This window comes from Rhizobium lentis, assembly GCF_014200175.1.
In the GTDB taxonomy this organism is placed as follows: Bacteria; Pseudomonadota; Alphaproteobacteria; order Rhizobiales; family Rhizobiaceae; genus Rhizobium; species Rhizobium mulingense.
Map to the genome: position 1 here is coordinate 1 of NZ_JACHBD010000013.1, position 57,671 is coordinate 57,671.

At 57.4% G+C, this 57,671-nt stretch carries 39 protein-coding genes and 8 pseudogenes (1 of these 47 running past the window's edge); 19 read left to right on the forward strand and 28 right to left on the reverse strand.

Annotation, left to right across the window (positions count from 1 at the left end; all coding sequences use genetic code 11):
• Positions 1–506 precede the first annotated feature (506 nt).
• Both GGI60_RS32670 and GGI60_RS25920 read left to right on the forward strand, forming a co-directional pair.
• Entirely contained in the window at positions 507–650 is a 144-nt protein-coding gene (locus GGI60_RS32670; protein ID WP_210191828.1) for a YHYH domain-containing protein, read from the forward strand.
• Positions 641–919, forward strand: a complete 279-nt coding sequence (locus tag GGI60_RS25920) for a DUF5334 family protein (RefSeq protein WP_245303179.1) — start codon at positions 641–643, stop codon at positions 917–919. Before GGI60_RS32670 ends, GGI60_RS25920 begins: the two co-directional genes overlap by 10 nt.
• 171 nt (positions 920–1,090) lie before the next feature.
• On the opposite strand, the gene GGI60_RS25925 is transcribed toward GGI60_RS25920, so the two are convergent.
• Positions 1,091–1,546 (reverse strand): phasin, encoded by a 456-nt coding sequence (locus GGI60_RS25925; RefSeq protein ID WP_054186405.1) that lies wholly within the window; start codon positions 1,544–1,546, stop codon positions 1,091–1,093.
• A gap of 1,210 nt (positions 1,547–2,756) precedes the next feature.
• On the opposite strand from GGI60_RS25925, the pseudogene GGI60_RS25930 reads away from it, so the two are divergent.
• A pseudogene (locus GGI60_RS25930) lies at positions 2,757–3,460 on the forward strand (aquaporin).
• Positions 3,461–3,600: 140 nt separating this feature from the next.
• On the opposite strand, the pseudogene traG reads toward GGI60_RS25930, so the two are convergent.
• The 3 genes and pseudogenes from traG to traC all read right to left on the reverse strand — a co-directional run bounded on the left by traG (position 3,601) and on the right by traC (position 6,031).
• Positions 3,601–5,522 (reverse strand): annotated as a pseudogene (gene traG / locus GGI60_RS25935) (Ti-type conjugative transfer system protein TraG).
• Entirely contained in the window at positions 5,515–5,730 is a 216-nt protein-coding gene (gene traD, locus GGI60_RS25940; RefSeq protein WP_170961519.1) for a type IV conjugative transfer system coupling protein TraD, read from the reverse strand. Before traD ends, traG begins: the two are co-directional and overlap by 8 nt.
• Positions 5,731–5,734: 4 nt before the next feature.
• On the reverse strand, positions 5,735–6,031 hold the full coding sequence (traC, locus tag GGI60_RS25945) for a conjugal transfer protein TraC (RefSeq protein WP_088396705.1): 297 nt from the start codon (positions 6,029–6,031) through the stop codon (positions 5,735–5,737).
• A 255-nt stretch (positions 6,032–6,286) separates the two neighbouring features.
• Between traC and traA the strand changes: the two are divergent.
• The 4 genes and pseudogenes from traA (at position 6,287) to GGI60_RS25965 (ending at position 11,948) form a co-directional block, all read left to right on the forward strand.
• A pseudogene (gene traA, locus GGI60_RS25950) lies at positions 6,287–9,600 on the forward strand (Ti-type conjugative transfer relaxase TraA).
• Complete coding sequence (gene traF / locus GGI60_RS25955; protein ID WP_088396707.1) at positions 9,597–10,163, forward strand: conjugative transfer signal peptidase TraF; 567 nt, start codon at positions 9,597–9,599, stop codon at positions 10,161–10,163. The pseudogene traA and the gene traF overlap by 4 nt, the downstream one beginning before the upstream one ends.
• Positions 10,153–11,309, forward strand: a pseudogene (locus tag GGI60_RS25960) (conjugal transfer protein TraB). Before traF ends, GGI60_RS25960 begins: the two are co-directional and overlap by 11 nt.
• 15 nt (positions 11,310–11,324) lie before the next feature.
• Positions 11,325–11,948 (forward strand): TraH family protein, encoded by a 624-nt coding sequence (locus tag GGI60_RS25965; RefSeq protein ID WP_183919329.1) that lies wholly within the window; start codon positions 11,325–11,327, stop codon positions 11,946–11,948.
• 436 nt (positions 11,949–12,384) lie between these two features.
• Here the strand turns inward: GGI60_RS25965 and GGI60_RS25970 are convergent, their stop codons facing one another.
• The gene (locus GGI60_RS25970) at positions 12,385–12,648 is read right to left on the reverse strand and encodes a helix-turn-helix domain-containing protein (protein ID WP_088396709.1); all 264 of its coding nucleotides are present in this window, start codon (positions 12,646–12,648) and stop codon (positions 12,385–12,387) included.
• A 206-nt stretch (positions 12,649–12,854) separates the two neighbouring features.
• Between GGI60_RS25970 and GGI60_RS25975 the strand changes: the two genes are divergently transcribed.
• Entirely contained in the window at positions 12,855–13,175 is a 321-nt protein-coding gene (locus GGI60_RS25975) for a transcriptional repressor TraM (protein ID WP_183919327.1), read from the forward strand.
• Positions 13,176–13,178: 3 nt separating this feature from the next.
• Here GGI60_RS25975 and GGI60_RS25980 read toward each other — a convergent pair whose 3' ends face one another.
• The 12 genes and pseudogenes from GGI60_RS25980 to traI form a co-directional block, all read right to left on the reverse strand.
• A complete protein-coding gene (locus tag GGI60_RS25980; protein ID WP_183919326.1) occupies positions 13,179–13,883 on the reverse strand; it encodes an autoinducer binding domain-containing protein in 705 nt (234 codons plus the stop codon).
• Positions 13,884–14,154: 271 nt separating this feature from the next.
• Entirely contained in the window at positions 14,155–15,450 is a 1,296-nt protein-coding gene (gene trbI / locus GGI60_RS25985; RefSeq protein WP_183919324.1) for an IncP-type conjugal transfer protein TrbI, read from the reverse strand.
• A 10-nt stretch (positions 15,451–15,460) separates the two neighbouring features.
• On the reverse strand, positions 15,461–15,898 hold the full coding sequence (gene trbH / locus GGI60_RS25990) for a conjugal transfer protein TrbH (protein ID WP_088396713.1): 438 nt from the start codon (positions 15,896–15,898) through the stop codon (positions 15,461–15,463).
• Positions 15,899–15,900: 2 nt separating this feature from the next.
• Positions 15,901–16,713 (reverse strand): P-type conjugative transfer protein TrbG, encoded by an 813-nt coding sequence (gene trbG / locus GGI60_RS25995; RefSeq protein WP_088396714.1) that lies wholly within the window; start codon positions 16,711–16,713, stop codon positions 15,901–15,903.
• Between the two features lie 14 nt (positions 16,714–16,727).
• Positions 16,728–17,379 (reverse strand): annotated as a pseudogene (locus GGI60_RS26000) (conjugal transfer protein TrbF).
• Positions 17,380–17,403: 24 nt separating this feature from the next.
• A complete protein-coding gene (gene trbL, locus GGI60_RS26005; protein WP_183919332.1) occupies positions 17,404–18,585 on the reverse strand; it encodes a P-type conjugative transfer protein TrbL in 1,182 nt (393 codons plus the stop codon).
• Between the two features lie 169 nt (positions 18,586–18,754).
• Positions 18,755–19,558, reverse strand: coding sequence for a P-type conjugative transfer protein TrbJ (gene trbJ, locus GGI60_RS26010; RefSeq protein WP_183919322.1), 804 nt, complete (start codon positions 19,556–19,558; stop codon positions 18,755–18,757).
• Positions 19,530–21,986, reverse strand: coding sequence for a conjugal transfer protein TrbE (locus GGI60_RS26015; RefSeq protein WP_183919320.1), 2,457 nt, complete (start codon positions 21,984–21,986; stop codon positions 19,530–19,532). Before GGI60_RS26015 ends, trbJ begins: the two co-directional genes overlap by 29 nt.
• 10 nt (positions 21,987–21,996) lie before the next feature.
• Positions 21,997–22,296 (reverse strand): conjugal transfer protein TrbD, encoded by a 300-nt coding sequence (locus tag GGI60_RS26020; protein WP_088396717.1) that lies wholly within the window; start codon positions 22,294–22,296, stop codon positions 21,997–21,999.
• A complete protein-coding gene (locus tag GGI60_RS26025; protein ID WP_088396718.1) occupies positions 22,289–22,666 on the reverse strand; it encodes a TrbC/VirB2 family protein in 378 nt (125 codons plus the stop codon). Before GGI60_RS26025 ends, GGI60_RS26020 begins: the two co-directional genes overlap by 8 nt.
• Entirely contained in the window at positions 22,656–23,633 is a 978-nt protein-coding gene (gene trbB, locus GGI60_RS26030) for a P-type conjugative transfer ATPase TrbB (RefSeq protein ID WP_183919318.1), read from the reverse strand. The genes GGI60_RS26025 and trbB overlap by 11 nt, the downstream gene beginning before the upstream one ends.
• An 11-nt stretch (positions 23,634–23,644) precedes the next feature.
• On the reverse strand, positions 23,645–24,268 hold the full coding sequence (traI, locus tag GGI60_RS26035) for an acyl-homoserine-lactone synthase TraI (RefSeq protein ID WP_183919316.1): 624 nt from the start codon (positions 24,266–24,268) through the stop codon (positions 23,645–23,647).
• A gap of 389 nt (positions 24,269–24,657) precedes the next feature.
• Between traI and repA the strand changes: the two genes are divergently transcribed.
• The 5 genes and pseudogenes from repA to GGI60_RS26060 all read left to right on the forward strand — a co-directional run bounded on the left by repA (position 24,658) and on the right by GGI60_RS26060 (position 31,307).
• Complete coding sequence (repA, locus tag GGI60_RS26040) at positions 24,658–25,872, forward strand: plasmid partitioning protein RepA (protein ID WP_088396768.1); 1,215 nt, start codon at positions 24,658–24,660, stop codon at positions 25,870–25,872.
• Positions 25,869–26,894, forward strand: coding sequence for a plasmid partitioning protein RepB (gene repB / locus GGI60_RS26045; protein ID WP_088396721.1), 1,026 nt, complete (start codon positions 25,869–25,871; stop codon positions 26,892–26,894). Before repA ends, repB begins: the two co-directional genes overlap by 4 nt.
• A 155-nt stretch (positions 26,895–27,049) precedes the next feature.
• Positions 27,050–28,258 carry a plasmid replication protein RepC gene (repC, locus tag GGI60_RS26050; protein ID WP_088396722.1) on the forward strand — a complete coding sequence of 403 codons (1,209 nt, stop codon included), beginning with the start codon at positions 27,050–27,052 and terminating at the stop codon, positions 28,256–28,258.
• 361 nt (positions 28,259–28,619) lie between these two features.
• Positions 28,620–29,150 (forward strand): annotated as a pseudogene (locus GGI60_RS26055) (integrase core domain-containing protein); the annotation flags it as partial.
• A 1,208-nt stretch (positions 29,151–30,358) separates the two neighbouring features.
• A protein-coding gene (locus tag GGI60_RS26060; protein WP_097622115.1) for an IS630 family transposase occupies positions 30,359–31,307 on the forward strand; the annotation gives its coding sequence in 2 pieces (ribosomal slippage) (positions 30,359–30,694 and positions 30,696–31,307; 948 coding nt in all).
• Between the two features lie 590 nt (positions 31,308–31,897).
• On the opposite strand, the gene GGI60_RS26065 is transcribed toward GGI60_RS26060, so the two are convergent.
• Entirely contained in the window at positions 31,898–32,815 is a 918-nt protein-coding gene (locus tag GGI60_RS26065) for a recombinase family protein (RefSeq protein WP_088396723.1), read from the reverse strand.
• A gap of 503 nt (positions 32,816–33,318) precedes the next feature.
• On the opposite strand from GGI60_RS26065, the gene GGI60_RS26070 reads away from it, so the two are divergent.
• The gene (locus GGI60_RS26070) at positions 33,319–34,458 is read left to right on the forward strand and encodes an RHE_PE00001 family protein (RefSeq protein ID WP_183919331.1); all 1,140 of its coding nucleotides are present in this window, start codon (positions 33,319–33,321) and stop codon (positions 34,456–34,458) included.
• 91 nt (positions 34,459–34,549) lie between these two features.
• Here GGI60_RS26070 and GGI60_RS32815 read toward each other — a convergent pair whose 3' ends face one another.
• The 10 genes and pseudogenes from GGI60_RS32815 to GGI60_RS26115 form a co-directional block, all read right to left on the reverse strand.
• Positions 34,550–35,827: a reverse transcriptase family protein gene (locus GGI60_RS32815; protein WP_409527279.1), complete on the reverse strand. Its 1,278-nt coding sequence runs from the start codon at positions 35,825–35,827 to the stop codon at positions 34,550–34,552.
• Between the two features lie 181 nt (positions 35,828–36,008).
• Positions 36,009–37,250: a hypothetical protein gene (locus GGI60_RS26080; protein WP_183919314.1), complete on the reverse strand. Its 1,242-nt coding sequence runs from the start codon at positions 37,248–37,250 to the stop codon at positions 36,009–36,011.
• A 107-nt stretch (positions 37,251–37,357) separates the two neighbouring features.
• Positions 37,358–39,088 (reverse strand): ATP-dependent helicase, encoded by a 1,731-nt coding sequence (locus GGI60_RS26085; protein ID WP_183919313.1) that lies wholly within the window; start codon positions 39,086–39,088, stop codon positions 37,358–37,360.
• 446 nt (positions 39,089–39,534) lie between these two features.
• Positions 39,535–41,010, reverse strand: a pseudogene (locus GGI60_RS26090) (ATP-dependent nuclease); the annotation flags it as partial.
• Positions 41,011–41,116: 106 nt separating this feature from the next.
• Positions 41,117–43,345 carry a hypothetical protein gene (locus GGI60_RS26095; protein ID WP_183919311.1) on the reverse strand — a complete coding sequence of 743 codons (2,229 nt, stop codon included), beginning with the start codon at positions 43,343–43,345 and terminating at the stop codon, positions 41,117–41,119.
• 93 nt (positions 43,346–43,438) lie between these two features.
• Complete coding sequence (locus GGI60_RS32175) at positions 43,439–44,032, reverse strand: DUF3800 domain-containing protein (protein ID WP_246720484.1); 594 nt, start codon at positions 44,030–44,032, stop codon at positions 43,439–43,441.
• A gap of 7 nt (positions 44,033–44,039) precedes the next feature.
• The gene (locus GGI60_RS32180; protein WP_246720485.1) at positions 44,040–44,504 is read right to left on the reverse strand and encodes a hypothetical protein; all 465 of its coding nucleotides are present in this window, start codon (positions 44,502–44,504) and stop codon (positions 44,040–44,042) included.
• 177 nt (positions 44,505–44,681) lie between these two features.
• On the reverse strand, positions 44,682–45,290 hold the full coding sequence (locus GGI60_RS26105) for a DUF2026 family protein (protein WP_183919310.1): 609 nt from the start codon (positions 45,288–45,290) through the stop codon (positions 44,682–44,684).
• A 66-nt stretch (positions 45,291–45,356) separates the two neighbouring features.
• Positions 45,357–46,235 carry a hypothetical protein gene (locus GGI60_RS26110; protein ID WP_183919309.1) on the reverse strand — a complete coding sequence of 293 codons (879 nt, stop codon included), beginning with the start codon at positions 46,233–46,235 and terminating at the stop codon, positions 45,357–45,359.
• Complete coding sequence (locus GGI60_RS26115) at positions 46,235–47,623, reverse strand: AAA family ATPase (RefSeq protein WP_183919308.1); 1,389 nt, start codon at positions 47,621–47,623, stop codon at positions 46,235–46,237. Before GGI60_RS26115 ends, GGI60_RS26110 begins: the two co-directional genes overlap by 1 nt.
• A gap of 274 nt (positions 47,624–47,897) precedes the next feature.
• On the opposite strand from GGI60_RS26115, the gene GGI60_RS26120 reads away from it, so the two are divergent.
• The 5 genes and pseudogenes from GGI60_RS26120 to GGI60_RS26140 form a co-directional block, all read left to right on the forward strand.
• A complete protein-coding gene (locus tag GGI60_RS26120) occupies positions 47,898–51,197 on the forward strand; it encodes a DEAD/DEAH box helicase family protein (protein ID WP_183919307.1) in 3,300 nt (1,099 codons plus the stop codon).
• Positions 51,198–51,291: 94 nt separating this feature from the next.
• The gene (locus GGI60_RS26125; protein ID WP_183919306.1) at positions 51,292–51,507 is read left to right on the forward strand and encodes a hypothetical protein; all 216 of its coding nucleotides are present in this window, start codon (positions 51,292–51,294) and stop codon (positions 51,505–51,507) included.
• An 82-nt stretch (positions 51,508–51,589) separates the two neighbouring features.
• Positions 51,590–55,195, forward strand: coding sequence for a caspase family protein (locus GGI60_RS26130; RefSeq protein WP_183934861.1), 3,606 nt, complete (start codon positions 51,590–51,592; stop codon positions 55,193–55,195).
• 257 nt (positions 55,196–55,452) lie between these two features.
• On the forward strand, positions 55,453–57,528 hold the full coding sequence (locus tag GGI60_RS26135; RefSeq protein WP_183919304.1) for a caspase family protein: 2,076 nt from the start codon (positions 55,453–55,455) through the stop codon (positions 57,526–57,528).
• A gap of 40 nt (positions 57,529–57,568) precedes the next feature.
• Positions 57,569–57,671, forward strand: a pseudogene (locus GGI60_RS26140) (lysozyme) (it continues 575 nt past the right edge of the window).

Consider the following 57,671-nt stretch of genomic DNA (forward strand, 5'->3'; position numbering starts at 1 on the left):
AATCCCGCCCCTTGGGCGTCGCTATGCTGATTTCTCTGATACTCTTCATTGTCCTCGATCGGCCTTGCTCGTTGCACTGCGCGCCGGCTCGATCGAACGAATTCTCTGCGGGGTTTGCTGCTTTCGACAACGCGCTCGTGCCCACGCACCCCTTCATGGCATTCTGACCGCAAGGCCTTTGTCTGTCAGAATGAGCTGCCCGCCGGCGCCTCGGCCGTGGTGCAAGCGATAACGCAGCGACCATGCCAGTCCTGACCAGACATCCGCTGCGCGCGGCGTGTGCACGATCTTGTTGCGAAAGGTTACTCCGTCGCAGGCTGTTCACGAGGTTGGATCGAACGTCACCGAATTACCATACTCAAAATTGTAGTTCCTCGTACTAATGTGCTCGACTCATTAGTGTAAATTGAATTAGATGCTTCTTGGGTGGGGCATCCAACTCTCTGGGCAACTCCGCGAGGCGCGGCGAGCTAACTCGCACCCACCTGTTGCCGTCGGGGTTAGAAATGAAAATCGCAATCGCAATTGCAATCTTGGTTGTATGGTCCACGTTCTCGCTGTCTGTCTCGGCAGCTTCCGCTCACAGTGGCGGAACGGATTCAAACGGCTGCCACACCAATCACAAGACCGGAGATTACCATTGCCATTGAAATCGTTGTTGATGGCCGCCGTCCTGACGCTATCGCTTCCGGCGAACACCTTCGCCTGGGATGGTGTAGATAGCGATTCTGGCGGTGCGGTCGAGATTGGCAAAGGCAATCTAGTCAGATCGGGACAGACCGTCGAGGTTTACGACTACGAAGCGGGCGAGTACCGTGACGTTGATGTCCAAAGCATCCAGCGTTCTGGAGGCTCGGTCGAGGTCGAGGTTTACGACAACGAAAGCGGCGAATACCGCACCTTTGAAATGGACGACTGATAAAGTGGGCCGCCCTAAAAAGGGCGGCTGCTGCTATCGTTGCCATAGCGATTGGTGTCTTTGCCGCGGAGCTATCCTCTCCCAATGACCAACTCGTCAAAGATAGTCTTAAACTCCTCAAAAGAAGCTTCGATCACGATCCGTCCAGGCGATTTAGATGTCTCCTCAGTTTTACGTCGCCTTGAGGTCCGTCAGCACCTTGTCAAAAGCATCCTTGACCGGCTTTGAGATTTCCTCCACCGTCCTGCTTGCGAGTACCCGGAATTCCTTGGCGTGCTGCAAACTTGTCTCAACCCGCTTGCGCAGGAAGGTCGACTGCAGTTCGAGGACCTGCGACGGCGAATTTGCGCTAAGCAAAGCTTGCAGATGCGAGAAGCCGGCCTCGGCGTCGGCCTGCAGTGCAGCGATCGTCTTCCACGACAATTCGTTGCCGAACAGACTTGTCGTTTCGAGGATCGGAGGCAGCATTTTCTGTGTCGCTTCAGCGCCGGACGCAAATTTCAAAAAAGCCTCTGTCACCTGCTTGTTCCCCTTTTCAACGGATGCGCCGAACTGATCTGGCACCTTGAGCGGCGATGACGCCGGGTTTTCGATCGTTTCAAAGGATCTTTCGGAAATCTTGGTCATAGCGTTTTCCTTCTCATTGAGTTGGTTGCAAGCTGTGACGTCGGGATTGCCCCTTCCGCCGGCGGACTATGCAGGCCGCTTGGTAGAACGTCGGGCCGATGACGAACCGTCATGTGGCCTCCGTTCCGTTCGTTTCATGAACCGGCATCATGCAGACTGCTTTCTGCCGCTTGTAACCAGGGATCAGCAAACACCATGCCAACTGCTCAGACGCTCCAAGAAGATGATTTTTGTTTATCGATGGGCGGATTGATCGGTATTTGGCGGAGAGACCGGCGAACAAACGTTCTAATCTCGACAATTCGACAATAGGTGTCGGGTGCCCGACATTTGCGAGACATGTGGACAGCTGAGATCGGGACAAGCGAATGAGCATGTAATTCAATCGCGCTCAGGATCGTCCTGTGCCGGATCGTATTGAGCCTGCGGGGTGGAAAGTGACGTTGCGGTCCTCGCCGCAAGTGCCTCCGTCAGCCGCGCACTGGTGTTTGCCTTGACGGTCAGCTTGCGCGAGACATTGCGTGCAAGCGCAGTGCCTTCTTTACACCGGCCGTCATCTGGGTAGAAACCGCCGCATCCGCATCCGCGGAACCGGCATGGGACACGAATGTCACGATGTGTGGCGATCCGATCACGGGGCATCTGCCTTGGCAACCGGATAATCGGTTCATCGCCGAGGGCCACGAGACAGCTGAACCGATTGGAACTACGGCGAGGCCCAAGGATCGTGTGCCTGTCTTGACCGGGGGCAGCTCGACTTCTCGCGAACGTATCCCTCGCGCGCTTATCAAACCTTGTCCCAGTCCTGCTGTTGCGCCACCTTCCGAGCTTGGAGACCATGAAAAGCGTCGCTGTTCGTTCGACAGCCTGAATGGGCGCTTGGCGCTTTGTTCGTAGCCCAGCTTGGGTCCATTCGGCTCGGAAACGGCATGCGCCTGCAGATCCTGTTCATCACACGTTTCGAACGTAAGACCGAAGCCATCGGAGTGACGCCGTGATGCGATTTTCATTTGGTACGAAATTTGCTGGTTTTGGTAATACTCCGCTTGACCAAAGGCTCTGATGCCGGCCTCGTCGGACGAGGACTGATTTTAAATCAAGAGCGGAGTTTCAGAACCTGACACGATGATTGGTTCGGTGCGTGTGGAACGCTTGGCGGCACGAGGATGACACCGAAAAATTTCGCGGGGTCTAATTAATGGAGTGAAACATGAAAAAGTATGTTTGCGAATTCTTCGGAACCTTTACGCTTGTCTTCCTCGGCTGCGGCACACTGCTCTATATGCGTCTAGAGGTGGGCCTGCTGGGTGTCGCTTTAGCCTTCGGAATGACCGTGGTTGCTATGGCCTACACGATTGGCCCAGTCTCGGGTGCGCATCTTAATCCGGCGGTCAGCCTGGGTTTCCTTGTGTCGCGCCGACTGAGAGCGTGGGACTTTGTCGGGTATGCGTCTGCTCAATGTGCAGAGCTATCGCGGCGGCGGGCACGCTCTACCTTATCGCTATGGAAAAGGTCGACGGCTACGATATCACCATAGAAGGTTTCGCTCAAACCGGCTGGATAGTCTATGGGTGGAGAGCCGCGTTCCTTTTTGAGTTCATCGCCACGTTCCTGTTCGTGACTGTATTCCTCAAATGCACGGCAGAGGGGGGCGCTGTCGCACGATTGGCGATTGGACTTACCTTAGTTGCGGTCCACCTTGGCGGTATCACGGTTTCTGGTTCTTCTGTGAATCCAGCACGATCGATCGGCCCAGCACTTTTCGCAGGAGGGGCGGCACTCTCTCAACTGTGGCTTTATATATTTGCGCCAATGCTCGGTGCTGTTGCAGCCGGCCTTCTTCAGCTCAGGGGGATCCTCGCGTCAAGCAAGCCGCAAAGTCTGCGCAAAGTTCGTGCGGCCCATCGAGCTTAAATATCGGTCTGCCCTCGCCCGGCCCCAGTTTTCGCAACGGTGCTGTAGAATCGGAAGCGCGGCAAGGATAAGCGAGCGCAGACACATTCGCTTCGAGATTTTGACTGCTCGCGCACCATAAAGCTGAGGCTGCCGCCAATTTACTCTCTAGTGCAATTGACCGGTAGAATTTTCTCGGTCCCAACACAGGCCTTCATATCGTCGCGGCGGAACCAGATCGCGCGTCCGCATCTGAGCGGCGGGTTGCCAGCGGTGAAGACGATCTGCTCGTCGGCCCGCATGCGCAGCACCTCATGCGGCTGGATCAGGGGTCTGGCGGCGAGTTGCTTCGATCGCGTGCGCGACGATCCTTTCGACTGAACACTGCGGCTGATCTGGTCGATCTCGACGGTCGCCATGCCGCAACGGCGCGAGATGTAGTCCGCGGTCTCGGAATCGTTGAACGCTGCAAAGGATATCCAGCTTGCGCTCTCGAACCATTTGCTGGCAGCGTCGCGACCGCCGTAGGTCTCGCGCATCTGGCCGATCGACTGGTAGATCGTGGTCAGCATGATACCATATTTGCGGCCGGCGTCGCGTGCGGTCTCCAGGATGCGCATGTAGCCGAGGCGCGCCACCTCATCGAGGAGGAAGAGCGCCCTCCCCCGCATCTCGCCGTTGCGGTTGTAGATCGCGTTTAGAAACGAACCGATGATGACCCGCGCCAAGCCCGAATGCGTCTCCAACGTCTTGAGATCGAGATTGATGAACACGTCCGTTTTTCCGTCTGCAAGATCACCCGTCGTAAAACTCGTTCCCGACACCAAGGCGGCGTAGTTCGGGTAGGATAGCCAGTGGGTTTCCTTGACCGCGTTAGCATAGACGCCCGAGAAGGTTTCCGGTGTCATGTTGACGAAGGCCGCGACATTTTCCTTCACGAAATCTGAACTTGAATCGTCGTAGATTTCCTGCAACCGCTTTCGCAGTTTGGGTTCGGGCTCGGACAAGTTCTTGCGTACTTGCCGGAGCGTCTGGTCGCTTTCCGTCGTGTGGCCGGAGAGGCAAACGTCGGCAATCAGCGCGGTGAGCAATTGCAAGGCCGAGGCGCGGAAGAAGTCGTCGCGAACCCACGGGCGCCACCGCTGTCGCTTATAATCCACGATGCGACGGAGGCAATATCCTCCTCCTTCGTTCCGCCGAAGCGGCCGATCCAGTCGAGCGCGTTGAAACCGATCTCCGACTGCTTCGGATCGAGGACGAAGACGTCGCGGTTGGCGTTGCCACGGTGTTTCGACACAATTGGCGCGACCTCGTTCGACGGATCGAGGACGACGAGCGCAGCGCCCCATGTCAGCGCCGTCGGAATCGTGACTGACGTCGTCTTGAAGCCGCCCGATCCGGCGAAAACGATGCCATGAGACGAGCCGAACGAGCCGTCGAAGCAAAGCAGCGGCGACTTGCCACCTGCTCCCCAGGTCTCGGCACTGCCGGCGCGAAACGGCTGGGATGCAGTGCTGTCGCGGTCGACGCGATAGCACTCGCCGATGACGACTCCGCCGGTCTCGGGAAACAATTTTTCGGCTAGTAATAGTTTCATCCAGTCCGCGTCGCCGTGCAGAGCCCGTTTTCCAACGATGCGTTTCGGCTCGGCCTTGGCGAATGCGGCATTACCGGCAATCGCCACCCGCACGCCGAACAGCGCCGACATCAGCACCGTGGTGGTGCCGATCGCCGTTGCGGGATCGAGATAGTTGAAGATCGATCTGCCGGCCGGGACTTGTTCGAAAAACGCGGAGAGTCGCGATGCCTCGCGCATGACAGCAATGAGGAGCGCGGCTATCGCGCCGGTGACAACGCCCCATCCGGCCGTCTTGATCCGCACCGAGCCGGCGCTCGCAAACAAGAAGACGATGCCGACGACCGACGCGGCGACATAGGGCAGAGCGATACCGGCGCGGCCGAGCATCTGCCGGGCGGCATCGCTCTTGCCGAAAGGGGCGAGCCAGTGTTCGATCCCTGTCGTTCCGATGGCCGCCAGCATCATCAAAGTTGAGGGTGCAACGAACAGCACGATCCTATTCATGGGTCTCTCTAAACGCCACAGCACCGATAACGGCAAGCCGTGAGCGCTCCTGTGCGTCTTCCTTCAGTCGCGCGGCGGCATCAATGAGGAGCCCGAGCAGTAGCGCGCGCTTCTCGTCTCGCAGCCCCGCCTTGACGATAAGGCCGCCGAGCTCAATCTTTTCGCGTGTGTCCTTCTTGCGGGCGTCGGATGTCGTGGATCTTCGCATTCGCTCAAGCCTCGCCAGTCCTGCCCTCAGCCGCGCCAGGCGGGTGTTGCGCGGAGAGTGTGCCCCCCTCCCCATTGTTGGAGGCGCCTTTCCCTCCGTTCGGACGGGCCTTGCCTCCGCGAAATCGTTTCGCCAGTTCCTCGAACGCTGCCTGCAATTCACTCTCGTCGATCTCGACTTCGCCGAGCCCGGCTTTCAGCGCGATCCGGCCGATCCGCTCGGCCTCCCGGGTCTCGGCGAGCTTCAATTGTTCTTGGAGCCTGGCGATTTCGTCGCGGATTTTCGAGGTAGGTTTCTTCATGTCCGGATGTCTCCTTGGGTGCGAAAGCTAGTCTTTCGGACCCATCTTCCGAATGTCGGTGCGGAACGCACTACTGTGAATACTACAATCGCCAAGGGCGATGCTTTCCTGGATGATCCCGGCCGCTCGACAAGGGCGGCATCCGAAGGGCGCAATTATACGTCGCTGACGCGACGTCCTTTTGATAGCGCCTGGCGGGGCCGATCTCGCTGCCGAACAAGTTGATTTTGCTCGCAATCGGGAGATAACTCCTCTGTGGCCGTCCCTCATTTCTCCGTCAGGGCATTGTCGCCCGCGGCTCCGGCCGCAGCGCTGTGCTGTCGGCGGCCTACCGGCATTGCGCGAAGATGGAATACGAGCGCGAGGCCCGTGCGATTGACTACACGCGCAAGCAGGGCCTGCTGCATGAAGAGTTCGTGGTCCCGGTCGATGCACCGCAATGGCTGCGGGCGATGATTACCGATCGCTCCGTCTCCGGGGCCTCCGAGGCCTTCTGGAATAGCGTCGAAACCTTCGAGAAACGTGTCGATGCCCAACTCGCCAAGGACGTGACCATTGCGCTGCCGGTGGAACTCTCGACCGCGCAGAACATCGGGCTGGTGAGGGATTTCGTCGAGCGGTACATCAGATCGAAGGGGATGGTGGCCGACTGGGTCTATCACGACGCACCCGGCAATCCGCATGTGCACTTGATGACGACGCTCCGGCCGCTGACCGAAGATAGTTTCGGAGCCAAGAAGGTCGCACTGACAGGCCCTGACGGCAATCCTCTGCGCAACGATGCCGGCAAGATCGTCTACGAGGTCTGGGCCGGCAGCCTCGACGATTTCAACGCCCTTCGCGACGGCTGGTTCGCCTGTCAGAACCGGCACCTGGCTCTTGCCGGCCTAGACCTCCGCGTCGACGGCCGCTCCTTCGAGAAGCAGGGGATCGAGCTCGCGCCGACCGTCCACCTCGGTGTCGGCGCCAAGGCGATCGAACGGAAGTCGAAAGAAGCCGAGCGGGATATTTCGCTGGAGCGGCTGGAGCTGCTGGAGGAGCGCCGGGCTGAAAACTCCCGCCGCATCCAGCTCCGCCCCGAGCTCGTGCTCGACTTGATCACGCGGGAGAAGAGCGTCTTCGACGAACGCGACGTCGCCAAGATCCTCCACCGCAATATCGACGACGCTGGCCTCTTTCAAAATCTGTTGGCAAGGATCCTGCAAAGCCCGGAGACGCTCCGGCTCGAACGCGAACGCATCGAACTTTCAAGCGGCCGACGCGAGCCGGCGCGCTACACGACGCGGGATCTCATCCGGCTCGAGGCGGAGATGGCCAACCGCGCGATCTGGTTGGCTCAACGCTCCTCTCACGGGATTGCGGAAGCTGTGCGCGAAGCCACCTTCGCGCGTCACTTGCGCCTCTCGGACGAGCAGAAGACGGCGATCGCACATATTACTGGCGGCGAGCGCATCGCCGCGGTGATCGGACGTGCCGGTGCCGGCAAGACGACGACGATGAAGGCGGGGCGCGAAGCGTGGGAAGCCGCCGGCTATCGCGTTGTCGGTGGGGCGCTTGCGGGCAAGGCCGCCGAGGGTTTGGAGAAGGAAGCCGGAATTGTCTCCCGCACGCTGTCATCATGGGAACTGCGCTGGAACCAGGGCCGTAGTCAGCTCGACGACAAGACCGTATTCGTTCTCGATGAAGCGGGCATGGTGTCGTCGCGGCAGATGGCGCTGTTCGTCGAAGCGGCAACCCAGTCTGGCGCCAAACTGGTGCTTGTCGGAGATCCGGAACAGCTGCAGCCGATCGAAGCCGGAGCTGCCCTCCGCGCCATTGTCGATCGCATCGGTTATGCCGAGCTCGAAACCATCTATCGCCAGCGCCTGCAATGGATGCGCGACGCGTCGCTCGATCTGGCCCGCGGAAATATTGGCAGAGCCGTGGAAGCCTATCGCGCGCAGGGCCGTGTCCACGGAGCCGAGCTGAAGGCTGATGCCCTGCAGGCACTGATCGCCGATTGGAACCGCGACTACGATCCTGCCAAAACAGCGATAATCCTCGCCCATCTGCGTCGCGACGTGCGCATGCTTAACGAAATGGCTCGGGCAACGCTCGTCGAGCGCGGTCTCGTCGCGGAGGGTTTTGCCTTCCGAACCGAAGACGGACACCGGAAATTTGCAGCCGGCGACCAGATCGTGTTCCTGAAAAACGAGGGTTCGCTCGGCGTCAAGAACGGTATGCTCGCGAAGGTTCTTGAGGCAGGGCCCGGGCGCATCGTCGCGGAAGTCGGAGAAGGCGAGCACCGCCGCCAGGTCACGGTCGAGCAACGCTTCTACGCCAATCTCGATCACGGCTATGCCACCACGATCCACAAGAGCCAAGGTGCCACCGTCGATCGCGTGAAAGTACTGGCGTCCCTCTCGCTTGACCGCCATCTCACCTACGTTGCCATGACGCGTCATCGCGAAGACCTTGGCCTGTATTACGGCCGGCGATCCTTTGCCAAGGCAGGCGGACTGAGCCCGATCCTGTCGCGCAGACAAGCCAAGGAAACAACGCTCGACTACGCCAGCGGCCGCTTCTACGCCCAAGCCCTTCGATTCGCCGAGGCCCGTGGTCTTCACCTCGTTAACGTCGCACGCACTGTCGTTCGCGACCGCCTTGCGTGGACCGTCCGGCAAAAGTCGAAGCTCGCCGAGCTTGGCGCACGTCTGGCGGCGATCGCCGGCAGGCTTGGTCTGTCCGCCGGCGCGGCCAAGACTACTCAACCGCGCAGCATCAAGAAGGCAAAACCCATGGTATCGGGCATCACCACGTTCCCAAAATCGCTGGAACAGGCCGTCGAAGACCGGCTTGCCGCCGACCCCGGCTTGAAGAAGCAATGGGAGGAAGTCTCGGGGCGCTTCCATCTCGTCTACGCTCAGCCGGAAGAAGCGTTCAAGGCCGTCAACGTCGAGGCGATGCTGAAGGACGAAGCTGCGGCGAAATCCACTATTGCCAGGATCGGTTCCGAACCGGAGAGCTTTGGTGCCTTGAAAGGTAAGACTGGGCTCCTTGCCGGCCGCGCCGACAAGCAGGCCCGAGAAATGGCCGTCACCAATGCACCGGCGCTTGCCCGGAACCTGGAACGCTATCTGCTTCAGCGCACGGAGGCGGAACACAAATATGAAGCCGAGGAGCACGCTGCCCGCCTGAAGGTCTCCCTAGACATTCCAGCGCTGTCGCCGGCGGCAAAACAAACGCTCGAACGCGTCCGTGACGCCATCGATCGCAACGATCTTCCCGCAGGCCTCGAATACGCGCTCGCCGACAACTTGGTGAAGGCCGAACTCGAAGGCTTTGCGAGAGCCGTATCGGAACGTTTCGGGGAACGCACCTTCCTGCAGCTTGCGGCCAAGGACACGAGCGGTCAGACCTTCCAGTCAGTGACCTCAAGCATGTCTGCGGGGCAAAAGGCGGAGGTGCAAACGGCCTGGAGCGCTATGCGCACGCTTCAGCAACTTTCGACGCATGAGCGCACGACCGAAGCACTTAAGCAGACTGTGACGCTGCGGCAAACGAGGAGCCAGGGGCTCTCGCTTAAATGACGCTTCAAGTTCGAACACACACACGAGCCTCTGCCCAGCGAAGGCGAGCCGCCAGCACTCTGTCAGTTGCAGCGGGCGCCGCCGCGCTGATGTCATTGGGTGGTTACCTGGGTGGCTATCGCGTCAACCTGACGCCGAGCGAGCCGCTCGGCCTCTGGCAGATCGTCCTCCTCAACCGTTCGCCACGCGTTGGCGACCTGGTGTTCATCTGCCCGCCAGACACAGCCACTATGCGCGAAGCGAGAACTCGGGGTTACCTCCGCTCCGGCCTTTGCCCCGGCCATCTCGCCCCGATGATCAAGTCGGTGGCTGCGGTCGGCGGTCAGCGGGTCGAGGTCGCGAACGAGGTAAGGGTCGATGGGCGCTCGGTTCGTGCTTCCGCGGTCTCGGGAAAAGATGGAGAAGGTCGGCCGCTGACACGGTTTTCCGGCGGCGTGGTGCCGCCCGGTGACGTCTTCCTGCATTCCGCCTTCGCCGGCTCGTTCGATTCGCGCTACTTCGGGCCTGTGCCGGCATCTGCCATTGTCGGTCTGGCGCGCGAGATGCTGACCTATGCGCCATAATTGGGGGTGGTCAACACTGCTTGTCATCGCCTCGCTCGGGGTCGGAACGGTCGCATGGAGTGGCCACATGCTGTTGCTGCCGGTGGCGCTCGGTTTTCCCGTCTTCTGGTCGCTGTCGAGAACGAGATCGACGGTAACGTTGGTTTCCGCCGCATATTTCCTGTCGGCGTCACGCGGCCTGCCGCAAGGCGTGGCCACCTTCTATGCAGCGGATATCTGGCCGGGCCTGCTGCTGTGGCTGGCTGCCTCCGCAAGCTTTGTGGCAGTGCACGCGCTGCTGTGGACGAAGGATGCTGGTCGTCGACCAACTCGCTGGCCGCGCTCCTAGTGGCAGTGCCCCCTTTCGGCATTACCGGCTGGGCGCATCCAATCACGGCTGCAGGCGTCGTGTTTCCGGGATGGGGATGGTGGGGACTGGCCGTCACGACAGCCGGCCTGGCGGGCCTCGTTTCCCGCCTCTGGCCAGCTGTCGCCATAGGCCTTACTGCCTTCTGGGTCTGGTCCGCCGCTTTCTGGACCGATCCGAAGCTACCCGAACAATGGCGGGGCGTCGATCTCGAATTGGGTGCCTCGCTTGGGCGGGATACCAGCATGGTTCGTCACCGTGATCTGATTGCAACGGTGCTTGACCGAGCGTCCGACAGTGCTCGAAGACTCATCCTCCCGGAAAGTGCGTTGGGCTTTTGGACGCCAACAGTAGAGCGGCTATGGAGACGCGGGCTGGAAGGACATGACACTACCGTTCTCGCGGGTGCGGCAGTCGTCGACGCGGCCGGATACGATAATGTGATTGTCGCAATATCGGCGGGTGGCAGTCGGATCCTCTACCTGGAACGGATGCCTGTCCCTGGGTCGATGTGGCAGCCCTGGCAGCCCCTCTTCGGAGGCAACGCCGGCGCGAAATCGCACATCTTCGCAAATCCCGTCGTGACACTCGGCTCCAGCCGGGTGGCGGTACTGATCTGCTACGAGCAACTGATCGTCTGGCCGGTGTTGCAATCGATGCTCGGAGGTCCGGACTTGATCGTTGCTGTCGGCAACGGCTGGTGGACCAAGGGAACGTCCATCGTCGCGATCCAGCGCGCCAGTACCGCCGCCTGGGCAAAACTGTTTGCCAAGCCGCTGGTTTTCTCTTTCAACAATTGATGCAGAGGAGGTCCCATGCTCGACGCGGCCCAAATCAAAGACTGCGCCGACCCTTCACTCACACCCGCGATCGTCGAACAGTTCGTCACTGCCGCGGGCTCTGCCGATCCTCTCGCGGTGACCGTCCGATCGGGCGGCCGATTGATCCTGGTGCCGAAGGCCAAATCACCTGACGAGGCGATGGACATCGTGCGTCAATATACCGGCAAGGCTGTCGTTCGTGTCGGTCTGACGCAGTTTCCGGCCGGTGTGGGGGTCAAGGACCTGGCGGATCTCAAACCAGATTTAATCGACGTCTGCCAGAACCTGCGCAAGGGAACGGCTATGTTCGCCAAGATCATCAGGATCGTCGCCAAATGGTACGGCAATCCAAAAAGCGACGATGTTTTTCCGCAGATTTTCGAGGACTCGGTCTACGCCTGGAAAACCGGCGTGTTCGAAGGGGTAGGGGTGTTTCAGGCGGATGATCCAGGCGGCGCTATCATTAATCAGACCGAGCTGAAGGACGGCGGGGAGACTGAGTTCGTGGACGAAGCCACCCCCTCCCAGACCGATGCGGAACCTCAGGAGTTGGAAGAAGTCGGCAAAGCCGGAATGCGGATTGATCTGTCGAGGATCGGCGGTCAAAAAGGCCTCTAAGTCTCTGTATCTCGATTGATCGCGTAAACGTCCCGACCTCGCTTGGTCCCGGCGCCACCATGCCACGGAACGCTGGCCACTTTGGACCATGTCCACTCGCCGGCTGCCTCCCCAATGCTATATCTGTCGTCCAATGCATGATCATGTCAAATGGACGATCGCCTGCTTCGAACAGAGGTAAAACGGTCCAAAGAGCGCAGGAGGATTCGCGTGTCAGCGCATCCAGGAATTGGTCATCGCGCGAATTTCTGCAGTTGCGGAAGCGCGTCAGGTCAGCACACTATAGTTGCCTACAGGCTGTACGGCGAAGGACCCTCGGCCTTGAGATGCGGTCGGCTCCAACGATACCGTTTTCGCTCACACTGGCTGAGCAATCGTAGCGCGAACGCGCCCGCGAAACGGTGCAACAGCTTCGAGATGAGGAATGTGCTGAAATTTACGACCGGTTGGCGCACCCAGAGCTGATGGGGGCGTTGCCACGGCAGGTCGGACTTGTTCTTGCTAAAAAATCCGATGGATCGACACCAAGGGCGTCAGAGATCTGGCCAAGGACAGTGAGGGTTGCGGACGTCTCGGCACGTTCGATGGCACCAATATGACGCATGCTCAGACCAGTTCGGTAGGCCAGTTCTTCCTGCGTCAGTTTTTTGCCATGGCGTATTCGACGCAAGTTCATCGCCATGACCTCGTTGAGATCCATGACATGAGCGGAACCTGAATCCGAACTATTGTTCTAGGAAGTATAGTTCCGATTCCGCCTGGCGCGTGCTATTGGTGGCCGCCGCGCGTTAATCTTTGAGTCGATTGAGCTGGATGATGGCGATCAGGGCCGTACACCGGCGGCCCAAACGATATACTGCGGTGAGTAGCGTTTGAAGAGTGGGGACGATGTGTGAGGAGAAGCGGATGAGCGAGTGTGATGCGTCCGGAGAGCCCGAAGAAAACGAGGGAGCTTCTCGCTATAGTTCACTCACGAAAACTGAACTGGAGGCGCTGGCCGTCTCAGCATTGCTGAAACACCGCAGTATGCTTGGCGCCGACGAGGCTGTTTACGAAGAATGGCTCAGCGCCAGCCGCGATCCCACCGTATCGAGCGATGTTCTCCAGACTTTGCAGGACGAATATTTTTTAAGGCAGAAGAAGGCGCAGGACCAGCAGGAAGAGCTTTCCGAGATCATCGACGCCCTCGGCTATATTCCATTTATTTCGTCAGAGGAGGAGGGCTGACGGTCAGTACAGGCCACGGTCCTTGGCAATTGCGACGAGTTGGGGAACGGTCTTGGCCTCGAACTTTCGGCGCGCGCTGTCCAAGTAGTGCTGTACCGTCCTCGCGTTGATGCCCGTCAGCATGGCGGTTTCCGGCGCGCTTTTCCCCTTCATCGCCCACATCAGGCACCTCCCCTCCCTTGGGGAAAGCGCCTGTCTTGGAGCCACGAGCGTCGTCGCGCCAACGATCTTCAGGCTGTAATGGACAGCCATGACCCCCTGCATTGCCTTTCGAGCATCACGCAATTTCGGTATTTCCGACTTTCGTTCCGATGACGCCAATGTCAGCAACATTGTCGACCCATAGCTTCCTTCGACGGGAATGGTCACTCCACTACAAATACCGTGCTCGACTGCCTTGTCGCGAAACTGCCGGAGTTCCGAAGAACCGCGAGCCGGCCAGTCGTCGGAGGTCCAGGCGAACATGTCCATGCGGCGCTTGGCCTCCGTCACCACAGGGTCGATCCGCGCGTAGCGACGGGCAAGGTAAATCCCCTCCCAAGTTTCAGGGTAAGAATTGAACGTTTTCACTTCAGCGCCTTCGGTTTGTAGATACGCAAAATAGTCGAACCCACATGCATGCGCAAAGCTCTTGACCGCTTTCTTGATCATACGTTCATCGCGCGCGGCTTCGGCCATGTCGATGAGTGAGCGAAAGTCTTCGTCCATTGACCTTTATCCTGCCTTCTCCCGTGCCGCTAGGGCCCTGATCTCGCCGCAACTTGGCCGCCCTTGTCATCAAGGCCGGCGAAGAGCCGGCCCAAGGTCAACCAATCTCGGATTCATGAGAGCCGTGGGACGCATGCCACAGTCGCTCACCGATATGTCTACTCACGTTCTGCGCGTATTCAAGCTCTGGTCGATCTAAAACAAGACCATAAGATGGAAGATTTTACCGCCGCCAAGCCGCGGACTTCGCTTGCAGCTATCGTCTTGGCTGTTACGGGCCGCTATAGGCCGACGGGAAAACGATGTCCTGATCGACAAGAACGTTGAACTTGTAACCGGGGCGTATGCGGATGGTCGGTTGGGCGTTCAGGTTTTTCGAGATCGTCTGCTCAGCCACACGGCCGAAGCTTTCCGCGAAATTGCTCCTTGCCGCGTCAGAGGCGGATTCCTGGCTTGCGAGCGTCGAACTCTGGGGCGCCGACATTTCGATCCCGCTTCCGATCAGCGCGATTAGAGCGGCTGAACCAAAAGTCCGCCAGAGATGGCGATCGACCTTGTCCTTGAACCCGCCGTAGCCTTCAGCATCGGTGCCGGCCATGCCGCCGATCTGCAGCGTCGAACCGTTCGGGAATATGAGGTCGGTCCAGACGACGAGAACCCGCTCCTGAGCGAAGGAGATTTTCGAATCGTAGCGGCCGAATAGCTTGGCGCCCTGCGGCACGAGAAGACGGTGTCCCGTGGCGCTGTCATAGACATTCTGGCTGATCTGCGCGGTAATGCGTCCCGGTAGGTCGGAATTCAGGCCGGTGATCAGCGTGGCCGGGATGACCGCCCCCCGCTTGAGCTCATACGGCGACAACTGCGGCACAACCTGATTGGGCAGATAACCGAGGTCTTTGATATCCTGGTTGAAAAAGTCCTCCTTTGAGGCCTGGGCGTTCCCATCGACATTCTGTCCCAATAACCCCGATCTCATCGCAGCCGCATAAAGATCGGAGGCGTCGTTCGTCGTACTGTCAGTCTGTCGAGCAGTATCGTTGGTGTTCGCCGCAGCCTCTTCCGCGTCAGACACATTCACCTTTAGCGGCGAGTCCAATGCAGTTGCGCGCGCCTGTAGCCTCGCCATCAGCTGGCGCTGCTCTTCCCGAATATATTGTTCGTCCTGCTCGCGTTTCAGACGCGCCTTCCATTCCTCCTCGGACTCCATACCGGAACGCGGGTCCCGGTCCACCGGCCGCCGCTCGGGAACGGGCTCTTCAGTCTCGACCTTCTGCTCGATGACGGGCGTGGGCTGAAACGATTCGCGTTCAACCGGCTCGCCGATAATGCCGTCTGGAACCCCACGCTTGAGCTGTTCGCCGAAATTTGTCGCCGGGGTATTGGAGGCGCTGTCGATGTCGTTGCCGCGGTTGAAGGATAGTCCTCGCCACGACAGGCCGGTCACGACAATGCCGCAAAACAGCACGACCAAGATGATGGTGACGATGATCGGTAGACGGTTGAGGCGACGCATGCCGTTTTGATCGTCGGCCTGGCCGGATGCGCCAAGTTGAAGCGATTGCACCATGGTCTCCTCTTCAATTGCGCCGCATGACCGAAAGAGGACCCGCTGGCGTGGCGCCATCCGCTGTCGGCTTGTAGGCGCGGCTGATCGCGATGGAAGCGGTGGTCATCCGCGCGAGAACCTGGCCCTCAATGCTGTCGATCACATAGGCAAGCTCGACTGGCTTGATGTCCTTGCCGATCTTGTTGTCTGTAACGACGGTGTATCCCCATCCTTTGAGGGCCGCCTCAAGCGCGGTCGCAAACTCGGATTGGTCGTTGTTCATCTGGATCGTCGTCACTCTGGCAGAGCCGATCTGCTCGGCCAACCGACCGGCCATGTCACCGGCAACGGCGCTTGTGGCCGGTCCGGTGACAGCCCTCTGTGTTATACCGGTGGTCAATGCTTCATCGGCCGTCTGGCAACCGGAAGAGAAGGCGACGGCGATCGAGGCTAACAGCAGCTTGCGCATGATCACCCTCCCCGCTTGATCGTGATCTTCTGTTGTCGCCATCCGACGCCGGAAAGGAGGATCGCCTTGTCGACCACGTAGTCGACGATCATCATGTCATTCTTCATGCGAAAATTGACGATGCGGTTCTGACCGCCCGAGACGACGAAGAGGACCGGAGCGTCCTGGCCAGCGATCGCCTTTGAAAACTGAATGTAGGTCTTTGCTCCATCGGAATAGACCTGTTTTGGTTTCCAGGCGGCGGTGCCGCTCACCGAATAGGAGAAGTTAAGCTTATCGGGCGCGGCGCCTTGAATGCCTCCGGTTTCCAGCCGCGCATTGATGTCGCCGAGCTTCATCGAGACATCGTCGGGATACTCAAAACCGATGCGGGCCATGTATTGGGTCGGATGCGACTTGAGCTGGATATGGTATGTGCGTCGCGACGTCGTAACCACCATCGAGGTAAGGAGCCCGGCTTCGGATGGTTTGACGACCAAATGGATGGCCTGCCCACCGGTCGCGCCCGACGTCGCCGGCTCGACCTTCCATCGCACCGTGTCGCCGACAAGCACGTCGCGGACGATCTCGCCGCCCTGCAACTCGATATCGCATACCTGCAGCGGCGAGCAGACGACCGAGGGTTGGGTTTCGCCGAACAGGAAGATGACCTTTCCATCCGGACCGGTCGTGACGAGACCGGCCGTTCCGCGCCACGTCCTGGAAATTCTCGTTCCCTTCGCCTCGTTCGAGGTCATGCCTTGCGCCAATGTGCCGCTCGCAAGAGCGAGCCCTGCAATGCAGCCGGCGGCCATGATCAATCCTGTTCTGTTCATTTAATTTCCCCGCATCAAAGCTGTGCCGTCCAGTCGAAATCACGGACGAAAAGGCCGATCGGATTGACCCGGATCGTCGCCTCGTCCTGAGGCGTGGTCAGCGTGACCGTGGCGATGCCCCGTGCCCATCTCCTTTCCCTTGCGGTCGCGCTCATATTCGGTCCAGTCGATCTGATATGTCTGGTTGGAGAGCGCGACGATGTTGTTGACTTCGATCGCGACCGTCGACGTCTTCCCCTTCTCGAATGGCGAGTTGCCACGGAACCAGGCATTGATCTTCTCCGTGGACGGGTCCGAAGTCCTCAGGAGTGCGTAGGTCCGGTCGATATAATGCTTCTGGACCACGGCGTCCGGTGTAATGGAGCGAAAGCTGCTCACGAAGTTGCCGATGGTCGCGCGGACCACGCGTTCGTCGGCATATTCAATTCGCGCTGGAAAGCCGGCCATCACCGACGTCCCAAGTTTGTCGACCTCGACAATGTAGGGCACGAGCTTGACCTGTGCGCTTAGATATAAGGCGTAAGTGAAGCCGATCACAGCCATTGTCATGCCGAGGATCCCGACCAGTCTCCAGGCGGCTGCGGCTTTGACGTATGAGCCATATCGTTCCGACCATTCCTGGCGTGCGGCGAGATACGGGCTTTCGGGAGCGCTGTTTGCTGCCATGGATCCATCCATTTCTGTTTCTTGCTAGTCGTTGAGTTCGGGTGGTCGCTTGGCGGCGCTGTGCCCACTGCGGCTTTCATCAAGCTTGGCGTTTGCGAGCCCGAGGATCGACCCCGCATAGGCGCCGGGCGAGCCGATCGCCTTCTCCTTGGTTGCGGATCCCGCAGCGTTGCCAGCAGAACCGATGCCGGCGCCAAGGCCTTTGAAGGCCGCGCCCACGACTGACGAGCCCGCAGCTCGAGCGGCTTGGCCCGCCGAAAACCCGGCCCCCGCCGCCCCTGCTCCGAGAAAACCTGCGCCGGCGGCGAAGGACGCGGCTTGTCCGCCGTGGCGAATGGCCTCCATCCCTCCGGAAACTGATGCCCCCTGCACCACGCCTTGCAAGATGTTGGGGACGTAGATCGCGATGATGAAGACGACGACGGCTATACCGGCTATCGCCAATGCTGTCTGAAACTGGTCACCGATATCAGGTTGGTTCGCGAGCCCGATCAGGACCTCCGATCCGATACGCGAGATCATGACAAGCGCCATGAGCTTCATTCCCACCGAGAAGGCGTAGACCAGATAGCGGATCGCGAAATCTTTGGTGTAGGATGATCCGCCAAGCCCGAGCATGATCATCCCCGCGAGCAGACCGATATACATCTCCACCATCACGCTCACGAAAATCGCTGCAACAAGCGAAAACGAGATGACGACGACGACCATGGCGAAAGCTGCCGAGATTGCGAGCGCGTTGTCCTCGAAGAGGCCGAACTGGATCTTCTCCGACATTTTAGTTGCGACGGCGAGGCCGGCATTGAAGACGTCGGCAGGTGAAGCAGTTCCACCGCCGGCGCCAATCTGGAATAGGCTGTCGACCACGGCCTTGGCGAAGGCTGGCCCTTGCGCGAGCACGAAGGCGAAGAAGCCGACGAACATGATCCGTCGCACCAACTCTGCGAACCAACTATCAAGTGACGCGGCCTGGATTGCGAGCCAGACGGCCGCGATGCCAATCTCGATCGTCGCGAGAATCCAGAACAACGATTTCCCAGCATCCATGACGGTGGTCTCCCACCCTTTGGCAGCCGTCGTGATCTGTTTTTGAAGTGATGTCAGCACCGATCCTTCTTGGGCGAATGCAGGCTGAGCTGCCACCGCCGTAAGTGCGGCGACCAACACCGCGGCTCGCAGCACACGGAAGCTTGTTGTGGCGCCCATGATGATCACCATTCGACCTTCATTTTATGCCCGCCAGAGGTGGGATCATCTCTCGAGGGATCAAAGACCGTGGCGCGACGCTCATGCGCCGCCTGTCTTTCGAAAATGAGCCAAGCCGTGCGTAGAATGCCGACCACGTTCAGGAAAGAGGTCAGGATCAACTTGGTTCTCACCATTCGACTTTCATCCTTTCCCCGCCGGACGTGGATGGTGCAGTCGCGCCAAAGAACTTTTCCCGACGAGCCTGTGCGAGATCCTTGTCAGTCTGCTCGGTCTGGAGCCAGGTGCCCATCATGGTCATCTGTTGTGAAACGAGCCCGCGCATTTTCTGCATCTGCGCGACTTGCTGCGAAGCGATTTCGTGACCGACCTGGAGCGCCTTCATTTGCCCGTCGGCGGTCTCGGACATCGCGCGCAGCGTTGACATCGTGTTTTCCTCGCTGTCGAATTGATCGGCCGTGAGACTTGCCGCCTTCAATGTGCTGGCGATCGTGTCACGGTTGGTATCTGACCAAGTTTGATACGTGGATGTGAAGCTGGCTGCATTCGGAAGGTTGGTCTTGAGGTTGGCATAGCTCTGGAAGCGCTGCTGCAAGACATCGTCGGCATTCCCCATCGAGAACGATATGCTTTGCCCCTGGTCAACAATGCTGCGGAGCCGATTGAGGTCGCTTTCGACCTTTCCCCACATGTAAGACGGCAGTGTCGCCGTGTTCTGGAGAAGGTTCTGATAGATGTTCAGCTGGGTCTCGATCTGTTGCGCAAGCTGGCTGATCTGTGTCAGCTGATTCTGAATCTGCTCGCCGGATTGACCGACGAGGGAAACCAGTTCGCCGTTGTTGAGGACCTGAGTCCACTCGGTTGCTGCGTCGGTGGCGGTGCCAGCTTCGGCCTGCGCCACGGTAGCAACTCCGATTGCGAGGGCGCTTAAGCCCGTCAGCCATCTACTCGAAATTGAGCTGCGATGCGGCATCGTGAACTCCTCTCGTGTTCAGCCAATGGATCGGCCAGTCACGGCCGTGTTCGGCAATCAGCGCCCGGATGCGTTTTAGGTCGTCCTTGCCGGAAGCCCCGACGAAGCTCAACGCGACGGGGCCAAGCGTCATATCGAACAGCCGCCGGCCCTCTGGCGTGGCGACGTAATATTCGCGCTTTTGGGCTGCGCCCGCGACGATATCGATCTGGCGCTCGTTAAAGCCGATGCGCTCATAGAATTCCCGCGTTCCCGGCTCGCGCGCAGCACCGTTCGGAAGGCAGATTTTCGTCGGGCAAGATTCCTTCAAGACGTCGATGATCCCCGAGCGCTCCGCGTCCGAGATCGATTGTGTGGCGAGAACAACGGCACAATTCGCTTTGCGCAGCACTTTCAGCCACTCGCGGATCTTTGCGCGAAAAACGGGGTGACCGAGCATCAGCCAAGCTTCGTCCAACAGGATCAGGCTTGGAGAGCCATCGAGGCGCTTTTCGATGCGCCGGAACAAGTAGGTAAGCACCGGCACTAGATTGCGCTCTCCCAAATTCATGAGGTGATCGATCTCGAAGGTTTGCAGCGCGCCAAGCGAAAGGCCATCCTGCTCGGCGTCGAGCAACTGGCCCATCGGACCGTCGACCGTGTAATGGTGAAGCGCGTCCTTGATCTCGCGTATCTGGACCCCAGACACAAAATCTGAGAGCGATCGGCCCGGGGCGCTTGCCATTAAGCCGACCTGCCGGGAGATGGCATTGCGATAATCAGGCGAAACTGTGACGCTTTGCAACGCGATCAGCATCTCGATCCATTCGCTCGCCCAGGCCCGGTCCGCATTACTTCCGAGTTCGGAGAGCGGGCAGAAGGCAAGCGCCTTCCCCTCCCCTTCAGTGTCTCCGCCAATTTCGTAGTGGTCGCCGCCACCTGCCAACGTCAACGGCAGCAGTGAGTTGCCTTTGTCGAAGGCAAAGACCTGGGCGTTCTCGTAGCGTCGAAACTGCGCGACGATCAGCGCCAGAAGGGTCGACTTGCCGGAGCCCGTCGGACCGAACACGAGGGTATGTCCAACGTCGCCGACATGCAGGTTCAGGCGAAACGGTGTGGAGCCGCTCGCCACCTGCATAAGCGGCGCTGAATTTGGCGGATAGAATGGACACGGCGCGATCGGGCTACCTGACCAGACCGCATTGAGCGGGATAAGATCGGCCAGATTGTTGGTGTTGATCAAGGGCTCGCGAATATTGCAGTACCAATTGCCCGGCAGGCTACCAAGATAGGCATCGGTGGCGTTGAGCGTTTCGATCCGCGCTCCGAAGCCCTCGGCCTGGATCAGCCGTCGGATCGCCTCCGCCTTCTCCTGGAGTGCTTCGCGGTCGTGATCGAACAGCACGATCACCGGCGTGTAGTAGCCGTAGGCGACCCGCTGCGACGAAGCCTGTGCAATTGCGTCCTCGGTCTCGGCCACCATTGTCATGGCGTCCTGGTCAACGGACCGGCTTTGCGTCTGGAATAATTGATCAAAGAAGGGCCGGACCTTCTGCTGCCATTTCTTCCGGGTGCGTTCGAGCTTCTGTCGTGCCTCCTCGGCATCGAGGAAAATGAAGCGCGACGACCAGCGATAGGTGAGCGGCATCAGATCCAGGCTGTTGAGGATCCCCGGCCAGCTTTCCGCCGGCAACCCGTCGATTGCGACGACCCCGAGAAACTGGCTCTCGATCTTCGGCGTCAGCCCATGCTCGAGCTCGGCAGTCGCGATCCAGTCGAGGTACATGGGAACGTCGGGAAGCCGGATCGGGTGGCTCTCGCCGGTGATGCAGAAGCGAACGAACTGCAGCAACTCATCGTACCGTGCATTTCGCGTCCCGCCTCGTTCCCTGACAACGCGCGTTTCCATCCGACGGATCGAAAGGTTGTTCGCCAGATACTGCTCGATTTCCCGAATGGCGTTTTTGAACTCGAAGAGCACTGTGTCCGCATAAGACTTCTTGCGGCTTTCCTCGTCCGAATAGATGTATTTGCTCAGTGCCGTCTTCTTCGACTCCAGCGGCCGGTAGGTGAGAACGATTGCGTGCTTGCTCTCAAAATGTCCATGTTCGCGCGCAAAATGCGCCCGGCGCTCGGCGTCGATTGCCCGTGTTACCGGATCGGGGAAATGGCACCGATCGTCGGATGGGTAGTCCATGGTCGGAATGCGGATCGCCTCGACCTGGATCATCCAGCCGCTTCCGAGCCGAGAGAGGATCGAATTGATCTGCCGCGACAGCTCGTTGCGCTCGAGAGCGGTCGCGCTTTCGGAGTCGGGGCCGGCAAAGTACCAACCCGCCATGAGACTGCCGTCCTTCAGAAGCAGAACGCCGTTATCGACAAGACCGGCGTAAGGAACGAGATCGGCAAAGGATGGGCCTGTGGTCCGCAAACGTTTCAGAGCTACCATGGGCGCCTCCTCAGTATCGGCGCCAAGGCGAACTCGTCGCCTTGTAGGTGGGCCTGTAGGAAATGTGCCGGATGTAGACCTGTCGCATTAGTGGGTCGGACTTCGCCATGATCCTGAGAACCCCGACGACCAGGATCCAGACGGCGACACCGAAGATCGCCGAATAGATTGTGAGGACGACGAAGATTAGGATCACGGCCGCAAGTCCGGTGAGCAGCACCAGTTCGCGATCCGCTCCCATCAAAAGATTTGAACGGGAAAGAGCCCGGTGGATGAGATTGCGTTGCAATCCGGTAAGCGACTCAGCCATCGGCCGCCTCCCCGCCCGCAGGCGGGTTGAGCTGTTGTTTCGCCAATCCAATTGACGCACCGGTCGAACCGAACAGACCGACAATCTGAGTCGCACCGAGAAGGATGCCGGCAACGAGCACGACGTAGACGAGACGTCGCGCAAAATCGTTGAGCTCGCCGCCAAAGATCAGCATGCCGCCCGCTATCGCCATTGCCGCGAGCGCAATGGCGCCCGCAACCGGGCCGGTGATCGACTCCTGGATTTGCTGCAGCGGTCCTTCCCAAGGCAGACCACCGCCCGAGGAGCTGGCGAGAGCCGGACCAAATGAAGCAAGCACGACCGGGGCCGCAAGGAGCGTGATGGTGACGAGGGAAACTTTACGCGACATGGCGCGCCTCCTCTTCTTCGGTGAACTGGCCGGACTCAGTTTCGTATTGCCCCCCAGCGAACCGTTCGACTTGAATCACGTCGCGGACGCGCCGACCGCGCGGCGTCCGCTCGATCGAGATGATCAGGTCGACCGCCTCGCCGATCACCTCTTGCATCGGCTGCTGACTTGCTTCCGCAGTTAATTGTTCCAGTCGTCGCAGCGCCGACATGGCGGTGTTGGAGTGGATTGTCGCGACGCCGCCGGGATGGCCGGTGTTCCACGCCTTGAGCAATGTGAGCGCAGCGCCATCGCGGACCTCACCAACGACTATGCGGTCAGGCCGAAGCCGCATCGTGCTCTTCAAGAGACGCCCCATGTCGACGGTATCACTGGTGTGCAGGAGAACGGCGTTTTCAGCCGTGCACTGAATCTCGGCGGTGTCCTCGAGAATGACCAGACGGTCTTCCGGCGCGGATTTGACGATTTCGTCGATCACCGCGTTCGCGAGCGTCGTCTTGCCGGAACCTGTTCCTCCCGAGATGATGATGTTGAGCCTTGCGGCGATGGCGCTTCGGATCGTCGATGCGTGATGTTCGCCCATCACCCCGGACCGGATGTAGTCGTCGAGCGGGATGAGCCGCGACGCTCGGCGCCGAATAGTGAAGGCGGGCTTGGCCACCACTGGAGGCAGCAGCCCTTCAAAACGGTGGCCGCCGATCGGCAATTCGCCCGAGATGATTGGTTGCTCGTCGTCCACCTCCGACTGAAGGGCATGAGCGACGGTTCCGATCACCATTTCCGCGGCCGCCGAGGACATTTCTCCGGCCGGGGCAACACCGTGGCCCAGCCGTTCGATAAAGAGCTTTCCATCGGGATTGAGCATGATATCGACGACCGCCGCGTCCTCGAGCGCGATGCAGAGTTGATCGCCAAGCGCCTCCTGAAGTTTGCGCACGAGCCGGGGATGAGAAGGAAGCTGGGTCAAAGTGGTCTCCGTTACGCTTGATGACTGCAGGCGGTGAGGTTGGATTGGTAGTTCGGCGGCCGTAACCTCAGGAAGGTCTCAGCGTTTGCTGGCAGCGTGCCTGCGATGGCGGTGGTGGCACCGATCTTCTCCGGCTGCCCCAGGCGCTGGAGAGGCCATTCGACGCGAGCAAGAATTCGCTCGAACCTGATATCCGTTACCGTAACGACTTCGGTGAGACCGCCCGCCAGGCACCATTCTACGATGCCGGCGAACATGGTCCGCGTTGCCTCGTGAACCGAACCGTCTCCCCTCCCCTCTTCGAGGGCGGTGTCGACGCAAAAGCGAGAGCTCTCGACCATCAGGGGATGAGCGTTCAGGCGGCCTTTTGGGAGCAGCGATGGAAATACGTCTGCCAGCATGGTCGGTCCCATCGCAGGCAAAAGGCGCGCACATCCTGCAAGTCGTCCAGCCGCGGTGACAGCCAGGATGTAAGTCGGGCCGAGAGCGTCAAACCCATCTGCCTCGCAGTCGTCGACCACTTCCACATCCCAATTCAAGCGAGTGGCAAAGACCGACGCACGTAGCCTATGATGGTCCTGAACCAGCTGCGCTTCGTAGCAATTTTTTGGTGTCGAGATCGCGAATACCTGCATGGATTTCTCCGTCGTTGTTAGGCGACGGGAACTCAGCACGAATCGGAATCGGGCGTCAGTTGTCGAATCCTACAAGGTTTTTTGTGAGTGAGTCGCGGCAAGGAGATCACCGCCTTTGCCGAAGTCTTCTGCTTTTCGCCGAAATCGCCGCGGGCACATTTGTAGGATTCACAGTAAAACATACCGTGAACCCGTCGGTGCCGCGGCCTTGCTAAGCTTCAGGCTCTAAACGGAAATATCCATTTGCTCTACGTTTCGGGCTTCTCCGCGTTAACCTTTCGTTAACCTAAAAGCCCTTGCTGAAAATGCAGAATCGGCTCTAATAGCTAGTGGCGGAACTTTACCGGTTTCGCGAAAAATTCCGCCACTTGCAGGAAATGGGTTTTGAGATGGCGAAGACCGCAGCAAAAACAGCGCCAGTCGTCGAAGGGTTGACCGCATTGATGGAGCGTCATGCCGACGCTCTCTCCAGCCAACTTCAAGCCCATCATCTCAAGGTCTTCCCGCCGACGTCCGAAAAGGGCATTCGATCCTTTGCACCGTCAGAAGCCTCAAAATTGCTTGGCATCGGTGAGTCTTATCTTAGGCAAACTGCTTCGGAAATGCCTGAATTGCACGTTAGCATGAGTCCCGGCGGTCGACGCACGTTTACGATCGAGGATATTCATTCAATCCGTAAGCACCTGGACCTGATTGGCCGCGGGAACCGGCGCTACCTGCCCCATCGTCGCACGGGAGAGCAGCTTCAAGTCATCTCGGTGATGAATTTCAAAGGCGGCTCGGGCAAGACGACGACGGCCGCGCATCTGGCACAGTACCTGGCAATGCGTGGCTACCGAATTCTGGCGATTGATCTTGATCCCCAAGCAAGCCTTTCCGCACTCTTCGGCAGTCAGCCAGAAACTGACGTTGGTCCGAACGAAACACTCTATGGCGCCATCCGGTATGATGACGAGCAGGTCCCAATCGAGCAGGTTGTCCGAGGAACGTACATCCCGGATCTTCATCTAATTCCCGGCAATCTTGAACTGATGGAGTTCGAGCACGACACCCCCCGCGCGCTTATGAACCGGAAGGAAGGCGACACGCTTTTTTACGGTCGGATCAGTCAGGTCATCGAAGACATCGCGGACAACTACGATGTCGTCGTTATCGATTGCCCTCCTCAACTTGGCTACCTCACTCTTTCGGCTCTGACTGCCGCAACCTCGATCCTCGTCACCGTCCATCCGCAGATGTTGGATGTAATGTCGATGAACCAGTTTCTGGCGATGACCTCGAATCTCCTTCGGGAAATCGAGAATGCAGGCGCCCAGTTCAAGTTCAATTGGATGCGCTACCTCGTCACTCGTTTTGAACCGAGCGATGGCCCGCAGAACCAGATGGTGGGCTATCTGCGTTCGATCTTCGGCGAAAATGTCCTCAATTTTCCGATGCTCAAGACGACGGCCGTTTCGGACGCTGGTCTGACAAATCAAACCCTCTTTGAGGTTGAGCGCGGACAGTTCACGCGCTCAACCTATGATCGGGCCTTAGAGGCGATGAACGCCGTCAACGACGAGATCGAAACTCTGATCAAAAAAGCATGGGGTAGAACCACATGAGTCGGAAGCACCTCCTTGACGTCTCCACGGACGCCCCCGACAGCTCATCAGCTGCTGAACACAGAGCGGCAAAGACTCGCTCCATGCCGCTTCTCGGCGTGACCAGAAAAGAACGAGATCCAGCGACGAAGCTGACTGCAAACATCGGTAACGCGTTGCGCGAGCAAAATGATCGTCTTGGTCGTGCCGACGAGATCGAGCGGCGTCTAGCCGAAGGTCAGGCCGTGGTTGAACTGGACACGTCGTTAATTGAGTCGTCCTTCGTTCAGGATCGTATGCAAGGTGATATCGAAGGACTTCTTGCATCCGTCCGCGAGCAAGGACAGCAGGTCCCAATCCTTGTGAGACCTCATCCCGTTAAACCCGGGCGCTACCAGGTTGCCTTTGGACACCGCCGGCTGCGCGCCGTTTCGGAGCTAGGACTGCCGGTCAAGGCGGTTGTTCGGGACTTGACGGACGAGCAGTTGGTTATCGCACAGGGTCAGGAAAACAATGAGCGCGAAGACCTCACCTTCATCGAAAAGGCACGTTTCGCACACAAGCTAAACAAGCAGTTTCCACGAGAAATCGTCATCGCGGCTATGTCAATCGACAAAAGCAACTTGTCGAAGATGCTCCTGCTTGTCGACGCCCTCCCCTCTGAATTGATCGATGCCATTGGCGCCGCTCCAGGCGTTGGACGCCCAAGTTGGCAGCAATTGGCAGAGCTGGTTGAGAAAGCATCGTCTCCGGGAGGCGCGGCGAAATATGCGGCCTCGGAAGAGGTGCAGGCGCTGCCGTCGTCAGACCGGTTCAAGGCGGTGATCGACCATTTGAAACCGCGTCGGATTGCGCGCGGGTTGCCAGACGTCATGTCGACCCCCGATGGCGACAGGCTTGCGCAGGTCACGCAGAGCAAGAGCAAGGTCGAAATTACCATTGACAGGAAAGCCACGCCGGATTTCGCGGCTTTCGTACTCGAGCATTTGCCGGCGCTCTACCAGGAGCATCGCGCAACGCATCAACGGAAACAGGGAGTGTAACCCGCAAAAGAAAAGAGCTCCCTCAACGTCGCCGTCGTGGAAGCCCTTCTGTCTCTGTAGCAAGAACAGAATCGCATTTCCTCGAATCCTCGTCAAGAGTCTTTGGCGCCGTTTTGGTGAGCGAATTTCGTTTGCCTGGTGAAAGGTGAGAGACAATGCATTCGGGGAATGTGACGACGCCGTTCGGGCGGCGGCCGATGACGCTTGCGCTCGTGCGGCGCCAGGCGGCAATAGAGATCAAGCATGGAAAGATTGCCGATAAGTGGAAAGTGTTGAGAGACGCTTCCGCCGCGATGGGACTGCTCGGGATCCAGTCGAACAGCCTGGCCGTTCTTGACGCACTTTTGAGCTTTTATCCTGACAATGAGTTGCGTCAGGACGCACAATTGATTGTCTTCCCGTCGAATGCTCAACTGGCGCTTCGGGCGCATGCAATGGCGGGCGCAACGTTGCGGCGGCATATAGCTATCCTGGTGGAGTCGGGGTTAATCGTCCGTAAGGATAGCGCAAATGGCAAGCGCTTCGCCCGTAAGGGCGACGATGGCCGGATCGAGAACGCTTTCGGCTTCGACCTGTCGCCCCTGCTGGCGCGATCGGAAGAGTTGGCGATGTTGGCGCAAAGAGTGGCGGCCGAGAGAGCCTCTCTCAGGAAGGCCAAAGAGAGCCTTACCATTTGCCGGCGGGATGTTCGCAAACTTATCACGGCTGCAATGGTCGAGGGCGCAGACGGCGATTGGCAGACGACCGAAGATATCTACGTTGCGCTCGTGAGCAGAATTCCGCGTGTTCCGACCCTTGAAGGGGTCACTAGCGTTCTCGATGAAATGTTGATGCTCCGTGAGGAAGTGCTCAATCGATTGGAAAACCTTGAGAATAATGAAAAAATTAGCACCAATGCTGCTCGTATCGAGCAGCACATACAGAATTCAAAACCCGAATCCATCAATGAATATGAACCTCGCTCCGAAAAGGAGCAGGGGGCAAAGGCTGGCTTGAGCCATCAGCCGAAGAATAAATCGCAAAGGGCGTTCCCATTGGAATTGGTGCTCAAGGCGTGCCCGATGATCAGCGACTATGCGCCACGCGGCGTGGGGAACTGGCGAGATCTGATGTCTGCCGCTGTGGTGGTTCGATCTATGCTGGGGGTAAGCCCTTCCGCCTACCAGGATGCCTGCGAGGCGCTAGGACCGGAGAACGCGGCGGTGGCAATTGCGTGCATCCTGGAAAGGGCTAATTTTATCAACTCCCCTGGAGGCTATCTGCGGGATCTAACGCGCCGGAGTGAGCGCGGTGAATTCTCGCTTGGCCCGATGTTAATGGCGTTGTTGAAGGCCAACGGACAAGGTGGTTTGAGGGCTGGGTAGGTGCGGCTGATCGTTATCCTGCCGCTGAGGATTTCGGTTGTGGTCAGCTGACCACAGAGCTAACCCCTTGGAAGACGCTGATTTTCGAAGGCGGCTTGTCGGAGGGACTGTGTGCCGGTTACCGTCGGGCCCTGAGCTAAATGACGCCTCTTAGGGGAACAGTAGACCGTGACCTCAATACGAAGTCGCTCCAAAGTCGAGCACAAACAAGCCAGGAGCGAAGTCTTCGCACGATTCAGTAATTCATTGGAACCGTCGCGGCGAGCAAATCGCAAGGTGGCCTGCTGCGCCGGCTAATCGCGAATGCGCGATGGCGCCGAAGGAATAGGACGCAAACAATAGGAACAAATACCTGCTGCTATCCGCAGAGGCCCCGATCCTGGTCGAAGCGAAAGCCGATGCCCGCTGGTAGCTGGATTTCGTTCACGACCAGTTCACTTGCGGAAGGCGGTTTCGCGTGCTCAACATCGTCGACGATGTGACGCGCGAATGCCTGGCGGCGATCCCGGACACCTCGATCTTGCGTCGTCGCGTCGCTCGAGAGCTGACGACCCTCATCCTATGCGCGGCAAACCTGGAATGGTCGTTTCCGACAGGCACCGAACTCACCTCAAATGCCATCCTTGCCCGGTCGAAAGATCATGAGGTCGAGCGGCACTACATCGCGCCGGGAAAGGAGATGCAGAATGGCTATGTCGAGAGCTCCAACGGCTGCATGCGCGACGAGCTGCTCAACGAAAGCCTCTTCTTCGGCCTCGATCATGCCCGAAGTGCCATTGCCGAATGGGCCGACGATTACAACCAATTCCGGCCGCACGCATCGCTCGGATACCAGACCCCGACAAATGATGCCGAAATAACCGCCGTAACCGCGCCATTTGGCCTACTCTAAACCGCCGAGGCTCTAATCGCCGCCGGATGAGGATTGAGCGCCAGCCAGCGGGTCCAGTGATCAAGGTTTTTCCGCCCGACCTGCTGTCGTGGGCCAACTGGCAGGGAGTTTTTTGGAGTAAGACGCCCCGCCAACAGCTAGTTTTCCAGTGGTCAGCTGACCACAGCTCCAACACTTTGAAAAGAAACGACTTTTCAGACGCTTCTATGAACGGTGCACGACCCGCTCCTCGGGGCCACCTTTCACAAGGTCAGCCATCGAGATAGGTACCGTCCTGTCGCCGCCATGGGTTCGCAGGTTTTGATGGGCAATTTTGATCGTAATGACCGCAAAGATCTCATGACATTCTAAGGTCACGGTTGACTGGGTAGAATGGCCGCCAGCCTTCTATGCGGCTGGTGTAGTAAGGTCAGTTGATGCACGGACCCGATCGAGCAGCTTCGTGTTGTGCGCCCAGCATGGGCGCACTCTTGTGGGTGGAAGTCCCTACCGTAAGTTGGTCATGGCGAGCGAAGCGAAGCGCAACTGAGGAAGGGCGACCAACCGTGAGGAGGAAGCGTGGATCGAAACTGAGGGCCGATGAACAAGAATCGGATATGGCGGTGCCGACCAGGGCGAGCGGGCAAAGAACGGTGAAGCTCTCTTGACCAAGAGGCGGTGGCGTAGATCCGGCGGTCGGGCAGTGAAGGAGTGCGCTCTTACCTGGGGAGATCTCGCCTCACGCCAAAGGGCGACGGTGTCGAGCCTGAGCGAGAAGCAGAGGCCGTAGTAGTGAGCACGGAAGTGCGGACGAAGGGCCGAACGAGCGAAAGGGAGAACCGCTGGTTATCTGATTTGAACGGTCTCTGATGGTCGCGTCAGCGAAGCTCGCCGATCTGGCAGGTAGGGTGAAGCTCGAAGGGCCACGGCAGCGAGAAATGAAATCCGCCGCACCAGGATAAGCAACGCCATGCGTCAGGCTGGGAGAACTGCGATCCTGACGACTTCAACTGCTCCAACCGCCCGGTTGCGGATCCGGATGCCGGGTGGCTGGGAGGGAGGAGCCGAGGCAACAGGCTCCCCCTATCCCCATCAAGCGACCAATGACAATGTTTGTCACGACTGAAAGCAGACATTAGAGCGTATCCGGATTTAGTTGAATCGGAAGGGATTCCGTTTTTGGCTGTTTTGTGATTCAAGATGCTGGCTGGAGTGGAGGCCAGCATCGGATGACTCGACCTCTTTCAAATGATCTTCGCAAGCGTGTTGTTGATGCAATCGAAGCCGGCGAGAGCTGCCGGTCGGTGGCGGTGCGGTTCGGTATTGCCGTGTCTTCAGCGGTGAAGTGGTCTCAGCGCTACCGTTCGAGCGGATCTGTCGCGCCTGGGAAGATGGGCGGCCACCGCAAGCGGGTTCTTGAGCCGTACCGAGCGTTTATCGCCGAGCGGATCAACCAGACGCCGCATGTGTCACTGAACAGGTTGAAGGAAGAACTGGCCGCACGAGGGGTGAAGGTATCCCACGACACCGTATGGCAGTTTCTGCGGCGCGAGGGACTACGGTTCAAAAAAAACACTGTTCGCCCTTGAGCAGGCGCGCGCTGACGTCGCGCGACGGCGACAGCGCTGGCGATCCTGGCAAGCTGGCCTCGATCCAAGCCGGCTGGTCTTCATCGATGAAACCTGGATCAAGACCAACATGGCGCCGCTTCGAGGCTGGGGGCCGAAGGGCAAACGGCTGCGCAGCTTCGCCCCGCACGGACATTGGCGCACCCTGACTTTCCTCGGCGCGTTGCGCTGCGATCGGCTCACCGCGCCTTGTGTCTTCGATGGACCGATCAACGGTGAGTGCTTTCGCGCTTATGTCGAACAGCAACTCGTACCAGTGCTCAAACCCGGCGATATCGTCGTGATGGATAATCTCGGCTCCCACAAGTCGGTCGCCATCCGTCAGATGATCCGCAACGCTGGTGCTCGGCTCTGGTACCTGCCGCCATACTCCCCCGACCTTAATCCGATCGAACAGGCTTTCGCCAAAATCAAGCACTGGATGCGCCTGGCTCAGAAGCGAACCATCGATGACACCTGGCGCCACATCGGACACCTCGTCACAACCATCGAGCCCAGCGAATGCAGCAACTACTTCGCCAATGCCGGATATGCTTCCGTGAAAACCTGAAACGCTCTAGCTTGTAATCTTTGCAACGCTTCCGCGAGATGCTTCAGGACGATGACCTCCCAGGCTCCGAGGACAGTCGGAACTTGCTGGTCGCGAAACAATATGTTTGCAGATTTTGGCCGTAGTCATTCTTGTAGAAATCATAGCTGCCGGCGTGGACAAAGGCCCAACCGAATTGTCGACCATCCTCGAAAGAACGCCGAAACGCTTATGGGATTTTGAATGAAACAAACACTGTCTGACTGGGTCCTAGCTCGCGCCCGAATTCTTCGTGCGGCCGAGATGGATTGGCCGCGAGGGGAGGGGGCCGTTATCGGCTTTCAATGGCGCCGTCGAGGGTCATGGCCCGCGCGCCTCTACGGAACGTAATCGCCGCGGCTGAAACCGCAGCATGTTCCGAGGGAGGGAGGGCGAGCAGGGGGAAGAAGCCGCCTCCGCGGTCGAGGATGTAGGCGCTGAGCCGAAACTATGGAGCGATAGCGACTAGCGGTCCTGGCGCTGCAGATCCCCAAAGCCGGACCTGCAAGCTATGCCGTCGAATAGCGGCAAGAAGAAACACCCTGCCATCGGTTGCCGGATGAACCGTGCCCTCAGCGGCGAATGAGGCCAAACCGGTGGGCTTCGTCCAGCAGGACCCGCACCGAGGACGGTTGCCACTTCTTGCCGCCGCGGACAGGCCGTTCTCCCATCTGGTCCAGTTGCGCGGCGATGTCGCGCAGCGACAGATTGGGATCGGCAATGGCAATCGCTGCCACCAGCTTCATCAGGTAGTCTTCGGGAGCGCGGCGAGGGGACCGAGCAAGGAGTTCCTTCTCCGCCAGCTTTTCGCGGACCATGCGATGAACAGCGCGACGAAGGCGTTCGACGGTCCAGTCGTGGCCACGGCGATTGAGCACCCGCACGACATTGTCCCAACTGTGCTGCGGCCGGAGTTGCCGCACCATCGGCAGCCACGTCTGCGCCGATGCAATGAGTTCATCAAGATATAACTTATGCCGTGCTTGCGAGACTGCCTTGATCGCCTCCGGCCGTCGTTCTCGCAGACCCGGATTTCCAGGAAGCTTGCCGCGCGCCTTCGCCGCCTTAATGCCGGCTTTGGTGCGCTCGGCGATGAGCGCCCGCTCAAGCTGCGCGACCGCGCCGAGGACCTGAAGGGAAAACATGCCCTGTGGTGTGGACGTATCGATCGGATCGCGGATCGACCGGAAATGGACGCCGCGTTCTTCAAGGTCCTCGATCACCTGCAACAGATGGCTGACCGACCGAGCAAGGCGATCCAGCCGGACAACAACAAGCACGTCGCCGGCGGCGAGCTCGCCGAGCAGTCTCGTTAGGACGGGCCGTGCCCGTGAAGCACCTGATGCTTGCTCCTGAAAAATCCGCTCACAGCCGGCGGCGCGCAGCTCGTCCATCTGCGCATCATGGACCTGATCATCAGTCGAGACGCGTGCATAGCCGATAAGCCGTTTGGGTGCTGACGATGGATTGGCGCCTGGCCGTTTTGCCATGGTTTTCTCACGGGTATTTCAGGTGCTTTGTACAGATAAGGAATGCGTGAGAAAAGGAGTAGTTGCAAGCGTATTTTAGGCATTGAATAGCGGCCCGTCAGACTCGAAATGCTACCGCCGACGAGCAATGGAGCGTCCGCAGTGGCAAATGCGCGTCAGCGGGCTTCCAGGGCGGAAATGCCGGAAAAACAGCGGCTTTGGTGATGGCTGCGGGCGGAGAAGCCTGCTCAAGGGCGCCGGCGCTCAATTCCGGAAATGAGGACCAGCCATGTGCACCGACGGCGGTCGCCGAATTTTGCGATGACTGAGTCCGGTCATCCCGGCCGAAATCACCTTGGAAGCCCGGAAAACAAGGCGTTCGGGGATCCGGGGCGACCGACACACTGATTTGCGGCTCCAAATCCGATAAGCATTACTTATCGGAAGTGAGACGCCTAGCCAGCAATAATGCCCACTAGCGAACCCTAAGATACATATAGAGTTCCTATAAGAAATCGTTTACCATAAAATCAATGGCTTACGACTTCGGCAGATTGGCAATTTCGAGTCTTTTGGAACCGGCGTTTCGCGCCGGTATCGCTTTCACACGTCTTGACGAGCGGATCGCCCGTTCGCCGGTCGGCGCCGGCTGGATCGAACGATCCCACTTTACCGACGCGTGTGCGTCGCTCTGGATCGACGGCGAACTTGTTCACCTCGAAGACCTCGTTCTCCATGACGACACCCGCGATATTCGCACACCCACCCATGAACTGACAATCGCCGGCGACGTGCTGCGCACCCGGCGGCGCATTGCCGCGCAACCACCGGTCTGGGCACTGTCGCCCGACGGCATTCGCGCGCTCAGGCAAACCTCGGATGTGACATCGGTCAGCGCCGATGATGCTGAGCGGGGCGCCGCGGCCAAGCGGCCTGTCGCCGTCGAGCCGATAGGGGAGGGGGACGATGCTGACAGCGGCGAAGGCCTCCCCGGTGTCGACTATGCCGCCATTGATGCGGTACTGGCCCGGTCCGAGGCGGCGATCGAGAGTGCCACCCGACCTGGCCGTGGCAGCGGGTCGGAAAAAGATCCGATGATCTATGACCTCGACTGGGATGAGGATGCCCGGTTCGAAGAATGGCGCGGCGTGTTGCGACAGGCCGAGCACCTGCCGGCGGTGCTGCAGGCGATCGTCGCCCTCGATGCCTGGAACGAGATTTTGGTCCTTCAGCACGCACCTTGGCTCGGCCGATTGTTTGCCTCCTCGATTCTGCGGCAGGCCGGCATCACCACCGGTGCACATCTCGCCGCCATCAGCCTCGGCCTCAAAACCATCCCCGTCGATCGGCGCCGGCATCGCGATCGCGAAACGCGGCTGCTGGCCATCGCCCACGGGCTTTTGTCGACCGCGGATATCGGCATGAAAGAACATGACCGGCTGGTGCTGGCGCGAACCCTGTTCGAGCGGAGGCTGGAGGGGCGACGCGCCTCCTCGAGGTTGCCGGAACTGGTAGAGCTGGTCATGGCAAAGCCGCTGGTATCTGCCGGCATGGTGGCGAAGACGCTTGAGGTCACGCCGCAAGCGGCGCGGCGGATCGTTTTGGAACTGGGGCTGAGGGAGATGACGGGGAGGGGGAGGTTTCGGGCATGGGGGATCGTCTGATCCAGTGCGATACGGTTATGACAAAGCGACAGAGCTCAGGTTACTGTTTGCGACATCGATGGAGAGAATGTAGGCGGGAATTAAGGGCCCCTTATGTGGGATGGCTACGCCTAATTGAGCCAAGAGTTGCGCCAGCCGGCTCAAGAAGATGCTTCCAACCCAAGCGTAAAGGAGATTCGCTTTGGCTTGACGTCAAATGCCGTCGACGTTCCAGATCGATTGATCTGAACAGATTTTTGTATCGCAAAGCGTAGGGCAGATCGACTTGGCCCGCAAAAGCGATAAGACCCAAGAGGTGCTGGCGTAACCCTTCGACAGACGAGAAGCCGCGGTTAGCTGCGTGCGCCCTAGGTCCAACGCCTTCATGCAGGAGAAAATGCAGATGCATCCTCATTTTAGCACGAAATTCTCGGGTCAATTTCGGTTTTGAACCGTCTACCAGTAGCCCTAATACCACCTTGCGTGCACCAGGTGGTACTATCAGAGTTTTGCTAGTGTTAGGTGCTAGGCCGTAAAGGCCCAACGCGGCGTATATCTCTCCGACCAACTGGATTGAACGTTGTCGGCCAAACGTCTTATCGGTAGTCGACAAAATAATATCATCTGCATACCGCGTATAGCGCACCCCGAATTTCTCAGAGACGCCCTGAAGCTTCTCGTCGAGAGCCCTCACTGCAAGGTTTGCGAGCATCGGACTAGTGGGAGCCCCTTGAGCCAAGGTTCCCATGATCCTGCTATTGTATTCTCCAATGCCGTTGGGCGTTCGCATGCTGCTACGCCTGTTACGGGTCGCTATGCTTCCCTTTTCACGATGCACATCGCGCAGGCGTGTGCAAATTCTAGCGAGCTCGAGGGCCGTGAGAGGTTGATATCCTCTTTCTAGAAAGACCCGGTAGACGTCTATCTCGGTTATGGACTCAAAAAAATCGCGCACATCAACCTTGATTAGCCATTGCGCGCCCCGGTGCTTGAAAGCGGCATTGAAAAGCTTGCTTTCCGGTGCAAATGCCGAACTCGCTGGGTGGCAGGGCGCCTTTTCAAGAATCTCAGACAAGATCCAGCGCAAAAGGCTCATAAGCTGAGGCTCGGGAACAGCAATGAATCGCAGTCTAGGGGATTGGTTCGGGACTGGTCGTTTTCGGATCGTGAATTGCCTGTAGGGGTCTTCGCCTTCGCGTGACACGAGGCTCCGTAGATACTTGACGCTTTGGCCGCTCAGATGAGCGAGATGACCCAAAGTTAGAATTGGCGGGCCTGACGATTGGACCCGAAGGGTTTGCTCGGCGATAATCACGGCATTATTGAGTATGTCGGCATCAACGCCCGCCAGTTCGCCAGCTCTTACAAAGCGTTGAGAGTTCCACGCCATCTACTTTGACCCCCATAGGGTTTCGTTGATCGAGACGTAAGCGAGACGTGCGCTGCGGCGGCCATGGCCGTACGTTTCGATCAAGGATATCATCAAGCGGACGCTTGATCGCGAACACGTCGTAATCGACGGCCCAGGGCCCGAAGGCCCATCGGTGCCAATCCTTTCGAATCGACATCCACTAGACATCGCGGGGAACCCTCAACGATTTTGGAAAGTAGTACCCATTTCTTGATTTTGGAAGCTGTTTAGCTGCGGAGGGCAGTGCCAGCCTGTGCAAAACGAGGCGGCCTCGATCTGTCAGCTGGTTATGGCCGTCAATCCAACTCAAGTCTCTCAGTTTCAGAAGTGCCTCATTAACGTCAAAGAGATTTAAGCCAAGTCGACCGGAGATGGCTTCGGGAAGCCTTGGCCCTCGCTGCAAGGCAGCCAGCACAATGGCCTCAATTGTGATCGGTTGAGCGGGTTCGCTGGCCGATTGCAGCCCGACCGCGGCTTCCAATCGCGCTTTCTCTGCGACAGATCCAATAGCCAGTGGGAACGGTGATCCCACGTCAACGGTCACCCTTGAGGGGAATAGCGGCTTGCTCCTTTTGAATTTCTCCCAAAATATTGCCGGCGCGTTGTTCGGCATGGAATGGGAGAAGGCGATGAGCGAGCCTGTTTGACCATAACCTAGAGCTACCTCAGCCAGTCGCTTGGGCACGTACTTTTGGCAAAAAGCTTCAATCTCCGCAGCTTTCGACGGTGGAAACACTGATCGAATTGTCGGGCACACTACCGCTACGTGAACCGTAGGCTGACATGGGTGGTTTCTTACACGTTCGATGCCATCTGTTGTCCCTGAAAAGGCTATCACATCAAAGGAAAGACCAGCTGCTTCGCGACGAGACCACCAGCTTCGCACGGACCGGACCCGCCAAGCAGCGTTGAGAAAGTCATTTATTCGATCCCCCGAACCGATAAAATCCGTGGCTAGTACGAAGCGTCGAACCTTCCTCTCCCGAATGATCTGAGCGCCGGGGCTCAGGAGAACGTCTCGCTTATGCAGTTTCTGGAATTGAGTTAAGATGTTCGCGGTCACGCCCTCACTGCCAATCTGTTCTCCGATGTATCGTTGGCGCGGCACCAGGGCTGGACCGACCTTGTCCTCCGCCCGTAGCGTTTTCCCGACCTTCGTTTCTTTGAATAGGCGGTGTGGCTTGCCTTTACGTTTCGCACGTTCCGTCTCGTTGAAAAGCGCCAGTGGAAGTTCGCTCTCGGTAATTTGTCTTTCCAACAGCTCCATCATGGCTTGCCGAAACTCGTTGGCGGAAACGAGTTTCAGTAGGGACAGAAGAAGTCGAGCGTTCGCGCGATCCGCTTCGTCGAACCTCTCCAGCCAAGCAATGACTCGGTTATTGTCTAGGAACTTTTGTGTCACTATACCTCCACTACGCGGTCCACCGGGTTCGACAGAAAAGACAAACTCGAACCGCAATAAAAACGGGCGGGCTAAAATAACTTAGCTGTTTTCGCGATGCTGTGCTCTCAAAGTTCAGTAAGGTCTGTCCGGCAACCAGCTTGACTGAGATGAGCCCGAAGTCGTGCGATGCGGCTTTTCGGAACGGCCAGAGCCAAAAATCTCTGTGCACGTGACGCAGCAACGTACAACTTGCGGGCATCCTCTTCCCAGCGGTCAGCGGGCTTACCTTCAAGATGATCTAGTATCCCCCCGGCCGACCTGACAGTGAGAACTACACATACCGCCGGAAATTCCATCCCCTTTACGGAATGAATGGTTTGAGCAGGCGGGGCTTGCAAAGGCGGTTGAGATAGAGCGATTGCAAGACCTTTGTTCTTGCGCAGGCGCTGCGAGATCGACCGCTCGCCCTTCAGGCCAGGCGCGAGCACCGTTCTTGCTCTATCCAACCAGCTGTCTGCCGTATCGCTTTCGAGAAAAGCGAGATCGTTTGCGATGGAGATGATTTGCGGTCGCCAGCGGCCATCGTCCAAGCCTGCCTCCGACATATGGGTGTGATAAGCGCCGATTGACGAAATATGCTGTTGAACGAAAAGCACCGTCCGATGCAAATTCGTGAGACCCTCGCGTCGATTACCAACAGCAAATGCGAACTGATACTTCATGATCGCTTCTGCGAGCAAAAGGGTCGCGTCTTGACTGTCGGTCGGCGATGGAAGGCCAATGGCGTTGCCGGCGCTAGCTCTCGTGGCGGCAATGACGGGTGATCGCGAATGTGTAATTCCAAGTCGCTCTATAAGGGCGTTGAATGTGGAGCCGATTGTGCTCGGTACCTTGAGCCCTGAATAAGAGATCAGATGAACTAAAGCCTGTTCGTTCTTGAAGGGGCCAAGTGCTTCATCTGGTGGGAGGGCTACCTTTGACGGGCGCAGAGCTACGATGGCTCTACAGATACTTGGTGAGGAGCGAAAGTTACCCGACATTGAAAGCTGCTGGTCGCCGGGGAATTTCGCGCAGAATTTTAAAAGCTCATCGGTGACCCCACCTCTAAACCGGTAAATTGATTGGTTCGGATCGCAGATGACTTTCACTGCAATTCCAGACTCTCTCAGCCATTCGATGATGCTCAAGTCAGTAGGGTTGCAGTCTTGCGATTCGTCGACGATCACCTCTCCAAAGCGTGCTGCTAGCACGGCGCCCAGGGTCTTTCGAAATTCACTGTTCTCAAGCCGCGCCGCTACGATCGTCCGGACATCATCGAAATCGATCAAGCCTTTCCCGAGTGCATTTTTCTGCATTCTCAGCGCTCGGGTTTCCCATGCTGTTATGTTTCGGGTATCGACGTCAAACCCATCATCTTTCGCAAGATCTTCGTCTACTGCGCCCGTTGATCGGTCAAAAATTTCAAAAGGAAGCGACTGAGCCTTTTCAAAAGGAACGACTTCCCATTGACCCTTGTCCGGGACGAGCGTTGGTTTCGCATCGGTTCCGATTATGCCGAATGGAACGATGAAAAATTGCCAAAGGAACCGGTCAAATGTCCCGATGAAGCTTGGAAAAATCGGGTGCGGCAGGACGTTGAGTGCCTTTAATCGAGCTTCGAGTTCTTCTACCGCCGCGTTCGTAAACGACAGAAATGCGATCGCGCGAGGAGAGTTTCCGTCCCGCAAGACATGCCGGGCTCGTTCGACAAGCGTGCGCGTTTTGCCGGCCCCGGGACAGGCAACGACGAATGCAGAGCCGGGGCATTTAATTACGGCCAACTGCTCTGGTGTGGGAGAGTAAGAATTTTCGTTCACGCGACGACCGCTTCGATAGCTTTCTTGATATAGGCGGGGACCTTGAACGGTTTCCCCTCTTCAATTTCCTTTGCCAGGAGTTGAGCGAAATCGCCTTTTCGGGTGGATTTGAAGATCTTGTGGACCGCTTTAGCGCGTTCGTCGCCCGATAGCGCGGTGGCTTTGTCCCACTTCTTTGCCGACTTTGGATGCAGCTCAAGATAGACTGTTCGCAGAATATCAATATTGCCTGCCTCGATGAGTTCGGTCTCAAGCGAGTAAGTGCTGTTGATGGCCTCAAAAAAAGGCTTCGCACCCAACTTGTCGGCTATCTCTGTGAAGGCTTTTTGTCTTCGCTCTCCTGGGATCAGCTCAGGCTCGAGCGAGGCTCGTTCGGCCGCCGTGTCTTCATCCTCGTCACCGTCATCCTCTTCATCATCTGGGGCCAGCCCTTTATCACCGTCGGTAAGAACGACCACGCGTTCAGCGATCCTGGCATCGTTCAACGTCGTAAGGAGGAGCTTCACGTAGGGTTCAAAATCAACCCCGTCGATCGCAACGAAAACGGCCGACATAAAAAGCCGCAGCTTTTCCTCATGGCCATTGAGGGTGTGCATGCGTGCGATAGCGGGAAGCAAAAGTGCTTCCGCGATCCCTTCGACGAGCAGCACTCGCCCCCCGAAAAGCAGTGCCGCTTTGGTTACATCGAGATAGCGGTCGACTTTCCGGCGGTCGACGCTATTCAAGGGGAGCTCACACATCGGTATGACACGCGATGATCTTCTGACCGCTGCAGCGGTGATCGTCGCCTCCACCACGGTTTCGGAGGCATCGCTCGATTCGTCCGATAGCGCCGACCCCGCACTACCCTCAATAATCGCCGCGTCTAGCTGCGGTCCATGATCAGATGTTGTTACGGTGGGTGAAGATTTGAACAACACGAGCCGTTCGCTCGATACCCAAGCGGAAAGGTTTGGGGAGTGAGTTGCCACAACGATTTGTATCTCGCCCGCAAAAGATCCGTCTGTTGGCTGAGACTTGCGAGATAGCTCTGCTTGGTCGCGCAAGAAAGAGAGAACCGCTGCCTGGAGCTGCGGATGCAGATGGGCTTCTGGCTCCTCAACAAGGAAAAGCGTCAAATCGGCGGTGCGGACCTTTTCCAGCTCGACGGCGATCGTGGCCATGAAGAGTAGGTTCGCGTAGCCGTGACCCGAGTATCGCAGATCCTCAGGATTTACACCGTGGTCAGCCAAACGAAACCGCAGGTCTCTTGCAATGTCGATCAGGGACTCGTCCGAAGCGAAGCCGATCGATGCAGACTGTCGGCGGACACCCGATGTAAGAGCCTGAAGTCCTTTCTCCACAGCGCTATCGACCTTGCTCAAAACATCGTGCCGCGGCGTACGCGCCAGTTCTTTCGCTAGGGCCTCGGGTGAAGAGCCTTCCAGGAAATGCTTCAGGAGGGCCATGATCCTGGTTGGATTTCCAGACGCAAGCGAACGTTTTGCGTCTCGCAGCGGCGGCAGATACACATGTCTTATAGTATCGTGGCATCCCGGCTCCGGGCTGTTTCCGGGTCTCCCACCCCAAAGTGATGGTTTCGGATACGTCTGATCCTTGTCGAACGTCAGTCCGAAAGCGGCCTTGTTCAAAGAGGCATCGGTTGCTACTGAAATCATTCGGCCCTGCTGCGCCGTCGTCAGTTCTTCGAATTCGCCGACGACCTCAAAAAGCGAACTTGTGCCTTGGAAACGAACATCCGTAGTCTCGCAATAGATCTCTCTTCGGCCTCCGAGTGGAGCAGTCAAAAGGCGCATCGCATCGATGGCATTGCTTTTTCCGCCATTGTTCTCGCCGACGAAAACGGTGAGATCGGGCTGAAGTTGTATCGCAGACTGTTCAAAGGAACGAAAATTTTGAAGTTTTAACGTCTTAAGAAACATCGATTTGCTCCATTTTACCAATCATACGAGGGGTTTGGAGACTTTTCGACAATGAGACAGCGCAATCCACCGTTGAATTTAACGAAGGGGGACGGGACAAAGGTCATCAACCACGCAAAACCCATGACGGCTCGTTGAATTTGGCGAATGGTGATTTTAGTCGCTGCTGTTTTACAACACCTATGAAGTCGTAAGGCTCGGAGGTTCTCGGCATGTACCAATACAGGATCAGGACATCATCCTGGCCGCCCTGTTCAAGCGCACTGTCTGCACATGTCATGAGGTTCCGCTCGAACTGAGCTGGTAGAACCGGTGCTCCAACTGCAACGGCAATCGTCTGCATCTTCTTTCGAGCACCGAATGTGACGCCGGAGTGAAAAAAGAGATCCGGCCGGCCACGCGTTTTCCTCATTCCCTCCTTTACAAGCTTCTCGATCTGCTTTTGCTGGGAAATGTCAACGTTGAGCAGCCGGTGACCGAACCGCGTCCAGCCTTCAGGCCGAGTGGCTTCGAGTCCTTCGAGAATGTTGGACCAGAATTGTGTAGTGGCAGCCAGACGCGCAGATAGCCGAACCCCACGGTTTTCGTCGTGGATGTACCTCAGCGATCCAGACAGTCCGTACCATGCGAGGTGGCCTCCGTCATATTCGTCCTCACCAATATTGAACCGGGTTGTCGAGTAGAGAGCGAGCAGGTCCAACTCGTCGGCGGTATAGGTCGAATTTCTTTCAATCTCTGCTCGCCGGGTCAGGTAGTGACAGCGTTCAACCTCCCTTGGAACCAGCTCAAAGACAGTCTCCAGATCGAATACTGACATCGTAGGCGCGATATCCGCATCCTCAGGAATAAAGCCGGCTTGTTTAAGTTGGGGCCAATGTGATGATAAGGGGCCAACCGCGTCGTGAACGATGTTAAGCCGCACAATGTCGCGGATTCCCTTTGGATGGATTTCAAAGGCGCCTTGGCGCGAGTTGAATGACAAAGGCGCGTTTGCATCGAGGATCCGTTGCTTCAATCTCAAGGACTGTGCAGAGGGCGCTACGATTAGTTCGTTCAGCGCGTCCTTCAAGCTGCGGAACGCTCCTCGGCGAGCCGGAGCACTAAGCTTTGCCGATTTTGCTTCGAAAATCAGGACAGTCTTGTCAATGAGTGCAACAAGGTCGGACTCCCAAGTTGTGACACCACCATCATCACTCCATTTAACTTGTTCGCGTACATCGGCATGCGGCAAGAATGTTCGAACAGCGTCGCTAAGCCGCGTTTCTAGCCAGTCGGCACGGGCTTTCTCCGCCGCTTTCTTGAGTTTGGGATATTTCCCGCATAGGCTTTCGACAATCTCAGCTAGGTGCACGCCTAGGATCTGCGGTCCGACGCAGAAGAATTCGCCATCGTTCAGCTTGATCAATGGCCTGCGCTGGATGGGATTATCGAGGTGGAGGTGTTGAAGATCTGCCTCCGTGACGTCGCCGAAATTGAGTGACAGTTGCTCAAGCACCGAGATAATTGCTTGCGCCTGGCCCAGCGGAGCAGTCGAAACTAATTCTACGTAAGAGAATCGAAAAAGTCTCGCCCAGCGCTGTTCATTGATATTCCATAGCAACGCGAAGAGCTGTTTCCGGTCATGACGGACCGCTGCTGCGCGGGTGGTAATCTCTGCCTTTTCTTCTGGATTGAGGTTGCGGGTAAAGGCATCAAGCAACCCCTTTCCAGCGTTTCTCGGCATCATCCAGGAGCGCATGTCCTCCATGTGCGCTTTGATGCGGCTGTGGCATAAATCAATAATTGCCAAAAGCGCTGCGACAACTTCCGTCGCTTCACAGCCGTAATAATGCCGAAACGATTGATTGATGGAAGTCGCCAGCTCTTTTGCGTATTGCCGAGTTTGGTAACCTTGGCGCGCGCCCCTAACGGCCAGCGTCCACCGTCGGATAAGGTTCAACATCTCCTGTTTGCGGTTTTCTACCGGATCTGGTGAGGTTTTGCTCTTCGCTTGATCTTGATATGCTTGGGCATTCCGGTGAATTAAATCAGTAACACGCTCGGTAACCGCCGCATAATCAGTGCCTGGATCGGACAAGGTGTGCTTTCGTGAAAGCGCTAGCGCCTGAATCAGCTCGACTTGGAACAGCTGCAGGTTGGATTTGCTCTCTGGCTTAGATTGATTCAGTCCATTGATCGTCACCATCATGACGGCGCGAGCTAGAAACTCTAATGGATCTGCTGACGTTGTCTCTTCAACGAGTTCAGAGAGCGTCTGTCGAAAATTCTCAGCAGCGATACTCCCCGCTCGATGTAGAGCGGCTACTTCGTCGTCACTGAGATGGCTTTCACTCATGTCCGGAATTCTGCTCCCATTAGTGTCTTTCGCGACCGTTAGGCGCGAGCGCCTACGACTTCGGGCTCCGGGAGCACATCTCTCCCGTCTGCATTAGACATCAGACGGATTGGGGTCTACTATGTTTGCAGCAAGATAGTCGATCATTTCGGACGACTGTGTGCCTTTGCGGAAACGCTTCTGCTCCTCGAAATCAAGGGACGGTAGCATATTCGTCATTTGGCCGACCCTGTAGAGTTGCTCGACATCGTCGGGGTTTAGTCCGCCAGCATTCAATCCAGACTTGTTGCTTGCCATCTCCAGTGCTGCGCCGATCATCACGTCGGCAATCTGCACAGCAGGGCTTGCTTTCGAGTCCACCTGAGTGACTTCCCGGAGCTTTAGAGGGAATTTCATTGTGGAGATTTCCGTTGGTCGGAACTCGATATCACGGTCATGGTCGATGAAACGCCGGATCAGAGGATGATATGTCAGCAGGTTCTTGGATTGATCGTGCTCAATACGATAGGGCTCGGTCGTCATCATTTCGAGCCGCGTGATCATGGAATGAAGAACAACCATCGCTGCGTCTGTGTTGACATCTGGATTAGCGATCGCATCCCAACATTCTGGAGATGCATATTTGGCGAGCGGACCTAGAAGCTCGGGGTATTCCTGCCAGCGCAAATTCCGGGCAGCAGAGATCAACCGGATCCTAGCTGCGGGACTTTTCCTTCACGGCCAGCTGGAATGCCAGCAACAATTCATCGAATTCGGCTTCACCGAGTAGCGTAGGCCCTGTGAGGTAAAGAAGTGATGCTGCAGCATAGTTTCTGCCATCGGCGTAAAGGTCAAATTCTCGCTCATAGTAATACGGCTCAACGCCGTAATCGACGAAGAACAAGGTCAGAAGGTAGCGCTTGTCCACGATCGATGTTGTGCAGTCGAAGTGTGCATGGATGTCACGCAGGAGGCCGAGCAAACGTGCATGATTTGCGGGCCTTCGAGAAAGAGCCCGATACTTAAGCTCTGAGGCTTGCAGCGTTGGAAAATGCTCCTTTATGAGTCTTACAGCTTCATCATTATCGATGGCAACTGCAGACGCGCCTTGAAAGCGCTGATCGGCGTTGAGCAAATCAAACCCCGTATAGCCCCCCTCATCAATGCGAAAACACTTCATTCCTAAGCCCTATACGATGATCCGGCTACCTTTTCGCCCGATATCCGGTTTGAACAGGACGTCGAAGGACAGAGGATGGCTTCCTCTTTATCTCCTAAGTTCCTTGTTTGCCGAGACAATCGGTAGCCACGCGACAGTTGAGGAGTGGGGTTGTAGGCTCTCATCTCATCAACAGGCTTACCACGAACCAGCGAGAGGGTTGCCAATCAAGGGTACTGGTTTGAGGTTCCCTTTTTGATCTTCCACCGAAATCGAGGGAAGCATCTGCTTGGGAGATCGACGAAACCACTTCACCGCGATGCTGGCGAGGTCACCGATCATCGGCAGATTCTGCCAATCCGCGAACCGGCCGGCTGTCGCTTCAGGCTCCGATTGGTGAAAGAAGGAGCCCGAATGGTTGAGATCATTGATCGACGACGCCATTGCCGAAATGGGTCGTTGGAACATTTTTGACGGCACGCCAAGCGGACTGGCCGTCTCTGAAAAAGCAGGGGCCATGAAATCGATCGCCCAGCCGTCGGCCTCGGTCCAGCAATGGAAGTTTTCGCCGGCGCCGGTGACATAACCGTCGTCGCGGTGATCGGCAAAAAGGAGCATCGATCCATCAAGATTGTAGGCGGCGAGACCGCCTTTGGGCGTCGCTTGTATCTTGTAATGATGCTCAAGGATAAACGCACCGAAGGTGCTGAAGTACATACAGGCATATGCGGGATTGCCGCCTTCGTTGACAACGAGGCTGTTAATGACCCGGTAGATCCTATGATAGTCCGTTTGTTTGATCAGCATGGTAAGGGTGCTTTCAGCGCTCGTTTGGGCAGGCGTTAGGTCTTCAGGGGCGAGCTTCCAGCTCGTCTATGTCGCCACGGCAATCACCGGGTCATCGACGCTGCGACCGGCTGCTGACAGTCTCGGGAACAGCCAGGCTATGACCGCAGGATCGAGCAAGCCCTGTGCGAACATCGACTCCCAATTGTTGAGAGAATCCTGAGCATAGTCCCGCGCATCTCGATGCTCGCAGATGGCTGCGATCAATTCAGCTTGGTTGGTGGGGATAAAATTCAGGGACCCGACGATCTTTCGCGGCGCGCGCACGAACTTGACCCACTGTTTTCCCAGCCAGTTCAGCACGCCAGTCCGCTTGATCACATTGTCCAGGTGGTATTCGATCGCGGGCCTGTCCGGGTGCGTGAGGGCAACCAGGATTTCGAGGTCTACGATCACGGTTGCATCCATGCCGGAAAACTTCGCTGCGTACAGACGTTCGTCCATGCATGCATCATAGTATGGATGGAGGATGCGCGCTCCCACGGCATGGCCCCTATAGTTCTGGCCACGCTTCAGGTTGCAATCACATGCCGGGACCAGATTCTTGGAGAAGATCGCAAATGCCGGGTGATCTTCCTTTGGCAGAACGTGATCCAGCGTGTGTGCGTGCAAGGAGCCACACATCGAACATGGTAATGCGAGATTGTCCTCGCGGATGTCATCGATGGGGTGGTGGCTGGTGGGCAAATCTTTGTAGTGTTTGCGCAGCCATTTATCCAATGGATCCGGGATCGGGACCTGCACGACCGCCTGCGCGTTCCCCGAGACGCTGTCATACTGCACGTAGCCGGTCTTCAGGGCTTGCCGGAATGCCTGTAAGCCCGGATAACTTCCAAGCCTGTGGTTGTCGACGAGAGCATCGACGCCTGCGATGTCATCGAAAATCGGAAAAGAGATTTTGCGCATCAGCCGATCTTTGCCCGAAGTTCGTTCAGGAATTCCAGCGACAACTCATTGCCGTAGTTTTCGAGGACCTCATCCCAGGTCATCCCCGATGACTGGATGTTTCTCTCCAACTCCCGCGCGAGATATGAAGGTTCGTCTTCTCCAAAAACGAAGTAGGAAATTTCTCCGACGTCTGCACCGAACGTTGCAAGGCGCGGTCTCTGGACTTCAATGCGTGTGTCGGCATCAGCCCTGAGGATCGAGATCTGCTCCCTGAAAACCTCTCGGAGAAAATAGGCAGAGTGCGTCGCGATGATGGCTGCGGACCCGGTCTGCGCCAGCAGGCTGTCCAGGATTGAAACGAAGCGCGCTATAAAGTTCGGGTGCAGATGGGTCTCGGGCTCGTCGAAGAGTAGAAGAGAGCTGTTGTCGATTTCCAAGCTCACATAGGCCGCAAACTTGAGAAAAGAGATTTCGCCGCTACTCAGGCGAAGCGCGTTGCCATCGGAGAAACGAACCGGATCCCGCCGGGTGTTAAGCGACGCAAAACGTCTGAGTTTTTCCTGTTCACCGCCCTGGTTCAAAGAGCTTAATGGAATAATGCCGTCGTTTGTCCAGACCCAGATGGACTTCGGGTCACCCAGCGCTTCGAGTGCATTGAGGAAAATCTGCCATCGGCTGCGATCCTTGATCGCCTGGTTCGACCGGGCGACGCTGACGATCGCGCTGATCAGACCGCCGGCTTTTCGGGTCGGGGTGGATCGCGTCAGGGCATAACGTGAATAGCGAACATATTGCCGGCGTCGCGCCGTGCCCAACGACACGGCGATCGTCGGCGACATTCGACCGATTTCCTCATGGCCGAGACCTCGCAGGATCGGTCCTGCGTTCTTGTAGGCAAAAAAAGCTTCCGCGGTACGCGTTAAGGAATACTGGAAAACCGCAGTGTTCGGCGCGTCGCGCACGATCGGAGAGTTTGCGGAAAACTCACCCAACGCGACGAGATCGCAGGTTTTCAGCAGAATTTCGCGAGCACTAGCGACGTCTGCATCGGCAACGAGCCCGCGATAGGCATCGAGGTCGGGCAGTAGTGTGAAGAATTTCGGAAAGTCGTCCCCGGGGACAACCGCCTTGTCTGGAGCCGCACTCCTGATGAGATCAGCGCCATTCACCTCTTCATTCGAGCTTTGGAGAAAGCCGATCATGCCAGAAAATTCGGCTGTCAGGCGAGCAGAGTCCCGGCGAACGAAAACATTGATCCGCGTCTTAAAGCGGAAATCGTCGAAACTGTCTCCAGACGGGGTGATCAGAATAGTATTATTTTCGATCGATCGGGCGTCGGAGGGCGTCTGCGAAGAGAAAAAGAGCTTGAACTGTTCTGTCGGAGTGTCCGAAGGCGAGACCGTCATATGATTTCCATGTCATTGTCGCGGAATCCACTGATTGTTCGCGTGGCACGCATGATACGCATTTTGGTCGTGCAAGCAAACTAGCCTCGCCCGATGGTAGCAGCCTTGTGCACAGGGCTCGGGGTGAGTAATGCAATCGTTCCGTTCGAACTCTCTTGTGGAACAGGCGGCTTGCAATAGTTCGCCTCACTTTCCCGGCGTTGCAGCGGCTGAGGAGCTGCACTACCATTGAGGGTACAGTAAAGGGTCCGCATTTCTTTTGCCTGGAGGCGACGTGGATACGCTTTTCAAAGAAGATCTCGAAATTTCGCTTCCGCCGCAATTCTCGATGGCTGGTAAAATCCGCGGTGCCTCTGTCCGGAGACTTAGCCATCCCGGCCGCAAGCTGATCGCCTCTGCGAACGAGTTCACTGAAAAGCGAGTTCGGGGACTGTTTCTCCGCACTCCCGATGGACGGCGCGAGGTGGCAGTGATCCCTCGCAAGACCGATGTGGATCTGCCCAGCGACGAGATACTTCGCCATCCGGCAGCTTTGAGCCTGGCGGAGTTCCGAAGAGATCCGACCCCAGGTGTCTGGATCAGACCCGCCGCCGCCGATGCCAGCAGCATCCCGTTCGAGCAACTCGAAGCCGGGTGCGCGGAGATACGCGCATCTTGGCGAGGGGCATTCACCTTTGCCGAAGAGCGCATAGTTGGCGATATCGTTGTCCAGCGCGGTCTCAGGAAGCCCCAAATAGGGGCGGTACATGCTGCCCTCGGCCATTGGACTGCTTCTTCCGCCCCAGCGACCATCGTCATGCCAACCGGAACTGGCAAGACCGAGACGATGCTAGCGCTGATGGTCGTCGCCGAGGTCGAGCGACTTCTTGTCGTCGTGCCGAGCGATGCCTTGCGGGCGCAGATCTCGGAGAAGTTCCTGAGCCTCGGGGTTCTCAAGGACAGCGGCTGTCTCGCTCCTGAAGCGAAATTACCCGTCGTTGCGACCCTCGAAGAAATCCCCAAGTCGGTTGAGGAGGTCGACGAAATCTTCAGACGGGTCAACGTCGTCGTCACGACGATGGACGCGGTCGCCAAGGCAGGCGGGGAAGTCCAGATGAGGATGGTGGAGCTTGTCAGCCACCTTTTCGTCGACGAAGCGCACCATATCGCCGCCAAGACGTGGCGGGAATTCAGGGCGCAATTCGCTAACCGCATCGTCCTGCAGTTCACTGCGACGCCGTACCGGACCGACGGGCGACGCGTCGATGGCAAGTTCATCTACAACTACCCGCTTGCCAAGGCTTATGCCGAGGGGTACTTCAAGAAAATCCACTTCAAGCCGATTTACGGTCTCGACCGGGACGACGCCGACCAGCGGATCATCCAGGCCGTCAAGGCTGCACTGGTCCAAGACGAAGCAGAGGGCCACGTCCATCTTGCGATGGCGCGTTGTCGGATAATCGATACCGCCGTCAAGCTGCATCGCATGTATTCCCAGCTTCTGCCGGAGTACAATCCCGTCATCGTTTACAGCAGCCTCTCTTCTAAGGCGAAGCTGGAGGCTCTCCGGAAGCTGAGGTCTGGAGAGAGCAGGATCGTGGTGTGCGTAGACATGTTGGGCGAGGGCTTCGACCTTCCTGAACTCAAGATCGCGGCACTGCACGACAAGCATCAGAGCGAAGCAATTACCGTTCAGTTCGTCGGGCGATTCACCAGAACGCGTAAAGACCTCGGCGACGCGACGGTGATCGCCAACGTCGTGGCCGCCGGCATGCGGGACAGTCTTCAGGCACTCTATAATGAAGACGCCGACTGGAACCATCTGCTCGAAGGCCTCGGAACCCGTAACACCGCCCGCGAAGAGCGGCGGCAGGAAGTATTCGAGGGTTTCGACCAGCCGCCGACGGATTTTCCGCTGGACCAGGTGACACCTCGCCTCGGCGCGGTCGTATACGAGACCACTTGCGAACGATGGGATCCGAACAAGATCGTCGATGCCTTTGGGCCCGGCGCCATAATTGAAGGTCCGTCGATCAACTACGCCGAGCGGCTTGCGATCTGGGTGTTGAAGACCGAAGAGAAGCTCAAATGGACGTCGATGAGGCAGCCTGTAAATACCGCGTATCACCTTTACGCGTGCCATTGGGACGACGAGCGTCAGCTTCTCTACGTCAGCAGTTCGAACCTAAGCGACCTTCACGCCCGGCTGGCCGAAAAGGTTGCCGGGGCCGACGCGAGACGAATTCGCGGCGACGATGTCTTTAGGGTGCTCGACGGCTACAAGCGCCTGATCCTAAGCCATCTCGGTCTTTCGGAGGCCGTTCGGAAGCCGATCAGGTATTCCCAGTTCATGGGCAGCGACATAGCTCCCCAGCTAACCGACGATCCCGCCAATCGCGGCCGGATGAAGACGAACATCTTTGGCCAGGGTTACACCGCGAGCGGCAAATCGACGATCGGGTGTTCCACGAAGGGCAAGATCTGGTCATACGAGTCCGTTCATGGGTTCGCAGGCTGGATGGAATGGTGCAAGGTGATCGGTGCCAAACTGCAGGACTCATCAATCCAGCCCGACGGTATCCTGCGCCGCCTGGTTCAGCCCACCAAGCTTACCTCGATGCCTGAAAAGCACGCCGTCGCCATTAATTGGCCGGAGGCGGTCCTCCACGTCGATGACGACCGTGTAGATTTGGTTTTCGGCGACGTCTCGGTTCCGTTCTACGATTGCGAGATCCGCATCCTGTCTCAGGTTCCGGGCACCGAGATCGTTATGAGGGTCGGCGGAGATGACAGGTTTGTCGATGTAGCGATGACCATAGACGGCTCCGGTGCGCACTATATTCCGACTGCAGCGAGCGCTGTCCGCATCGGCAAGAGGATCACGGATCTGGTCTCCTGGTTCAAGGACGATCCGCCCCATATCTACTTCGCTGACGGAAACATGCTTTTGGCGTCCGAGCTGCTCAAGCTGCCTGATGACCATGCTCCGCCGTTCGATCCCGACCGTTTGATCGTACGGAACTGGTCAGGCGTCAACATCAAGAAGGAGTCTCAGGGGAGGGACAAGGACGCGACCAGCATCCAGCGGCGCGTAATCGACGAACTCCTGCAGAGCGGTGGGTTCGATGTCGTCTTCGACGATGACGGGTCCGGGGAATCCGCAGATGTCGTGGCCATCAAGAAGGAGGGCGACGTCATCACGGTGGCGATGTTCCACTGCAAGTACGCAAGCGATGTTACCCCGTCAGCGAGGGTCGGCGATCTCTATGAGGTCTGTGGCCAGACGCAGAAGGCGATCCGGTGGAGGGAACGGCCCGACCTGTTGTTCGCCCGACTTAGAAAGCGCGAGACGGCGATACAGAAGAGATATGGTCTATCGCGGCTGGAGAAGGGCAGCGTTATCGACCTGATTCAGTGGCACAACCGCTGGAGCGAATTCGACTATCGTTTTGAGATGACCGCGGTCCAGCCTGGGTACTCGAAATCAGAGGCAATCCGACAGCAGGATAAAGGGCAGCTGGAAATTCTCGCCGCAACACAGTCACTGCTCATGGACACGTGGGCCATACCATTCACGTTCCAATGCAGTCCTTGAATTGGAGATTTTGAACCTGCAGGAAATTGGAAGCGTCAGTCCTCGAGAGTGCTAGATATGGACGGTCCAGCTTCCGCCTCGATAGGAAAATTGAATGGCCGGTAATGAAGAAGACGTTTTTCGCAAAGCCAAGTCTGAATATCAAGCTCTACAAATTTTGCAGGTGCTAATGCTCCGTGAAACATGTGGTCGCTTTAATGACAGTATTTTGGGGCGTGCTTGGACAAATGCGGCATGTACGGAACCCCAGAAGGGCTATGATGCGCTGCTCGCGCCGATCTCAAATCGCACTGGCGGGTGGCGTCTCTAGGTGGCAAGAACTTGATAGTAAGCAGCATTGACGCGTTTCAACTCAAAGGTCAATTTGCAATTTAACCGGGGTTCATCGCGCGATGCAAGCCATGCGGTCAGCAAGTCATCAAAGATTTATTTGCGTCGTCGTGCTTTTCTTCGGCTTTTTCGGTTTTGCAAATGTGGCTTTACGTGCCCAAGTGCCAGACCGCCCCAAAATTGCAACAAAGATTGGCGGCGCGCACACCTTCCTGGACATCTCAGCTTCGCCTGATGAGAAGTTTTTGGTCTTGTCGACGCTGGACAGGTTTATACTAGTCGACAGCGCCAAAGGAGTGATTATTTCAGAAGTTTCCCCGGGCAGCAGTTGGGTTCGGGCGACTGCGGTGGATCCGCGGGGCCGGTATCTGGTGTCGGCCGCAAATTCCGGGTTGAAGGTGTGGAGCCTGCCGGCATTGAAATTAATGCAAGATTTGGACGATGGCGACTACCAGGATGTCGAAATCTCAGCGGACGGCAAGAACTTCGCCGCCGTAGAGCGGAATGGCAAAGTGACATTCTGGTCTTTCGGCAGCGCGTTTGTCAAAGAAAAGGAGTATCTTGTCGAGGGTCCGCTCAGCAGCGTGGCGATCTCTCCTGACGGTGCCAAAATCGCTGCTGCGCAGGGTGTTAACGACCAGACCGTTCAGGAAGGTAAGTCGCCAGCCAAGGTGTTCCTTTGGGCTGGAAACTATGGGCGGCAAAGCTGGAAAAGAGATGCCCATAACAACGATGTCGTAGATATCATGTTCGTTGACGGTGGGCAAAAGCTCCTGAGTGCTTCTGGCGACGTGCAGACGACCGAAATGCGCGGGCCGTCGATACACTTATGGGATGTAGCCAGCGGCGAACTGCTATCGGACTTCGGTAGTTTTTCGAAGATGGTCAGTGATCTGGCCAGTGTTTCTGGTGATACAGACGCCGTTTATGCAGCAACGCGCGACGCCAAAAGTGTAGGATACGAACTCCAACGTGTAAACTTGAGAAATTTCTCAATCGAGCCTGTCTGTCCCGCCCTTCCAATACGATTGGCAAAGCTTGCTGTCTTGCCGTCCCTGTCGAAGGCGGTCGCCATATCGAACTGGGGGACGGGCGCCTGGATGTGGGAGGGTTTCCCCGCATGCGCTGACGTCAGTTTGAGCGGGTTGGACAAAAGCGAGAAAGCGTACGACCAGATCTTCCTACCTGAAGACAACATTCTCGTACTCTCGGACTCGGAGAATGTTATTGGCATCAATCTGGCGAATGGTTCGCGCCGTTTCTCACGTAAGTCAACCACTAACTCTCAGATCCTGAAAGTCAGAGCTGGGCCGGGGAAATCGCGGTTCACGACGCTCGAGGGCGACTTCGTTTGCTTAAGATCTGCGACGACGGGTGAGGCGACCGAATGTATTAATGTTGGCGGGCTACGGCCCGGATTTAGTAATTTCGCATTCCTCGATGGACGGCGAGTTGCGCTGGCGGTCAGAGACAGCAGCGGAGTGGACCAGTTCCGGACCGGCAATATCATCATCTATGACTTTGTTGATCGGGCGATCATGGCATCACAAGCGGTCCACACTGACGAAGTGACCGACATGATTGTTTTCGACGGCAAGATGCTTACCGCCTCTTGGGACGGAACCATCAAGCTGGTCGATGCGGCCACACTGGATGTTGTGCGGACCTACATTTCCAGCGACGAACAGATTCGGGATCTGGATGTCGCAAGTGATGGAAAATCATTTGTTGCTGGGTGGTCCTACGAAGAAGACGGCTCCGGGGTCGTTGGTCGGTGGCAGGTTGGCTCTGCTACGCCGGATTGGCGGTCGGGGGGATATGAAAGCGCCCTGGCCGTGAGATTCGCTGATCAAGGCAAGTCTGTCATCGTGGGGGGAAAGCGACTTTTTGAACTCTCAGCACAAACCGGCCAGGAGATTGAAGGCTATCCAGGCGTACCAAATGGCGAGAGCGTTACGGCATTAGATTTGGTTGGTGGAGAACATGTGATTGCCGCCAAGACTGTCGGTGGAAATGTCTACATTTGGAGTCGGCGGCCTGGCCATACAAACCAATTGGCACGAGTATCGCTTTCGACTGAGATGCAAATTACGATTGCATCCGAAAGATTTGACTCACGAGTTGAAGATCTCTCCCCACTCGGTTGGCTGATGCCGGACGATCCGTTACGTCCGTTATCGCCTGAGATTTTCATGCGGGACTATTACGAGCCGGGTCTTCTGGGTCGGCTGCTGGCCTGTCACGAGGCTGAGGCGAGCGGCAAGAACCCGAAAGCCTGTGCGGAGGCGTTCCAGCCGGTTCGACCGCTTGCCGAGCTCAACCGGATCCAGCCTGATGTGCGGATTTTGAGTGTGAAGGCGACCTCTGATCCGGGCGTGGTGCGGGTGACGGTCGAGGCGTCTGGCAAGACGGATACGACGCAGCCGAACGGCAAGACGAGCACCGGGGTCTATGACGTCCGGCTGTTCCGGAATGGACAGTTGGTCGGCCAATGGCCGGAACCGCCCCAAGATGGAATTGCATCGGATGATGTTGCAGCCTGGCGCGCTCTGTCTGAGGTTGCCAATGCCGATGGCAAGGTGACGCGCGAGTTCGAAGTCCGGCTTTCAGCACGTGAGCAGGGCAAGAAGGTGACGTTCACCGCCTATGGGTTCAACGAGGATCGGGTCAAGAGCACGACGGCGACAGATGACAGCTACACGGTGGCGGGCGATATCGGCGTGACAGCCAAGCCGCGGGCCTATGTGGTCACGATCGGGGTGAACGAATACGAGAAGGCGAGCCTGCGCCTGACCTATGCGGCGGCGGATGCCCGGGTGATCTCGTCATCGCTCAAGGGGATTGCGGACTACGAGGTGATCCCGCTGACGCTTGTGTCCGATGTCGCTCATCAGGACGACGGCCGTCAGGTCGCTGCGATCGATCAGGCCACCAAGGCCAACATCCACGCTGTGCTCGATCTTCTGGCGGGCAAGGGGGAGGGCGAGCGCAAGCGGTTGCGTGCGGCGCTCGGTGATGTCGTCGACCGGATCAGAAAGGTGACGCCTGATGATGTGGTGGTGCTCGCCTTCTCCGGGCACGGCTACGCGCATCAGGGCCGGTTCTACATCCTGCCGTCGGATTCCGGGACGGCGCCGATCGGGCCTGGATCTGTCGACAAGCTGATCTCGAGCGAGGAACTGACGGCGTGGCTGCGCGAGGTGGATGCCGGTGAGATGGTGATGATCATCGACGCCTGCCATTCGGCAGGAAGCGTGCCGGCCGGCTTCAAGCCGGGTCCGATGGGCGACCGGGGGCTGGGTCAGCTGGCCTATGACAAGGGCATGCGGATCCTGGCGGCCACGCAGGCTGCCGATGTCGCGCTCGAGAGCGGCAAATACGGGCAGGGACTGCTGACCTTCGCGCTGAAGGAGGCACTGACCCGTCCCTCCGGCACCAGGGCGCTTGCCGATGCGGACGGCCGCGACGGCGTGTCGATGAAGGAATGGCTCACCTATGCCGAACAGCGGGTCCCCGGCCTCTACCAGGAGATCATCGACGGCAAGAAGAGCACAAGAGACCCCATCGTCGATCCAACCCTCATCGAGGACGTCACACGACACGCACAAACACCGGCGCTCTTCGATTTCAATATAAATCGTTCAGACCTGTTGCGAATTCAGTATTAATCCTGCGGCACCCCTGCGAGGACCTACCAGACTGTGCACAATGATTTTTAACAGGACAAAGCAGCACGATATCTTAGTGGCGTGGGGCAGATGTTCGGATCTTGGATCGAGAGTTGCCGGCAGGAAGTGAATCTTAATGGAATTACATAGCATAGCAGTTTTCACCCGCGTAATAGTTCGTCCAGGCTCTAGCTAAAGTTGTCGAGTATGCTAGGCTAAGACATGCGTTAACCATCTTCGCTCAGACGGAGTCAGAAATGATTTCACGCCGTAGTTGGTGCTTTTCGAGCTTCACATTCATAGCCTACATGCTTCTCGCCCTATTCTCGTCCGCCGCTTCCGCGAAGGATGGAGAGGGTGAGATATACGCACTTCTGGTTGGAGTTAACGATTATGCGGAGGCGCCTCCGGGATCCCCGTACGGCGCGGCAGATCTGAAAGGTGCTGTGAACGACGTCGCCCTGTTCAAGTCTCTTCTGATCAGTTTTTATCAAGTCCCTGACGACGGTAAACACATCAAAGTTCTGTTGGATAAATCCGCAACCCATGCGGCGATCGCGCAGGCATTTTCTGATCACCTCACGCGAAACGCCAAGCTCAATCGGAAGGCCACCTTCATACTCTACTTCAGTGGACATGGCTCGCTTATTGTCGATTTGAACGGGGATGAGGGAGACGGGTTCGACGAAACCTTGTTAGCCCACGACAGCCGTGCAGCCGGCGGGAAAGACATCACTGACGATGAGATCGAAGCTTGGCTAGCAGCGCTAAAACAGGAGACCAATAATATTGCGCTCGTTATCGACAGTTGTCATTCCGGAACAATCTCCAAACAGCCGCCTTCCTCAATCCTGAGTCGTCGGGCGCCGATAATTCGCAGTGCAAACGATGCTCGTCCGAAGGGTGCCCTGAGAGACGCCACGAGCATTAATGACGCGGATCGAGCATATTCGATAATCACGGGTTCGCTCGCTGATGAAGTTTCCAACGAAGGTCCTGTTGAGATCGAAGATGGCAAGCAGGAGTGGCATGGTTTTCTGACCTACTCCTTGGTCCGTGTTTTGCAACGAGACCCCACGTTGTCCTATCTCCAGGCCGTGAAGCTCGCGGAACGTGGGGTGCAATTGTATGCACCTTCTCAGCATCCGCAGGCCGAGGGTGATGTCGATAGACAGGTTTTTGGAGGGATTGGAACTCGCGAAGATCCGTTTTCTCCCGTTTCGGCCATCAACGGTGACCTGATTACAGTTGAAATAGGTAGTGCGCACGGTATCCAATCTGGGGCACTGCTGGCGATTTATGATCAGGCAACAAAACAGTTGTCAGGTGAAAAGGGCAAAATCGCCGAAGCTCAAGTAGAGGATGTGGCAATCAAGTCGTCCACTGCTCGCGTCGTTGGTACACCACGATCAACAGTCACGACTTCGTCGAAAGCCAAGGTTGTTTCGCCTTACGCAAGTAACGTGCGGATTCCGGTGGCGGTCGCTTCGCCGCCTGCTGAATTGCAGATTGGCGGAGTGAACCCGATAGGAACTTTGCTAGAGGAACGGCTGCGCAACAATCCGCTCCTGCGCCTTGAAAGGAACAGTGCTTCTGCTGTTGTGTCCGTAGAAATCTCCTGCGTTCAAGCCGGCCAGATTATTCCAGTTGAGCGCACACAGAGTCTCTCTGGTACCTGTCAAAGGGCCTATTACCTGAGCCCACGCGATCAGGTGGGTGCTCTCTACGGCTTTTTCGCAGTCGACGATGGAAAAAGCGCTGACGCAGTGGTGGCTGTTCTGGAGAAATTCGCACGGCAGCAAAATCTCAAGAATCTGTACAATGGAAGCTCACCTCTAAACGGAGGCGTGAAGTTTCGGATCGCCAGAGTTGAAGTGAAGTCCCTAAATGGCCTGAAGACACCGGTCAAGGACGTTGTCGTTGAAGATAGCACAGTGCCGGTATTCAAGGTTGGAGAGTATTTTCGTTTTTTTGTCAGAAACGAGAGCGACCAGACTTTGTATTTCTCGATAATCGGACTTGGTACAAGTGGTTCAGTATTTATACTTGGAGACGCGCTTTCTGGCGAAAAAATCTTAGCCGGCGGGGAGATCTACACGAAGCCTGCACGCAAAATAGGGCGACCCTTGGGAGTTGAATCCTATGTGCTTCTCGTTACAACCAGTCCTATAAATGTTCGCTCGCTTGAGAACCCGGGAGTAAAGGCTAAAGTTCCGGGCCCGCTCGGGTCGCTTCTGTATGGTCTGACCAGTTCTATCAAGGACTCGGAGCCGGCTACCGAGCTTGACCTGGACTCATGGGCGACTGTGCGGCTCGATATTGATGTGCGCTAATGGAAAACTGTGGGAAGGAAGTGAGATGAGCATCTCGATGATGAAGTTTGGACTTGCCGTTGTTCTTACCTGTTTGTCGGCGGGTGCGGTGCGCAGCGACGAGCCAGTGGAACAATTGGGGGACAAGAGTGCTCCAGGAATAT

Bases quoted from the DNA above. Each gene is read 5' to 3' on its own strand.
- GGI60_RS32670 (WP_210191828.1), top strand. From the start codon at position 507: ATGAAAATCGCAATCGCAATTGCAATCTTGGTTGTATGGTCCACGTTC.
- GGI60_RS25925 (WP_054186405.1), bottom strand. From the start codon at position 1,546: ATGACCAAGATTTCCGAAAGATCCTTTGAAACGATCGAAAACCCGGCG.
- traD (WP_170961519.1), bottom strand. From the start codon at position 5,730: ATGCGAAGATCCACGACATCCGACGCCCGCAAGAAGGACACACGCGAA.
- traC (WP_088396705.1), bottom strand. From the start codon at position 6,031: ATGAAGAAACCTACCTCGAAAATCCGCGACGAAATCGCCAGGCTCCAA.
- traF (WP_088396707.1), top strand. From the start codon at position 9,597: ATGACGCTTCAAGTTCGAACACACACACGAGCCTCTGCCCAGCGAAGG.
- GGI60_RS25965 (WP_183919329.1), top strand. From the start codon at position 11,325: ATGCTCGACGCGGCCCAAATCAAAGACTGCGCCGACCCTTCACTCACA.
- GGI60_RS25970 (WP_088396709.1), bottom strand. From the start codon at position 12,648: ATGGATCTCAACGAGGTCATGGCGATGAACTTGCGTCGAATACGCCAT.
- GGI60_RS25975 (WP_183919327.1), top strand. From the start codon at position 12,855: ATGAGCGAGTGTGATGCGTCCGGAGAGCCCGAAGAAAACGAGGGAGCT.
- GGI60_RS25980 (WP_183919326.1), bottom strand. From the start codon at position 13,883: ATGGACGAAGACTTTCGCTCACTCATCGACATGGCCGAAGCCGCGCGC.
- trbI (WP_183919324.1), bottom strand. From the start codon at position 15,450: ATGGTGCAATCGCTTCAACTTGGCGCATCCGGCCAGGCCGACGATCAA.
- trbH (WP_088396713.1), bottom strand. From the start codon at position 15,898: ATGCGCAAGCTGCTGTTAGCCTCGATCGCCGTCGCCTTCTCTTCCGGT.
- trbG (WP_088396714.1), bottom strand. From the start codon at position 16,713: ATGAACAGAACAGGATTGATCATGGCCGCCGGCTGCATTGCAGGGCTC.
- trbL (WP_183919332.1), bottom strand. From the start codon at position 18,585: ATGGGCGCCACAACAAGCTTCCGTGTGCTGCGAGCCGCGGTGTTGGTC.
- trbJ (WP_183919322.1), bottom strand. From the start codon at position 19,558: ATGCCGCATCGCAGCTCAATTTCGAGTAGATGGCTGACGGGCTTAAGC.
- GGI60_RS26015 (WP_183919320.1), bottom strand. From the start codon at position 21,986: ATGGTAGCTCTGAAACGTTTGCGGACCACAGGCCCATCCTTTGCCGAT.
- GGI60_RS26020 (WP_088396717.1), bottom strand. From the start codon at position 22,296: ATGGCTGAGTCGCTTACCGGATTGCAACGCAATCTCATCCACCGGGCT.
- GGI60_RS26025 (WP_088396718.1), bottom strand. From the start codon at position 22,666: ATGTCGCGTAAAGTTTCCCTCGTCACCATCACGCTCCTTGCGGCCCCG.
- traI (WP_183919316.1), bottom strand. From the start codon at position 24,268: ATGCAGGTATTCGCGATCTCGACACCAAAAAATTGCTACGAAGCGCAG.
- repA (WP_088396768.1), top strand. From the start codon at position 24,658: ATGGCGAAGACCGCAGCAAAAACAGCGCCAGTCGTCGAAGGGTTGACC.
- repB (WP_088396721.1), top strand. From the start codon at position 25,869: ATGAGTCGGAAGCACCTCCTTGACGTCTCCACGGACGCCCCCGACAGC.
- repC (WP_088396722.1), top strand. From the start codon at position 27,050: ATGCATTCGGGGAATGTGACGACGCCGTTCGGGCGGCGGCCGATGACG.
- GGI60_RS26065 (WP_088396723.1), bottom strand. From the start codon at position 32,815: ATGGCAAAACGGCCAGGCGCCAATCCATCGTCAGCACCCAAACGGCTT.
- GGI60_RS32815 (WP_409527279.1), bottom strand. From the start codon at position 35,827: ATGGCGTGGAACTCTCAACGCTTTGTAAGAGCTGGCGAACTGGCGGGC.
- GGI60_RS26095 (WP_183919311.1), bottom strand. From the start codon at position 43,345: ATGAGTGAAAGCCATCTCAGTGACGACGAAGTAGCCGCTCTACATCGA.
- GGI60_RS32180 (WP_246720485.1), bottom strand. From the start codon at position 44,504: ATGAAGTGTTTTCGCATTGATGAGGGGGGCTATACGGGGTTTGATTTG.
- GGI60_RS26105 (WP_183919310.1), bottom strand. From the start codon at position 45,290: ATGCTGATCAAACAAACGGACTATCATAGGATCTACCGGGTCATTAAC.
- GGI60_RS26110 (WP_183919309.1), bottom strand. From the start codon at position 46,235: ATGCGCAAAATCTCTTTTCCGATTTTCGATGACATCGCAGGCGTCGAT.
- GGI60_RS26115 (WP_183919308.1), bottom strand. From the start codon at position 47,623: ATGACGGTCTCGCCTTCGGACACTCCGACAGAACAGTTCAAGCTCTTT.
- GGI60_RS26125 (WP_183919306.1), top strand. From the start codon at position 51,292: ATGGCCGGTAATGAAGAAGACGTTTTTCGCAAAGCCAAGTCTGAATAT.
- GGI60_RS26130 (WP_183934861.1), top strand. From the start codon at position 51,590: ATGCAAGCCATGCGGTCAGCAAGTCATCAAAGATTTATTTGCGTCGTC.
- GGI60_RS26135 (WP_183919304.1), top strand. From the start codon at position 55,453: ATGATTTCACGCCGTAGTTGGTGCTTTTCGAGCTTCACATTCATAGCC.